We start from the raw sequence: 57,671 nt of genomic DNA, 5'->3' as shown, positions 1-57,671 counted from the left end.
ATACAGGCCTTGGTTCTGCCGTGCAGGGCCAGTGCCTGAATGCCACAGTGTTCAGCGAGCTGTGCGATCTCGACACAGTTTCGGTTCTCTGTATCCCAGCCGGTCCGTGTTTTCAGCGTCACAGGGACGTCCACGGCGCTTACCACGGCCTTGAGGATATCCTCGACAAGATCCGGGTATTGCAGCAGGGCAGAGCCAGCCAGGCGCTTGTTCACTTTCTTGGCCGGGCAACCCATGTTGATATCAATGATCTGGGCACCGTGCTCCACACTGAAGCGGGCGGCGTCGGCCATCTGACGGGGATCTGCCCCGGCAATCTGTACCGAACGAAGTCCAGACTCACCTTCATGCACCATGCGGTTGAGCGACTTGGCCGTTTTCCAAACGTCTGGGTTGGCAGACATCATTTCGCTGACCGCCATACCTGCGCCGTGGCGCAGGCACAACTCACGAAACGGACGGTCGGTCACACCTGCCATTGGCGCGACAATTAACGGGTTGTCTAATTGATATGGACCGATCTTCAATGTCTGTTCCTGACTATGCCAGTAAGGGCGCGCATTTTACGCATTTTTTGCTGTGCTGAAAAGGCCAATATTTGAGCATCCTGGTTTTGGATTGCAAAAGGTCATGGAATTCAGAGGATTGCTCACAAAATGCGCAATGGACAAATTTGTCAGGATCAGGCTTTTTGGCCTGAAATCCGGCACCATTCCTCACGGGCGGCGATCGGATCCAGCGTCAGCTCGTCGCTGTAATGGCTGGCCACATCGTCGGCCTGAGATTCCAGTACTCCGGAAATCGCCAGCAGGCCCTTGTCCCTGACCAGGCTCTTGATCACCGGTGACAGCTCACGCAGCGGACCGGCCAGAATATTGGCAACCACCACGTCGGCTTGCAGATTGTCCGGCTGATCTTTGGGCAGATACAGCTCCAGGTTGTCAGACACACCATTGCGCTCGGCGTTATCACGCGAGGCCAGAATCGCCTGTGGGTCGATATCAATCCCGATCACTTTGGCGGCGCCCAGCTTGAGGGCGGCAATCGCCAGAATGCCGGAGCCGCAGCCGAAATCGATCACGGTTTTGCCCGTCAGATCCTGGCCGTCCAGCCATTCCAGACACAGAGAGGTGGTGGGGTGCGTCCCGGTACCGAATGCCAGGCCCGGATCGAGCAGCACGTTGACGGCCCCCGGCTCAGGCGCTTCACGCCAGCTCGGGCAGATCCACAGACGCTGACCGAATTTCATCGGATGGAAGTTATCCATCCACTCGCGCTCCCAGTCTTTGTCTTCCAGCTGTTCAACCTTGCAGGCAAAATCGTCAGCCAGCAACGGACTGCTTTTCAGCAGGGAGAGCACCATATCCATGTCGCTTTCCGCATCGTACAGGCCAATAACGTCGGTATCACCCCACAGGCGGGTTTCGCCCGGCAGCGGTTCGAAAACCGGGGTGTCCTGTGCATCCAGGAAAGTGACCGACAAAGCGCCGGTGTCTTCCATCAGCATGTCACCAATGGCTTCAGCATTGGCGGCGGTGGCATTCAGTTTGAGTTGAATCCAAGGCATGGTTATGTCGCTCTTGTGGAAACAGAAGGGGCGAAGTCTACCACGAAATGTCAGAAGACGGCACAGCGAGTAGGTTAGCGGCTGGTAAAACAAAAGCCGCAGCAGGCAGGGGGATAGCTCAGCCAGAATGAGAAACCCGGCAGAATGCCGTACAGCGGCATTTTCAGGGGGATGCGGAGGACGGCGCAGCGGGGGACTGAGCAACAGACCGTGCCGTGTGCTGTGATACACGCCGGTAACAAAAAGGCTGCCCGGAGGCAGCCTTAGGTATCGCATGCGGAGTGCTTATTGCAGACCCAGCTTTTTCTCCAGATAGTGGATGTTGGCGCCACCGTGCTGGAAGTTCTCGTCTGCCATGATGTCTTTCTGCAGCGGAACGTTGGTCTTGATGCCGTCGATGATCATCTCGTTGAGGGCGTTACGCATGCGCGAAATCGCCACGTCACGGTTTTCACCGTAGGCAATCAGTTTGCCGATCATTGAATCGTAGTGCGGCGGAACCGTGTAGCCGCTGTAGATGTGGGATTCCCAGCGGATACCCATACCACCTGGCGCATGGAAACGCTCGATCTTGCCCGGAGAAGGCAGGAAACGCACCGGATCTTCAGCATTGATACGGCACTCAATCGCGTGACCACGCAGGTGAATGTCGCTCTGGCTGAATGACAGCGGCTGACCGGCAGCAATGCGCAGCTGCTCTTTGATCAGATCAACGCCAGTGACCATTTCGGTCACAGGGTGTTCAACCTGGATACGGGTGTTCATTTCAATGAAATAGAACTCGCCGTTCTCATACAGGAACTCGAACGTACCGGCACCGCGGTAGTTGATTTCGAGACAGGCACGGGTACAGCGCTCACCGATGTACTTGCGCATTTCTTCGGTGATGCCCGGTGCCGGCGCTTCTTCAACTACTTTCTGGTGACGGCGCTGCATTGAACAGTCACGCTCACCCAGATGGATAGCACCGCCCTGACCGTCAGCCAGCACCTGTACTTCGATGTGGCGCGGGTTTTCCAGGAATTTTTCCATGTACACCATGTCGTTGCTGAACGCCGCTTTGGCTTCTGCACGTGTCATGGCGATCGACTGGATCAGATCCGCTTCTTTGCGTACCACACGCATACCACGGCCACCACCGCCCCCAGAGGCTTTGATGATTACCGGATAACCGATACGCTTGGCGATAGACTTGTTTTTGGCTTCATCGTCGCCCAGCGGGCCGTCAGAACCCGGTACACAAGGTACGCCGGCTTTTTTCATGGCGTTGATGGCCGACACTTTGTCACCCATCAGACGGATAGTGTCCGCTTTAGGGCCCACGAAGATGAAACCTGAACGCTCAACCTGCTCGGCAAAATCCGCGTTTTCAGACAGGAAGCCGTAACCCGGGTGGATGGCGACAGCCCCGGTCACTTCTGCCGCACTGATGATGCGGGGAATGTTGAGGTAGCTGTCTGTGCCTCGTGCCGGACCGATACAGATAGACTCATCTGCCAGAAGAACGTGTTTCAGATCGCGGTCAGCTGTGGAGTGCACAGCGACCGTTTTGATCCCCAGCTCTTTACAGGCACGCAGGATACGCAGGGCGATTTCGCCGCGGTTTGCTATGACTACTTTATCTAACATATGCGCCTCAGTTACTCGATGATAACCAGAGGTTGATCGAATTCAATCGGGTCACCGTTTTCGGCCAGGATAGCCACAACGGTACCGGCTTTATCGGCTTCGATCTGGTTCATCATTTTCATGGCTTCAACGATGCACAGGGTATCGCCAACATTTACGCTTTGACCGACTTCCACGAACGCTTTTGCTTCCGGGCTAGGCGCGCGGTAGAAAGTACCGACCATAGGAGACAGTACCTGGTGACCGGCAGGCGCAGCAGGAGCCGCTGGTGCTGCTTCAGCAGGTGCGGCAACCGGTGCCGGTGCCGCAGGAGCGGCAGGTGCCGGTGCTGCGTACATTTGCGCAGGTGCAGCCGCTGGTGCTGCTGTGGTACGGCTGATGCGTACTGATTCTTCGCCTTCAGAGATTTCCAGTTCGGAGATGCCTGATTCTTCTACCAGTTCGATAAGTTTCTTGATCTTGCGAATATCCATGTATCTTTACTCTTGATGTTGTTCATTGAGCGTTCTGAAGGCGGCAGACAGCTGCCTCCAGGGCGAATTCATAACCATCCGGGCCCAGGCCGCATATCACTCCGACTGCCTTGTCAGACAGGTAGGAATGGTGGCGGAAGGGCTCGCGGGCATGCACGTTTGACAAATGTATTTCAATAAACGGGATAGCCACGCCCAACAGCGCATCGCGAATGGCAACGCTGGTATGGGTGTAGGCTGCCGGGTTGATGAGGATAAAATCCACGTTACCGTGCGCCTGGTGGATGGCCTCAATCAGTTCGTGTTCTGCATTGGACTGTAGGTGATCCAGTGTCACGCCCAGACTGGCGGCTTTGGCACTCAGGTTTGCTACAATCTGATCCAGTGTCTGCTGGCCATAGTGCCCCGGCTCGCGCAGGCCCAGCAAATTCAGATTGGGTCCATTAAGCAGTAAAATGCGGTAATTAGTCGACATATTCTGTTATCTATACCTGTTCTTGCTGATTCAAGCGACAAAGCACAAAAAAACTGTGACTTTGCTTCCTTTCATGCAAACCATCACGGCCTAAAACCTGTTAGTTGCTCAATTATAGAGAATTCAGCGCAATTCGCAGCAAAATACTGGTCTAATCACCACTTTTTTGACCTTACAACTGTACGCAACTGGCGTAAATTGCCGCTGGCAGCCCCCATTTTCGCCGCCTCTTCAGTAAGATAGCGGACAGATTAACCTCACTTACAAGATAAGCGGCCAATCACCCTGAATCTTAACCGGTTTTACTGAAATTCACCGCACAATGCAGCAGGTTCAAACAAAGATGCTGTGGCGCTGAATCAGACAAATCAGACAATGGAAGATTGCCGGGAGTTCCCGCAATACGGATCTGCTGAGGTTTTTGCTGGCATCGGAACCGATTGGCAGGGATAAAGAAGAAAGCCGCCTGGCGGCGGCTTGGATTGGGTGCAGGTTGTGTCGGTTAGACGACTTTTTCTTTTTCAGCGATCAGTTTGTCGACCACACTGGGATCGGCCAGGGTGGAGGTATCCCCCAGCGAGCCGGTGTCCCCGGTAGCGATCTTGCGCAGAATCCGGCGCATGATCTTGCCTGAACGGGTTTTCGGCAGAGCGTCAGTCCAGTGCAGGAAGTCCGGTGTGGCAATCGGGCCGATTTCCTTGCGCACCCAGTCTTTGACTTCTTTATGCAGCTCAGCCGTTGGTATCACGCCGTCGTTCAGGGTGATATAGGCATAAATCGCCTGGCCTTTGATATCGTGCGGTACGCCGACGATAGCGGCTTCAGCAATCTTGTCGAAGGCCACCAGTGCCGATTCAATTTCCGCTGTCCCCATGCGGTGACCTGAGATATTCAGTACGTCATCGACACGGCCGGTGATCCAGTAGTAGCCGTCTTCATCGCGGCGGGCACCGTCACCGGTAAAATACATGCCCTTAAAGGTCGAGAAGTAGGTCTGTTCGAAGCGCTCATGGTCACCCCACAGCGTACGCATCTGACCCGGCCAGCTGTCCAGCATCACCAGGTTGCCGTCAGTGGCACCAGGCAGAATGTTGCCCATGTTATCGACCAGGGCAGGCTGCACGCCAAAGAACGGACGGGTGGCCGAGCCGGGTTTCAGCGCGGTCGCGCCCGGCAGCGGGGTGATCAGGATGCCGCCGGTTTCGGTTTGCCACCAGGTATCGACGATAGGGCAGCGGCTGTCACCGATAGTGCGGTGATACCACTCCCAGGCTTCCGGGTTAATCGGCTCGCCGACAGAGCCCATGATCCGCAGCGATGAACGCTGGGTACCGGCAATGGCTTCATCGCCTTTGGCCATCAGGGCACGAATGGCGGTCGGGGCGGTATACAGGATATTGACCTGATGCTTGTCGACCACTTCGCTCATACGGGCGGTGGACGGATAATTAGGAACGCCTTCAAACAGCAGGGTGGTGGCACCGTTGGCCAGTGGCCCGTACACCAGGTAGCTGTGGCCGGTGATCCAGCCCACATCGGCGGTACACCAGTACACTTCACCTTCCTGATAGTCGAAGACGTATTTAAAGGTCATGGTCGCGTACACCAGATAGCCGCCTGTGGTGTGCAGCACGCCTTTTGGCTTACCGGTCGAGCCTGAGGTATAGAGGATAAACAGCGGATCTTCGGCATTCATAGGTTCCGGGTCACAATGATCCGGCACGGCGGCGGTGGCGTCATGCCACCAGATGTCACGCTGACTGTCCCACTCAACCGGATTACCGGTACGCTGGAACACCACCACTTTCTCAATGCTGGTGACCTCAGGGTGTTTCAGGGCATCGTCGACGTTTTTCTTCAGTGGCACAGCGCGGCCGCCGCGAACACCTTCATCGGCAGTCACAACGACTTTGGCTTTTGAATCTATGATACGGCCCGCCAGTGCTTCCGGTGAGAAGCCACCGAAGACGATAGTGTGCACCGCACCGATGCGGGTACAGGCCAGCATGGCCACCGCGGCTTCGGCCACCATGGGCATGTACAGGCAAACCACGTCGCCTTTTCTGACGCCCTGTGCTTTGAGCGCGTTGGCGAACTGGCAGACTTGCTTGTGTAGTTGGTGATAAGTCAGGGTGGCATCATCGGCCGGGTCGTCACCTTCCCAGATGATGGCTGGCTGATCGCCGCGGGTTGCCAGATGACGGTCGAGACAGTTGGCGGAGACGTTCAGTGTGCCGTCTTCAAACCATTTGATGCTGACGTGACCGGTATCGAAAGAGGTCTGTTTGATCTTGTTGTACGGGGTGATCCAGTCAACAATCTTACCGTGCTCACGCCAGAAGGCTTCCGGATCGCTGACAGACTGCTGGTACATGTCGACGTATTGTTCTTCCGTGATATGAGCCCGCTCAGCAATCTGCTGGTTGACAGGGTAAACATGAACCTCACTCATCTCATTCTCCTTGTGTTTCCGTCTTCGTCCTGCGCGGACCGGATCATTGATCATTATAGTTGTGTTAACTTGAGCCAGATTCGGAACAGGCTCAATTAGACTTTAGGATGAGTGTGCGCTGTCATGGCTTTTTCTGTGTATTTGCATTGGCTTACATTATTTTTCGCCAGGCTGGTTGGAGGGGGAGCGAGCTAAAAGTCCTCACAAGGGTGAGGTCAGAGCGGGCAGATCCCCGTGCTTGAGCCGGACATAGATCAGGGCGGCAGTAATGCTGTCCTGCAGGGCATCGTGCCGTTCCGGGTGCGGCAGGCCCAAATGCCGGCTGATGGCCTCAAGGCTCAGATCGTAACAGGTATTGGGCAACTGGCGCTCCAGCTGCTCATGGTACAGGTGGCTGACTTCGACCAGCTTATTGGGCAGGGCAAACCCGAACAGACGCTTGAAATAGCGGTCGAGAATCGCCTTATCATACCGGATGTGATAGCCGACCAGGGGCCGGTTGCCGATGAATTCCAGCAGCAGGGTCAGGGCCTCTCTGGGCGCCAGGCCGTGACTGAGATCCTGATGGCGCATCTTGTGGATGGTCACCGAGGCCGCGCTCAGGCTGTCGGGCGGGCTCAGGGTCAGATACAGCGACTCACTGGTCAGAATCCGGTTGGCTTTGATGCGGGTTGCCGCAATGGTCACCAGCTCCGCGCTGGCGGGATCCAGGCTGGTGGTTTCACAGTCAACCGACACCAGCTCATCGCCGCGATAGCGCTGAAACAGGGCGTGTATCGGGTGATGGCGGAATTTGTACTGATACCACCAGCGACGCAGAATATTCATTTCATCTCACCATTCCTTAGTATCAGTCTCTGAGCTGGTAGTGATAGCTGAGCCATTCTTTAAATTTTTTCACCACATGCAGACTGTGTCGCAAGAGATCGCGCTCCGCCCGGCTGAGTGAGGCCAGATCCAACAGATGATGCTGTCCGGCTGAGACCGTATCCGCTGGCAGGCTGAGCTGCTGGCGCAGCCTGAGGCGGATGAAGAGTTTCAGTGCTTCGCTCAGATTGGACGCCGTACTCGGCTCCAGCACCTGGCGCTGTTCCAGCACGGCCAGGCGGCGAAAGGTGTTGGTGTCTGTCACGTTGTGTTCGAGTGCCAGAGTTCTGATGCCGTGAACAATCGGGAAAATACCGCCCCGCTTGATGTCCGGTCCGCTTTTACCGCGCTTGATCTGGCCGAACAGGGTCAGGGGGACGCTGAACCTGAGCGCCGGGCGGGCAAAGGTTGCCAGCAGTAATTCCTGACTGCTGAGTCTTTGATACAGGCGGCTTTTGACCGGTGTCAGCAACTGCCTGTGACCGGCAACGGCCTGAGCATCCGCCAGGATCGCCAGTGTCATCATGGCGGTTTCATCGCCTTTATCGCAGCATGTCTGCACGGTGCGCTGCCAGCCGGAGACGCTCTGGACCCAGTCCGGGTTATTGACCATGACCCGGCCCGGGCAGGGCGGGTAACCGAGCTGGCACAGGGTGTCGCTCAGTTGCGCCATTACAGCCCGGCACTCGGGCCAGTCGACGCCATCAGCGAGGATCAGGGCGTTATCCTGATCGGTTTTCAGAATTTGCTCACCGCGGCCTTCTGAGCCCAGCACCAGCAGGCAGCAGAGCGGCTGCCATTGCTCAGGCACCACCAGCTGAAAGGCTTTTTCAATAATCTGTTCATTAATACTGGCAATCAGCTCCATCAGAAAACGGGTATGAATGCCGTTGTTGAACAGTGTCTCTACCAGTGCCCGCTGGCTGGCTGCCGCCAGTGCCAGTTCCTCTATGCGGGTGGCACGGGCGATACGCAGCGCCAGCACATGGGAATGGGTGGAAAACAGGCTCAGTACCTGGGTCATATCCAGCATACCGGCGATGTCATTGCCCTGTGTGACCAGCACGCGTTTGACCTTGTGCCGGGTCATGGTGATCATGGCCTTGAACAGATACGCCCCCAGCTCAATGCTGATCACCGGCGAGGTGGCGATCTGGCCCACTGCTGTGTCGCCAGTGAGGTTATCCAGCATCACGGCGTGCAGCAGATCGGTACGGGTGACTATGCCAAACCTGTGTTCGGCCTGCTCTGCCGTGTCATCCACTAGGGTGAAAGCCGCGTCACAGTTGCGCTGGCGCATCTGTTCGGTGGCAGTACGCAGATCGGTGTCGGCGGGCAGGATCAGACAGGGCTGAATGTTGTCCTGGCGGACACGGGTCAGAATAAATTCCGCCAGATTCTGCTGCTGATGGGCCTGCTCAAGTAATTGCTGGCGGGTGGCCAGATCGCTGTTGAAATAAGCCGCGAACGCCGGATTGTGCCGGCACAGCGCGGTAAAGTGTTCCTGAGGGAGCAGGTAGCACAGCGTATCTTCTGTGGCCCGGTACTGGTGGCGGCTGTGACCGCTGAACTGGGCGCGTACATCAAAAAGGTCATCTGTGGTGTAGTGGGCAAAGTGCTCTTGCCGGTCCGCCGAGGTTTCTTCCACGCTGCCTTTAATAATGATGTGCAGCGACTGGCAGGGATCGCCGGCCCGGATGATCACCTCACCACTGCGAAAATACGCCACATCCAGTGCCTTGAGCAGTGCGTTCTGCTGGCTGCCATCCAGCCGGTCAAAAGGGATCAGTGAGGTATTAAAGGTATCCGGCATTGCTCTCTCGCTTTGTGGTACTGGCGCAAGTGGTGCGGGTGTGCACAGTGGTGATGGTGAATCCTCTGCTAAGCAGTGTCGCCCAGTGCCCGCTTTTGCTCCAGCCGACTTTAGTCTAGGAGACGGCCAGACAGCCGCTGTGCTGTCACAGGCGGGATAATGCGTGGGATCTGGGCCAATAACTTCGCTGCCGCCTTTCCTGCCATGTGCCCGACAGGCATAATGGCGACCATTTTCATGCAGCAGGGTTTTGAAATGTTAAGAAGTAGCCCGTTTGGCTGGACAGCACAGTACATGTTCGGCTTTTACTTTAACTATGGCGTGTATCTGCCGTTTTGGGCCGTCTGGCTGAATTCACTGGGCATACCGGCCGGTGATATCGGTGTGTTGCTGGGCCTGGGCCTGGGAGTGCGCTGTTTTGCCAATATGGTGCTGACGCCCAGGGTACATCAGGTGGAACACCTGTTGCCGGCGTTGCGCTGGCTGGCGGTACTCAGCTTGATCTGCTGCGTGTCATTTGTGATGGTCAGCGGTAATCTGATCGCACTGACAGCCGTGATTGTACTGTTCAATATTCTCGTCGGGCCGGTGATCCCGCTGACAGACAGTCTGGCTAATTATTACGCCAAACACGGGCATTTAGACTATGGTCGAACCCGGCTGTGGGGATCGATCGCTTTTATTGTCGGTTCGACCATAGCCGGTATGGCGGCCGCCGAGTTTGGCGCGGCGGTGATCCCCTGGGTAGCGGTTGGCGGGCTGGGTGCCGCCCTGTTATTGTCGTTGCGCCAGCCGACTGTATTGCCAAGCGAAGCCACCACAGTACGCCAGCCCCGGCCTCCGTTACTGGGGATTCTGCGCGATAAACGGGTGATGCGTTTTCTGATCATTGTGGCCCTGCTGCAGGGGAGCCACGCCGCGTATTACAGTTTCAGCGCCATGTACTGGAAGACGATCGGTTACAGCGAAGCGGTGAGTGGTTATTTGTGGAGTTTCAGTGTGATCGCTGAGGTTGCGGTGTTTGCACTCAGCAAGCGGTTGTTTGCCGGCTGGAGTGTGGCAGCCATGTTCCGGCTGGCGGCGGCGGGTGTCTTGTTGCGCTGGGGACTGACCGCGACCATGACAGAACTGCCGATGCTGGTGCTGACGCAGGCGCTGCATGGCGTGACCTTTGCGGCGGCGCATCTGGCGGCAATTCGTTATATTCAGCATGCGCAAAGCCACCAGATGGTTGCCCTGCAGGCGCTGTACAATGCCTTGCCGCTGGGTGCGGTCATGGCGGCGCTGACCACTCTGAGCGGCTGGGGATACGGCTGGTGGGGGGCTGATGTGTTCTGGCTGATGGCCATCATGGGGCTGCCGGTATTGCTGATGAGCATTGATGAATCGCCCCAGACCGAACCGAGGGCGGCGCGCGAAGTGCATTAAGCACAGCAGTCTGGCCGGTGAGATGTGACCTGCCGGACGGATACTCACCCGAGAGTGAGGTACACTCGGCCCCGGGCACGGGGCCGAATCAGGGAATATTTTTCAGGGAGATCCTATGGAGCAGGGATGGATAGTCGTGCCGGTATCACTGGCCTATCTTGGGCTATTGTTTTTCATTGCCTGGTACGGCGATAAACATACCGGCTGGATGTCCCGCTGGCGCCCCTGGATATACAGTCTGTCGATTGCGGTCTACTGCACCTCCTGGACGTTTTACGGCACCGTTGGTCAGGCCAGCCGGGATCTGTGGTCGTTTCTGCCGATCTACCTGGCACCCATTCTGGTCTTCACCTTTGGCTGGCGTATTTTTGCCCGCCTGATCCTGATCGCCAAGCGCGAACATATCACCTCGATTGCCGATTTTATCGCCGCCCGCTATGGCAAATCTCAGGGGCTGGCGGTGCTGGTCACCCTGATTGCCACTGCCGGTATTCTGCCTTATATCGCCCTGCAGCTGCGGGGGATCACCATGGGGCTGGCCCAGGTGGCCCCTGATCTGACCCGCAACAGCACCCTCAATGACGGCGATATCGCCTGGCTGGTGACCCTGGCGCTGGCCGCTTTTACTGTGCTGTTCGGCACCCGTCATCTTGATACCACTGAGCACCATCGCGGCATGATGATGGCAGTGGCATTTGAATCTTTGATCAAGCTGGCGGCCTTTCTGGTGGTGGGGCTGTTTGTCATGCTGCTGTGGTGGGATATGCCGGCGCTGGCACTGAGCCAGCTGGACGTGTCCGTGCTGCCGTCGATGGATATCAATGCCGGCAGTTTTATTATTCATACTTTGCTGACCATGACGGCGATTATCTGTCTGCCGCGCCAGTTCCATACGACTGTGGTGGAAAATACCCACGCCCCCGATCTGCACCTTGCCCGCCGGGTGTTCCCTGTGTATCTGCTGTTGATGGGCATTTTCGTGGTGCCGCTGGCACTGGCCGGGAAAGTGCTGCTGCCGGATGTGCCCGCCGATACCTATGTGATCAACCTGCCGTTGCTGCAAGGGGCCGACACCATCGCCTTGCTGGCTTTTCTGGGCGGCACCTCAGCGGCCAGCGGCATGGTGATTGTCTCGACCATCGCCCTGGCCATCATGGCATCCAACGATCTGGTGCTGCCTTTGTTGCTGCGCCGGCTGCGGGTATCGAGCCGTAACCATGCGGCGTTTTCCGGCCTGCTGCTCAATATCCGCCGCGGCCTGATCCTGTTGCTGCTGCTGGCGGCCTGGGGCTTTCATGAAGTGCTGGATGAAATCGAATCGCTGTCGGCGATCGGGCTGTTATCCTTTGCGGCGATTGCCCAGTTCGCCCCGGCGTTGCTGGGGGGAATTTACTGGCGCGAGGGCAACCGCAACGGTGTCTACGCCGGTATGCTGGGCGGCACCGCGCTGTGGGTGATCACCCTGATGAGCCAGACAGGTATGCTGGCCGGCAGTGCTGACACTAACCTGTTGCTGTGGTTGCTGACACCGCCTTCCCTGCCGGTACTGAGCGAGTTAACCACAGTGGACTGGGGCATGCTGATCAGCCTCACGACCAACCTGCTGCTCTACGTTCTGGTGTCTATGGTGACCCGCTCATCACTGACCGAGCGCCTGCAGGCCGCCACTTTTGTCGGCGCGCCGATGCCGGAGGCCGACGACGCCAGGCTGTACCAGGCCAGGGTGACAGTGTCTGAGCTTGAACTGCTGGCGGCGCGGTTTGTCGGTCGCAAGCGGATGCGTCAGGCCTTCACCCACTTTGCCCAGCAGCACCAGTTCACTTTTCAGCCTCAGCAGCAGGCGCCGGCCAGCCTGATTCGCCATACCGAACGGGTACTGGCGGGGGTGTTTGGTGCCTCTTCGGCCCGTTTAGTGCTGACCTCGGCATTGCAGGGGCGCAATATGCAGCTGGAAGAAGTGGCCACCATAGTCGATGAAGCCTCTGAACTGTTTGATTTCAGCCGCGGACTACTGCAGGGCGCCATTGAACACATCAGTCAGGGGATTGCCGTGGTGGATAAACAGCTGCGGCTGGTGGCCTGGAACCAGCGTTATCTGGAGCTGTTTTCTTTCCCGCCCGGTTTGATCCAGGTCGGGCGGCCGATTGCGGATGTGATCCGCCATAATGCGCGTCTGGGGTTGTGCGGACCGGGGGATCCTGAAGTTCATGTCGCCAAGCGGGTCAAGCACCTGCAGCACGGCACGGCGCATACCTCTTCCCGGATCCGGCCGGACGGACGGGTGATTGAAGTGCAGGGCAATCCGATGCCGGGCGGCGGTTTCGTTATGAGCTTTACCGATATCACGGCATTTCGTCAGGCAGAGGAAGCGCTTAAAGAAGCCAATGAAAACCTGGAGGCCAGGGTGCGGCAGCGAACACAAGAGCTGGAGCAGCTCAACCGCCGGCTGGTCTCGGCCACTCAGCATGCCGAGCAGCAGGCCCAGTCGAAAAGCCGCTTTCTGGCCGCCGTCAGCCATGATCTGATGCAGCCGCTCAATGCGGCCCGCCTGTTTTCATCGTCGCTGTCTGAAGTGGCCAAGGATGAGGAAAGCACTAAACTGGCGCACCATATTGAGAGCGCCCTGGGTGCAGCCGAGGATCTGATTGGTGATCTGCTCGATGTGTCGCGCCTGGAGGCCGGTAAGCTGCAGGTTAATGTTCATGTGTTCCCGCTCAGCGATGTGTTCAATACGCTCAATGCCGAATTCAGCGCCCTGGCCAGACAGCAGGGCATAGATTTTTCCGTGGTAGACAGCAAGGCGCTGGTGCATTCCGATCCCAGGTTGCTGCGCCGGGCACTGCAAAATTTTCTGACCAATGCATTTCGCTATAATCCGGGTGGCAAAGTGCTGCTGGGGGTGCGGCGGGTTGGTAGTCAGCTCAGGATAGAGGTCTGGGATAACGGTCCCGGGATACCGCAAGAGAAGCAGGCCAACATTTTTGATGAATTCACCCGTATAGACCGCGGGCGCGGCGATCATGGTCTCGGCCTCGGGCTGGCGATAGCCCGGGGGATCAGCCGGGTGATGGATCATCCGTTGTCACTGCGCTCCTGGCTGGGCGAGGGCACAGTGTTCGCACTGTCTGTGCGCCGGGGACAGGCGATGCATCTGCCGGAAGAAAAACCGCAGGCTGCGCCGGAACAGTCGTTACCCTTGTCCGGAACCCGGGTGCTCTGTGTTGATAACGAGAAGGACATACTGACCGGCATGGACAGTCTGCTCAGCCGCTGGGGCTGCGACATCCGGCTGGCGGAATCTGTGTCGGCCGCGCTGGCACAATGTGACGATGGCTGGGTGCCAGATGTGATTTTCAGCGACTACCATCTCACTGAGCTGGAAACCGGCCTGGATGTGCTGATCGAGTGCGAAGCTAAGCTGGGGCCGGTGTTCAAAGGCGTGATCATCAGTGCCGACAGGCTGCCGGAAACGCAGCAGACGATCCGCAGCAAAGGCTTTGCCTTTATCAGCAAGCCGGTAAAGCCGCTGAAACTGCGCTCTTTGCTGAATCAGTACGCGCAGGCGAGGATCAGTAGTTAGAGGATGCGCTGTGGCATCCTGCGGTCGTAAACGTCACTGCAGCTCAGATGTGGCGGAGAGAGGGTGAAACGCCGCACCTGCTCTGCGCATAAAAAAAACGGAGCCATCATGGCTCCGTCAGCGGGCGGGGTTTCCCCCGTTTGTTGCTACTGAGTGTTGTTATTCTGTCGGTTGGTTCAGTGGCTGTGCGCTGCGCCCGATCCTTTCGGATAACGGATAGATTCCACCAGCTCCTGCACATCTTCCGGGACTTCTGCGGTGAACTTGTTCACCACAATCGATACCACGAAGTTCACGCACATACCCAGGGTACCTATCCCTTCAGGGCTGATACCGAACCACCAGTTGTCCGGGGTGCTGGCCGCCGGGTTGATGAACTTGAAGTAAATGATGTAAGCCGCGGTGAACAGGATACCGCTCAGCATACCGGCGATCGCGCCTTCTTTGTTCATCTTCTTGTAGAAGATCCCCATGATAATCGCCGGGAAGAAGGACGAGGCCGCCAGACCGAAGGCGAAGGCCACCACCTGTGCCACAAAGCCCGGCGGGTTAATCCCCAGATAGCCGGCACCGATAATCGCCAGCGCCGCCCCGATCCGGGCCGCCCTCAGCTCCTGTTTATCCGTCATATTGGGTTTGAAGCCTTTCTTGAGCAGGTCATGCGCCACCGAGGTGGAGATCACCAGCAGCAAACCGGCCGCCGTTGACAGTGCTGCCGCCAGGCCACCCGCCGCCAGCAGGGCAACCACCCAGTTTGGCAGTTTGGCCAGCTCAGGACTTGCCAGTACTATGATGTCACGGTTGATGTTCATCTCGTTACGCTCATCGCCAGAGTAGAACATTTTGCCGTCGCCATTCTTGTCTTCCCAGGCGACCAGACCGGTTTTTTCCCAGTTGGTTACCCAGCTTGGTGCTTGCTCGGCCGCGACCCCCTGCATGTCCGGACCGTTTAAGGTTTCAAACATGTTGATACGGGCAAATGCTGCCACAGCCGGCGCCGTGGTGTACAGGAAGGCAATGAACAGCAGTGCCCAGCCGGCAGAAATACGGGCATCTTTCACGCGAGGTACGGTGAAGAAACGGATGATCACGTGCGGCAGACCTGCCGTACCGACCATCAGAGCCGCGGTGATGAAGAACACATCCACCATGCTCTTGGAGCCGTCAATGTAGGAGGTGAAGCCCAGCTCGCTACTCAGGCCTTCCAGCTTGTCCATCAGGTAGACATCCGTGCCGCTGATGGTCGAACCGAAGCCGATTTGCGGAATCGCGGAGCCGGTGACCATGATAGAGGTGAAGATGGCAGGCACCATGAAGGCAAAGATCAGCACGCAGTACTGTGCAACCTGGGTGTAGGTAATGCCTTTCATGCCGCCCATCACTGCATAGAAGAACACGATAGCCATACCAATAATGATACCGACGTTAATGTCGACTTCCAGGAAGCGGGCAAAGACCACGCCCACGCCGCGCATTTGTCCTGCTACATAGGTGAAAGAAACAAAGATGGCACAGAACACAGCGACCATACGGGCAGTGCGGGAGTAGTAACGGTCGCCGATAAAGTCCGGCACAGTGAATTTGCCGAATTTACGCAGGTAAGGGGCAAGACACAGTGCCAGCAGCACATAACCGCCGGTCCAGCCCATCAGGTACACGCCGCCGTCATAACCGGCAAACGAAATGATCCCTGCCATCGAAATGAACGAAGCGGCAGACATCCAGTCAGCAGCGGTTGCCATGCCGTTAGCCACAGGGTGAACACCACCGCCGGCGACATAGAACTCGCTGGTTGACCCCGCGCGGGACCAGATAGCAATCCCGATATAGAGTGCGAAAGACAGACCCACCAGTATGAAGGTCCAGGTTTGAATATCCATGAGTGACTACTCCCTTAATCCTCGTGAACGTTGAATTTGCGGTCCAGCGCATTCATCTTGTAGACATAGACAAAAATCAATGCAACAAAGATGTAAATGGAACCTTGTTGTGAAAACCAGAAGCCGAGTTTAAAGCCGCCCAGCTGAAACTGATTCAGGGCATCCACAAACAACACACCTGCCCCGTATGACATGAGGAACCAGATGGCAAGCAAAGAACCCATAATGGTCAGGTTCTCCTTCCAGTAGGCTTGCGCTTGCTCCTTGGATTCAAACGCCATGGTCATCTCCTTACTATGGTCAGTCATTTTTCAGTTAAAAAAATGTTACGTGATGACAATAGCAAGCTTATTGAAGACGCACAGTGCAACTTTAGTCGGGCAAAAAAACAGCAAATATTGGCTAAATTTAGAAAGTTAGTGATGTGACTCAAGAAAAATGGGATGTTAAATTGCTGTTAAGTTAGCCGAAAGTATAAGGCGGTCAGCAGATAAAAATCAGGCTGTTATCGCTGAGCTGCTCCGTACATCAGCGGGCGTAACCGTGTTTGATAAGTGTTAAATACTGGCAAAATCGGGGAATTGTTTACATATAGTTTTCTCAATGTCGCTGTATATTATGGCAAAATACAGGAGCAAGCTGTTTTGTTAGCAGGTTGCTGAATCAATAATAATTTTTGGAGGATGAGTGGACGCGATTACCATTAACGGTTTTTTTCTGGTTGGCGCTTTACTGATTGCGTTAAGTGTTCTCCTGAGCCCGGTATCATCCAAGCTAGGCATTCCTATTCTGCTGGTGTTTCTGGTCGTCGGCATGATGGCCGGTGAAGACGGCCCGGGCGGTATTTTATTTGATAACTATTCCTTGGCTTATCTGGTCAGTAATCTGGCGCTGGCGATTATTTTGCTTGATGGCGGCATGCGGACCCGGGTGGCCAGTTTCCGGGTCGCCTTATGGCCCTCTGTGGCGCTGGCCACTTTAGGGGTGGCGATCACCACCGGTCTGACCGGGCTGATGGCGATCTGGCTGTTTGATCTCGAGCCGCTGCAGGGCATTCTGGTGGGCGCGATTGTCGGCTCGACCGATGCCGCTGCGGTGTTTTCCCTGCTCAAAGGACGCAGCCTGAATGAGCGGGTTGGCTCAACCCTGGAGATAGAATCGGGCACCAATGATCCCATGGCGGTGTTTCTGACCGTGACCCTGATTGCGGTGCTCAGCAGTCAGGGGACAGAGTTCGGCGCCGGTTTTCTGGCCCTGAGTTTTGTCAGGCAGTTTGGCATAGGCGCCATCGCCGGGCTGGCGGGAGGCTGGCTGTTGTGGCGTCTGATAAATCGTAATCATCTGCCGGAAGGCCTGTATTCAATCCTAGCGGTCAGTGGCGGATTGATGATTTTTGCCATTTCAAACGCTTTGGGTGGCAGCGGTATTTTATCGATTTATCTGGTGGGGTTACTGCTGGGTAATCGCCCGACGCGCTGTCGTCATTCGATCCTCAACGTGCTGGATGGCATGACCTGGCTCAGCCAGATCTGTATGTTCCTGGTATTAGGCCTGCTGGTCACCCCGTCGAATCTGATTGCGATTGCACTGCCCGGACTGGCACTGGCGTTCGGGATGATTGTCTTTGCCCGTCCGATATCGGTCTGGATCAGCCTGCTGCCGTTTCGCAGCTTCACGGCGCGGGAAAAATGGTTTATTTCCTGGGTCGGTCTGCGTGGCGCCGTCCCCATTATTCTGGCGGTATTCCCTATGATGGCGGGACTGCCCAATGCCCAGTTGTATTTTAATCTGGCTTTTTTCGTGGTCATGGTGTCGCTGATCCTGCAGGGGGGAACCCTGACCAAAGCCATGTCGCTGGCCAGAGTGGAGCTGCCGCCTCGTCCCGAGCCGGTGTCCCGTACCGGGGTGGAAGTGTTTCCCACCAGTGAGTGGGAGCTGTTTGTCTATAACATGAAAGCGGATAAGTGGTGTATCGGCGAGCCTTTGCGTAACGTGTCACTGCCGCCGTGTACCCGGATTGCAGCTGTGTTCCGGGGTCAGCAATTGCTGCACCCGTCGGGCAGTACCCGGCTGGAAGAGGGAGATACCCTGTGCGTGCTGGCACAGGAGAAAGATCTGGAAGCCCTCAGTCTGCTGTTCTGCGAAGCGCCGGAGAAAGCCGAGCTGGCGCGTTTCTTTGGTGACTTTTTTCTCGATGCCGACGCCAGGCTGGCAGACGTGGCGATCGCTTATGGCCTGGAGTTAGGTGAGGTCAATCCGGCCATGACGCTGAAAGATCTGGTCATTCAGCATCTGGGCACCAATCAGGTACTGGGTGATAACTTTGAATGGAATGGCCTGCACTGGGTGGTGGCTGATATCGCCAACTGGCAGGTCACTAAGGTTGGCTTACGCCTGCCAGAAGACGATCCGGAACAGGGTGATAAGAGTGAGTGATCACTCACTCATCACTGAGTTCATTTAACAGGATAACCGCCTGAGTGCGGTTTTTTACCCCGAGCTTGCGGAAAATGGCCGTCATGTGTGCCTTGATGGTGGCTTCGGAGACATTGAGCTCATAGGCGATCTGCTTGTTGAGCAGGCCATCGGACAGCATGCACAGCACTTTGTATTGTTGCGGTGTCAGGGTGGCGATACGGGCCGCCAGTGCATCCAGCTCGGGGTCGTCTTCATCTTCACCGATCCCCGGTGGAAAATAGGGTTCTCCGTCCAGCACCTGATTCAGAGCGCTGATCAGCTCACGCATATCGCTGGATTTGGGAATAAAGCCGAAAGCACCGTGATGACGGACCTGGCGGATGACGGAAGTGTCTTCATTGGCAGACACCACCACGACCGGCAGTTCCGGGTGCTGGGCACGAAGCTGGATCAGACCGGACATGCCATTGGCGCCCGGCATTTTTAAATCCAGCAGCACGAGATCAACATCCGGTTCTTTATCAAGCAGCTGTAACAGGGTATCGAGCGAATCTGCTTCCAGCAGATTGGCCTTGCTGACCGCCATGTGCACTGACTGAAACAGGGCGTTTCGAAACAGTGGGTGGTCATCGGCAATGACTATAGTGTACTGAGCGTCCATGACATTAAGCTTCTTGTTTTTCCTAACGCTAGCATTGCTGAAATGCCAGATCAATTTGTTCACCGCCAAGATACGAACTGGATCCGTTCCCGTGTCTGTCTTGGCGGTATTTTATGCCGGCAGGGAATACTTCCCGGCTTACTGGCCGATCAGCTGGTTGGCTTTCAGGTGATCGAGAAAGGGTTCCGCTTCCACGAAACCGGTCAGGCGGGCTTTCGGCGCCTGTTCGCCATCGGCATGCCAGAAATCCAGCGTCGGCAGTCCCAGCACATTCATCTTTTGCAGCAGTTGGATGTCGTCCGGATTCGTGTCGGTGACATCGGCCTGCAACAGGACGAAACGCTGTAATTCTGGCGCCACGCTGGCATCGTGGAAAGTGTACTTATCAAACTCTTTGCAGGCGACACACCAGTCGGCGTAAAAATCCAGCATTACAGGTTTGCCTTCGGCTTTGGCCTGGGCCAGTGCTGTGTTCAGCTCATCCATGCTGGCCACGCGCTGAAAAGTTATCTCAGGTGTGTTCTGCGGCACGGCGTGTGGCCGGGTGCCGGTCAGCCCCTGATAGACGGGCAGCAGCGAGCCGAGCAGACCGATGATGGCAATGACGCCCACCAGGCTGCTGCGCCAGGAATGGGCCATGCCCTGTTTGACATGGTACAGCCAGCCGAAGGCACCCAGTCCGAAGGCGGCCCATAAATACGGCATCAGGTTTGCGGGCAGTATGCGTTCCAGCAGGAACAGCGGCACAGCCAGCAGCACCAGGCCGAAGAACATTTTAACGCTGCCCATCCAGGCGCCCGCTTTCGGCAGCAGGCGGTGACCGAACATGGCGACCAGAATCAGCGGGATCCCCATGCCTGTCGCCAGGGCATACAGGGCGACTGCGCCAGTCAGTAAGTCACCGCTTTGGGCAACGTAAATCAAGGCGCCGGATAAGGGTGCCGTGGTGCACGGCGAGCAAACCAGGCCGGAAATGGCACCCATCGCAAATACGCCGCCGAGCTGGCCGCCTTTCTGCTGATTGCTCAGCTGATTGAGCCAGGTCTGGACACTGGAAGGGAGCTGCAGGTTGTAGACGCCGAACATAGACAACGCCAATACGACAAAGAGAATGCTCAGGCCAATAAGGACATACGGATGCTGCAAGGCCGCCTGAAACTGCATGCCCGCCGAAGCGACCACTAACCCCAGTAAGGTGTAAGTCAGTGCCATGCCCTGGACATAGGTGAGAGCCAGGGTGAAAGTGCGTCCGCTGCTGAGCTGGCCGCGACCCAACACGATACCGGTCAGGATCGGGTACATAGGCAGCACACAGGGCGTGAACGCCAGCCCTATGCCCAGCGCCAGAAACAGCAGCGGCGTCCACCATTGCTGGGCCAGATCGCTGGCCAGCTGATCCTGCTGGCTCAGTGGCGCACTGCTGCTGAGCGGTTGTCCGGCCGAAGCGGAGGGGGCCACAGTTGCAGCTTGATTGTCAGTGCTTACTATCAGCTTGGCTTGGATTGGTTCCTGGTCTGACAAAGGCGTACCCGCGGCGGAGGCGGTGGCAAACAGAGGTACTTCGCGGGTTTCGGGCGGATAACAGAAACCGGCTTTGGCGCAGCCCTGATAGCGGACGGTCAGGGTCGCGTTGTCATTGGCCTGGGTGATGGGCACTGTGAGTGCCAGAGACTCAGGGTAAATCTGGACCTCGCCGAAAAATTCATCTTTGTAGGGTGTGCCTGCCGGCAGCCGGATATCGCCGATGCTGGCCCCGTTTGCCACCACAGAAAACTGATGCTGATACAGGTAGTAACCCGGTTTGACCTGCCAGTCGAGCACCAGTTGATCGGCGCTCTGCGAAAAGTTAAAAGCAAAGGCCTGATCAACAGGGACAAAACTGTTCTGATCCGATGAAGCTGTCAGCCCCGGCAGAGAAAATTCCGCCCGCAGCGGCAGGCTGAGTATCAGCAGGCTGAAGACAAATAAACGCGTAATGGGTAAGTGTCGCAGTATAGTCATCGGATTCGGGCTCGTTCTGTCTCGGGTCATAGGCTTGAAGATGGCGTCTTGATGTTGTCAATATACCCCATAAGGGGACAAAGTGTCAGACCCGAGAAATCAGGCTGAGTTTCATTGTCAGTGTTCTCAGGCAATTATAGCTTCCGGCAGGTTTGGCAAAGTGCACTAAGCGCGCTTTGTTTCGGGTCCTCAGCCGAGCCAGCGGCAAAAAATCGATGCAGAAAGGTGATCCAGCTAAAAGCCTCTGCTGCTATGGTTGAAAATCAGGGCAATCTCGCCATCATAGGCGGCATCTTTACGCTATGTGGCCGCAGTTCAGCTGTGGACGGTAGTTTCCTCATTAGTCGCCAGCCTGCATAAGGGGTGTTTGTGTTTCCGGTACTTTTGTTTTTATTTATCCTGGTTCCCATCATAGAGATCGCCCTGTTTGTCCAGGTTGGCGGTGTCATTGGTCTGTGGCCGACCCTGCTGCTTGTACTGCTGACGGCTGTGGTCGGCGCCTCACTGGTTCGCAGCCAGGGCATTGCGACCCTGATGTCGGTGCAGGACAGGCTGAATAAGGGGGAATTGCCCGCCCAGCAAATTGTGGAAGGTGTGATGCTGGCGGTCGCCGGTGTGCTGCTGCTGACACCGGGCTTTATGACAGATGCTATGGGGCTGGTGGTGTTACTGCCCGGGCCACGTGCCGCGCTGGCGAAATTTCTGATGGCTAAAGTGAAAGTGCAGAGTATGCATCAGAGCGGTTTTGGCGGTGGCTTCGGTCCGCAAGGGCCGTTTTCAGACCGCGACCCTTTCCACCGCGATCAAAACGGTGATGTGTTTGACGGTGAATTTGAGCGCAAAGACAAAGATGAGAAAGAGAAGAAAGACAACTCAGATGATGATGATCAGCACCGGCTGCACTGAGTGATTTATTAAGATGTTGATTTAAATAAAATAAATGGATAGCCGCGTAGGCGGAAATCCATTTGAGGCGCAACTGTCAGCGGCAGCTATCGCGAGCGTGAAGGCGAGCTGGCTTCCTGTTGGTGCCCTGAGCTGACATGCTCCCGGTGCAGCCTGCGCGCATACCCCAGTGCCGCCAGGCCGCACAGCCCATTGGCCACGGCGATCCCGGTAAATAACCCTTCAGTACTATTGATCTGGCTGCCAACCCAGGCTGCCGGCAGCAGCAGGCCGAACAGACGGATCAGATTCCACAGCAGGGCCTGAAAGGACAGGTGCATGGCATTCAGGACATTGATCAATTGCATGCACACGGCCAGCAACCCGTAGCTGGCCGGTACCAGTATCAGGTAATGCCACAACTGGGTCTGTACCGCTTCATCCTGACTGAACATGAGTGAGATGGGCCAGCTCAGCGGCACCATCATCACAAACACCAGTAGCTGAAAGCCCAGCGCAAATTTCATGGCCGTGAACAGGGCATCGAAGGCCCGTCTGGGCTGCTGTGCGCCGAAATTCTGCGCCATGAAAGGCATCAGGGCCGAGCTCAGGGCGAACATGACCAGCATCAGCAGCGATTCCACCCGCATAGCCGCGCCATAGGCGGCGACCGAGGCGGTGCCCTGGCTGGCCAGCAGGACCATCACCAGCGCATTGGATAAAGGCGCCAGGGCGTTGGACAGCCCGGCCGGGGTCCCTATGTGCAGTATCTGTCGCCAGTCCGCAAAGATCAGCCGGAGATCCGGTATCGCCAGCAGCTTTTCGCGCACAATCAATATCCGCAACGACCAGACTAATGCAACCGCCCAGCTGACGCCGCTGGAAATGGCCGCGCCGCGCACACCCAGTTCCGGAAAAGGGCCGTAGCCAAAAATCAGCAGGGGATCGAGCACGCCGTTGATCACTCCGGCCAGCATCATGATTTTCGCCGGCGATCTCGCATCGCCTGTGGCCCGGATCGCACTGTTACCGGCCATGGGAATGACCAGCAGCGGGATCGCCAGATACCAGATCTGCATATAGTCACGAATAATCGGCAGCAGGCTGTCTTCGGCACCCAGCAGGCGGAACAGCGGGGTGATGGTCAGCAGCCCGGCGATCACCGCGAGGACCACCAACAGCAGCGCCAGTAACAAACCATGGCTGGAGACCCTGGCTGCCGCCTGACTACGGCCGCTGCCCAGCAGACGGCCAATGCAGGCGGATAGCCCGACGCCCACGCCCATGGTGATAGAGTTGATGGCAAACGTGACCGGAAAGGTGAAACTGACTGCCGCCAGAGCCTGGGTGCCCAGCAAAGCAATGAAAAAGGTATCGACCAGGTTAAACATCAGGATAGCGACCATACCAAACACCATAGGGATGGTCAGGCGCTGCAGGACTTCCGGGATAGGATCGGACAGTAAACCGTGTTTATCAGGTCGTACAGTTTGGGTCATAAGGCTCTCAGGTCTGTCTTTGCCTGCACACCCTAATGCAAAGAATGTGATCGGGCAAAAAATCTGGCACAAAAAATAAAAAAAATCATCGTCAGGACTTGGGTTCCAGAAAAACGACCCAACATGTCTAAGTATCAGTTTTGGCGGGATGGAACTAAACACCGTCCTGCTTTCTAACAACCCATAGATATTACCAAAATCAGGAGAGACGACCCGATGAATATTCGTCCTTTACATGACCGAGTGATCGTTGAGCGCCAGGAAGTTGAATCAAAATCTGCTGGTGGCATCGTTCTGACTGGTTCTGCTGCAGAAAAATCGACCCGCGGTACAGTCTTAGCTGTAGGCAAGGGCCGCATTCTGGAGAATGGTTCTGTGCAGCCATTGGACGTTAAGGTTGGCGACAGCGTTATCTTCGCTGAAGGGTATGCCACCAAGTCTGAGAAGATCGACGGTAAAGAAGTTCTCATCATGTCTGAAAATGACATCTTGGCAATCGTTGAATAATCCATTCACTTTGAATTAAGAATTAAGAAAGGAAGATAAACATGGCTGCTAAAGACGTAAAATTCGGTAACGATGCTCGCGTAAAAATGCTGGAAGGTGTCAACGTTCTGGCCGATGCCGTAAAAGTCACCCTGGGTCCTAAAGGCCGTAACGTCGTACTGGATAAATCATTCGGTGCGCCGGTTATCACTAAAGATGGCGTTTCTGTTGCGCGTGAAATTGAACTGGAAGACAAATTCCAGAACATGGGCGCACAAATGGTGAAAGAAGTGGCGTCTCAGGCCAATGACGCGGCGGGTGACGGTACCACCACAGCCACTGTACTGGCTCAGGCGATCATCACCGAAGGTTTGAAAGCGGTCGCAGCGGGCATGAACCCGATGGATCTGAAGCGCGGTATCGATAAAGCCGTGATTGCGGCGGTAGAAGAACTCAAAGCGCTGTCTTCTCCTTGTGCCGACAGCAAAGCGATCGCGCAGGTAGGTACTATCTCTGCCAACTCCGATTCTACCGTAGGTAACATCATCGCCGAAGCGATGGAAAAAGTCGGCCGCGACGGTGTTATCACTGTTGAAGAAGGTCAGGCTCTGCATGACGAGCTGGACGTGGTTGAAGGTATGCAGTTCGACCGTGGCTACCTGTCTCCTTACTTCATCAACAACCAGGAAGCAGGCAGTGTCGAGCTGGAAAGCCCGTTCATCCTGCTGGTAGACAAGAAAATCTCTAACATCCGTGAACTGCTGCCAACACTGGAAGCGGTCGCGAAAGCCTCTCGTCCTCTGCTGATCATCGCAGAAGATGTTGAAGGTGAAGCACTGGCGACGCTGGTGGTGAACAACATGCGTGGCATCGTGAAAGTCGCAGCGGTGAAAGCCCCTGGCTTTGGCGATCGTCGTAAAGCTATGCTGCAGGACATCGCGGTACTGACTGCCGGTACTGTGATTTCTGAAGAAATCGGCATGGAACTGGATAAAGTGACGCTGGAAGATCTGGGTCAGGCCAAGCGTGTCTCTATCACTAAAGAAAATACCACCATCATTGATGGTCACGGTGAAGAAGTGGCGATTCAGGGTCGTGTGACTCAGATCCGCCAGCAAATCGAAGACGCCACCTCTGACTACGACAAAGAGAAACTGCAAGAGCGCGTAGCCAAACTGGCTGGCGGTGTTGCTGTGATCAAAGTCGGTGCGGCGACTGAAGTTGAAATGAAAGAGAAAAAAGACCGCGTTGAAGACGCCCTGCACGCAACCCGTGCTGCGGTTGAAGAAGGCGTGGTTGCCGGTGGTGGTGTTGCCCTGGTTCGTGCGGCCTCTAAAGTGGCTGGTCTGACTGGCGACAACGAAGAGCAGAATGTCGGTATCCGTGTCGCGCTGCGCGCCATGGAAGCACCACTGCGCCAGATTGTGCGTAACGCCGGCGATGAAGAGTCTGTTGTGGCGAACGAAGTGAAGAATGGCGAAGGTAACTACGGTTACAACGCGGCCACTGGCGAGTACGGCGACATGCTGGAAATGGGTATCCTGGATCCAACCAAAGTGACCCGTTCTGCGCTGCAGTTCGCCGCTTCTGTTGCAGGTCTGATGATCACCACCGAAGCCATGGTCACTGAGCTGCCTAAGTCTGACGCGCCGGACATGAGCGCGGCCATGGGCGGCATGGGTGGTATGGGCGGCATGATGTAGTGCGACGAGAGTCGCGTAGGTAGCTAGCCGAGCGGGCTACGTCCATAGTGACCACTAACTTTGAAGTTGTGGTTACTATCCCACCCGCCGAAATAGCAAATAAATAAAACCCGATATTCGGGCTTAACCCAAGCCCGAATATCGGTCCTCGTAAGAGGTCCGACTTTAGGCATGGGCGAAAGTCTGTGTCCCTCGCTCTAAGCGAATGATATACGTTGAAGCAGCGCTATTAGTGTCTGTGAAGTAACGGGAATATTCGTGTCTTATTTTAAGCTTAAGCCACCTGCACGGTGCGAAGCTGTTTTCATTATTGTCTTAGTCAATTTCTTACTCGGACGGGTAGGTTATTGGATAGTAAGACCTATTGTTCAGCCAATAGTAGCCTAGGGATAGTGCATCTGCGGTAACGCGGTGTGCGGAGCTTCCTGACAATGTACCCCCACGTAAGTGGTTAACTTTTGCTGCGAAGTGAAGGTTAAGACGATCGCCAATAGCAGGTGGTTGAGGGGCTAGGCTGGGTTATATGGTTAACGTAAGTGAACTACTGATAAACACCGTCAGCCGCGACGAGCGTAAGGCTATTGTCGTGTCGATTAATTGTCCCCTTGAGAGGATTAGTCGTCACTAACGCTCTGACCAAAAGGTATATGGCCGGTTATCTCTTTTACATCTAGGGATACGCTGACTCATGCGCCATCGGTGGATAGGTAGAACCTAAGTAACTCGTGTAATGAAAACGGAACTCGGAAACCCCGTATCCTTGCCTATCAACTGGCAGGCAACTCGCAAGAGAAGCTGTTGAGGGTGCGGGCACAGGAGAGCAGAAGAAGCGAAAGTCAGTTTGTAATGAGCTGGATAGAAAGCCAACGTGCTTTCACCGGAAACGGGGCCCACGTCTGCTTGGTCTTTAATTGCGTGAAAATCAGTAAAGCCGTTAAGTTTTACGGTAATTGAAACTGTCAGAGCCCAATTGTGGGCTTTCGGGTACTGTCAGCAACAAGTACAAGCCTCATAGGGTAAATCTCTGCCCTATGGGGCACAGATGCACCTTGTGTTGCTTGATTAACTTATCGTTAATGGAGGAAAGCAAGGTGCATACTTCAATGCAAATTGGCGTATCTGCATCCTCCCACCAGACACAGCAGTGGCACAGCATCGACTGGTCACTAATGTATCGTACGGTGAGAGGGCTACAGGTACGGATCGCAAAGGCAACGAAAAAGTCTGACTGGCGACAGGTCAAAAGACTGCAACGCATGTTAACTCGTTCGTTTGCTGCCAAGGTGATAGCCATTCGGCGCGTCACTGAAAACAGAGGGAAAAACACACCGGGTGTTGATGGAGAAATCTGGAACACTCCTGCTTTGAAATGGGGAGCCATAGATCAGCTGACGCGTAAAGGCTACAAGCCAATGCCGCTGAGGCGAGTCTATATCCCTAAAGCCTATGGCAAACGCAGGCCGCTGGGAATACCAACCATGCGTGATAGAGCAATGCAGGCACTATACCTGTCAGCTCTTGAACCCATATCGGAAACCACGGCGGATCGAAACAGCTATGGCTTTCGCCCGAATCGCTCCTGTGCTGATGCTATCGAACAATGCTTCGTGAATCTCAGTCGCAAGGCTAGTGCTCGTTGGGTGCTGGAGGGTGACATCAAAGGGTGTTTTGACTTTATCAGCCATGACTGGCTTATCGGCAATATCCCTATGGATAAGGCGATACTCAAAAAATGGCTGAAAGCCGGATTCATGGAATCTGGGAAATTTAACTCGACGGAGGCGGGTACACCACAAGGTGGAATTATTTCACCCGTACTCGCCAATATGGCCTTGGATGGACTGGAAACGGTGCTCGAATCCCACTTCGGGAAGAAGAACACAAAAGTCAGTTACAAAACTAAGGTCAATTATGTGCGTTATGCAGATGACTTCATCATCACTGGAATCTCGAAAGAGCTACTGGAAGATGAGGTTTTACCAATCGTTGAAGCCTTTATGGCAGAACGTGGGCTGCAACTGTCAGCAGAAAAAACGCTGATTACACACATAGACGACGGGTTCGATTTCCTCGGGCAGAATGTGCGTAAATACGATGGCAAGATGTTGATCAAGCCGTCAAAGAAAAACGTGAAGAATTTTCTGCGCGGTATACGAGATTATCTCAACAGCCATAAAACGGTGCCAGCTTCAGCGGTGATAGCGAAGTTGAATCCGATGATCAGAGGATGGTGTAACTACCACCGCTGGGTATGTGCCAGTGAGACATTCAAGTATATCGATTACCGGATCTGGAAAATGTTGTGGCAGTGGTGCCGCCGAATTCATTTGAATCGCCGTAAGCGCTGGATTAAAGAGAAATACTTCAAATCAGTGGGCGATAGAAACTGGGTATTCAGCGCAACAAAACCGAAAGGGGAAGATGGCCACTACCGCTTGCTGAGTGCAGCGAGAGTGAAAGTCGATAAACATGTGAAAATTCGGGCAATAGCTAACTGTTACCTAACGGAGGACGAACAATACTTTGAGCGTCTGAAGATGCAAAGATTGAAGAAATCTTTGTCGGGTAACTGGAAGCTATGGAAGATTGTCGAGAGACAAGACTACAAATGTGCGGTGTGCCATCAGCAGTTCAACTCAGAAGATGAATGGGATATTCACCATATTGTCAGAAGAGTGGATGGCGGCACGGACATGAGCTCGAATTTGATGATGTTGCATGTTAACTGTCACAGGCAATTACATAACCAAGGAGCTTGATAACTACCATCAGTGGACTAACCTTATATGACCAATTGTTCATATGGAGTGCTGCGATGAGTGGAACAAAACGCTTCATGGATAGTCAGGAAGAAAAGCAACGAGCAGCTATTCAAATAGCAATAAAATCAGGTGCTTTGATGTATTGTGAAGTACATGAAGATATTCTATTAGATGGTAGTTCTGACATAGAGGAAGCCTATACACTAGGTGACTTAATGTTTGCCAAAGGTCAATTGAATGGGGTTTTTGATTCTCCAGAAGAGATGACCGAGCTGATTTTTAAAGCTAAAGAGCATGCTGGCGACTGTTGTGAACGCTGCAAAGATCCTGACTGAATTATAAGTTGTCGGTTCATATGCAATATGGACTTCTAAAGGCTTGAGCCGTATGCGGGGAAACTCGCACGTACGGTTCTTAGGGGGCGGTGGCGCAGTAATGCGTCGCTGCTACCCGACATCAGCCCCGTCACCTGTTGACAGATAAAAGAACCCGCCGTATGGCGGGTTCTTTGTTTTTGTCAGCAGCTATCTTGCCAACAAGGCGAGCTTTCGCTGCCTGTGCTGGGGGCGGGCAAGTGTTGATATGCCATCAGTGACATTTAATACGCCGGTCTGTAACCATGCTGACTATCAGCACATGTTTATTATCATCCATGTTGCATATTTGATATTCAATTGTATCTTTGCCCTCAGGGGTTGATTAAGACTCAGTGTTTTCAACTGTCTTTACAGAGGAATCGCTATGTTGAAATCAACCCTGGCTTTATTGATCGCTGGCTGCGTGTTTGGCAGCACAGGCAGTCATGCCGGTACTGCTGAGCAAAGTTTTATTGACCAATATCATATGGACGCTCAGATCCATCAGATCCCGGGCGATCAGATGCTGTCTGATCAGCGTCTCAGTGATATGTTCCGGGCGCAGTCGAGAAGAATGACCATCTGCCGGGGCGATTTCATTCCTGACGGTTATGTCATCACCGGCACCACAGTTAATTTCGATTGTGGCAGCTGGCAGCACAGCGACAATGCCTACATTCTGACCGTAGCTCCGAAGAGCGGTGCATTATTCAACACCTGCGCCGGACATCACAGTCGGGTGTACGACGGTTTTGTGATTATTGCCAACATCTACAATCCAGCCTGTAATTTTGGCTCAGGCAACTCAGTCAACGGCAGTACGCAGGTGTATGCCGATAAGTACAGGCCCAGTTTCACTGTGTGCGCCAATTCACCGATCCCCGCCAACTACACCCGCAGCAGACACCATTTCTCTTCCAGTTGCCGGGTTGGTATTGGTATGGCGAATAATGCCTATGTGATCACCCGCCAGTAACCGCTGCGGCTCATTCGGTTTTTCAGGCCCGGCCATCTGGCTCGGGCTTTTTTTGATGCGGTGTCAGGGCGCTGCCTTGTTATGAGTACACCCCGAGCCTGGTTTCTGCTCTGCTTTTTCGTATCTCTCTTATCTCGTTCATCTCTTGTTTGCTTTTTAGCCGCACGTCACCGCTTGCAGTTTGCTGCACGGTACATTGCAATGAACCTGCTCTATCTCTGTGGGGTATAGTTTTAATGCGGTTTATCAATAAACAAAACCTGTCTTAATTGTTAATGATTTTATTTTTTAGTTTATTGTTAGTACATTTTTGATGAGTGGTTGGTTAATTTAATTTTCCGTCATTTTCTCTCTCTTTAAATAGAGTGTTTATTGGTTTTTTTAATCTTTTTTCTGAGTGTTTTCATTGTGGGTTTGATTTTTTTGTGCAATGAGTTGTTATATATATTGTTGATTTTAATCATATTTAACTCTTGATTTGTTTATCTTTTAATTTTTTGGTTAATAGCTTTATATTTTTTTCAATTTTATTTTTAACTGCCTTGTCTATTATGAATTCCAACAAGCAATGAGACATTTATTAATCACTTTATTTACTTAAATTAAGGAATGTGAAAATGAACAAGGCAATCAAAGTCGGTATTAATCGCATCGAATTCAGCACTACAGAGAATTATCTTGCGCTGGAAAAGCTGGCCGAAGCCCATCAGATCGATCCTGCTAAATACCTTCATGGCATAGGTCAGTCAAAAATGGCTGTACCGGCGCCGGATGAAGACACCATCTCGATTGCGGCCAATGCCGCGCAGGATGTGCTGAACACTATGACACCGGAAGAAGTGAAAACCATCTCGACGCTCATTTTTGCCACTGAAACGGGGGTGGACCAATCCAAGTCGGGTGCGGCTTATCTGATGGGATTGATTGATATTCATCCCAACTGCCGGGCTTTTGAAGTCAAGCAGGCCTGTTACGGCGGTACGGCCGGATTGCAAATGGCTTGCGACATGGTGCGTGCCCGTCCGGATGAGTCAGTGCTGGTTGTGGCCTGCGACATTGCCCGCTACCAGCAAAACACCCCTGGCGAGTGCACACAAGGTGCCGGTGCGGTGGCTATGCTGATTACGGCTGACCCGGACATCATTGAGATTGATGCTGAACGTGGCTGCTACAGTGCCGACATCATGGATTTCTGGCGTCCGAACCAGTTTAAACATGCCCTGGTCGACGGCGAGTTGTCGAAAGATGCGTACCTCAATGTGATGGCAAGCAGCTACCAGGGCTACCTGGCCAACGGCGGTAAGCCACTGGATCAGCTCGAATGGCTCTGTTTCCACCAGCCATTCACCAAGATGGCGAAAAAAGCGTTTGAACACCTCAGTGTTCAGTACCCGGAACAGATGGCGGAAAAAACCGATGCCGCTTACCGCATCAGCCAGCAATACGGACGTGAAATTGGTAATACCTATACCGCCAGTCTCTACATTGGCCTGCTGTCTCTGCTTGATAACGCTGAGCAGGATCTGACGGGACAGACAATCGGCTTCTTCAGCTACGGCTCCGGTGCGGTGGGTGAATTCTTTTCGGGCACGGTGAATAAGAATTACCGCAATGCCATCAATACCCTGGCGAATCAGCAAAAGCTGGCTGCGCGCACCGCGCTCAGCTACGACACTTATTGCCAGTATATGTACCAGCTGCGCGACTACGATCAGGCCAACATTCGCTATAACCCGACCTCCGGCTCGAATTTCAGGCTGGCCGCGATTCACGACAACAAGCGTGTCTATGAACGTGTGCTCGAGCCAATGAGCCAGGCGGCTTAATGCCAGACATCGCCACTTTTAACATCCAATCAATACCACTATTTGTTTAATAAGGAAGAGTAACATGTGCGGCTTTGTAACGGTTTATAGTGCGAATCCTCTTAATCAGATCAAACCTGCTCAGATTGAGCAGGGTCTTAAATCCATCATTCACCGCGGCCCCGATGAAGGACGGGTCTGGCAGTCCAATGATCAGCGCATGATTATGGGCCATACCCGGCTGAGCATTATCGGCCTGGATAACGGCATTCAGCCGATCCACAGCACGGATGGTGCCCTGCACATTGTGGTGAATGGCGAATTTTATGACTTTGAGAAAATCCGCTATGAGCTGACCCGCCAGGGCTGCAAGTTCGTGACCCAGTCGGACAGCGAGATCGCGCTGCACCTGTATCAGCTGTACGGCACCAAAGGGCTGGAAAAACTGCGGGGTGAATTCGCTCTGGTGCTGTTTGACCAGCGCCAGAACCTGGTGATTGCGATGCGTGACAGGGCCGGGGTGAAACCTTTGTTTGTGGCCGAGGATCAGGGCCGCTATTACTTTGCTTCTGAAATCAAAGCCATTATTGATTCCGGTGTCCGTGCTGTCTGGGATGAGGCGTCCTACAACACCCGCGCGTTTTACCTCAAGAATAATACCCTGTTCCAAAATGTGCAGTCGGTACCGGCCGGGCACATGATGACCCTGACACCTTCCGGCATGACTCAGCAGTGCTACTGGGATATCGACTACCCGGATGCGGACATGCTCAATGCCAGTACCCTGTCTGATGCGGATGCCATTCAGCAGGTGCACGATGCGATTGAAGAGTCGGTGAAATTGCGCCTGAGAGCGGACGTGCCGATTGGGGTATACCTGAGCGGCGGCGTGGATTCCTCGGCGATTCTGGGGATGGCCACTCAGCTGGCGGGCAAGCCGTTTGATGCCTATAACCTGTCGTTTGGTGAAATGGAAGATTACGACGAAAACCGGTTTGCCCGTCTGGCGGCGGAGAAGAACGGTGCCCGTTTCCATACTGTGCCTGTGACGCAAAAAGATCTGGCCGATAATTTTGAAAAAGCCGTCTGGCATAACGAGACTCCGTTTTTTAACGCCCACGGCGTGGCGAAATATATCCTCAGCGGCATAGTGCAGGATGCCGGTAACAAAGTGGTGCTGACCGGGGAAGGGGCGGACGAAGTCTTTGGCGGCTACCCGCATTTCAAGCGCGACATGGCGCTGTTTAACAGCCAGGGCCAGAACCCGGACGATGTTCAGGCCATCTTACAGAAAATGAAGGCTAATCAGGCGGGTTATACCCAGCAAGGGATGCCGGCAGACGTTGAGTGGCTGACGCAGCAGCTGGGGCACGGGGTATCCTGGCTCGATAATCAGGCGGGCTGGTTCAAAGAGCTGCAGAACGTCTATGCCGACAGCCAGATCGAGCGATTTGGTGATGTCGAACCCTACCGTATCTTCTTCAATCAGCTCGATCACCGCAAGCTGGCAGGGATCGACCCGGTGCACCGCTCTATGTATCTGTGGGCCAAGTCTTTCCTGCCGAACTTTGTGCTGACCACCTTAGGTGATCGCATGGAAATGGCCCACAGCGTAGAAGGCCGCGTGCCTTTGCTGGACCACCGGGTGATGGAGCTGGCGGCGACCTTGCCTGTGCATCTGAAAGTGCGCGGTAATACCGAAAAGTTTGTGTTCCGTGAAGCCATGAAGCCTTACCTGCCTGAAGAGCTGTATAAGCGTAAAAAACATTATTTCCGTGCTCCGCCTTCCACACTGATGCAGCAGGGGCCGCTGTTTGAACTGGTGAACGACACCCTGAACTCGTCCAGCTTGGATGCACTGCCTTTCTTCGACAGCAAGAAAGTACGGCGCCTGCTGGCAGAGATGCCGAAAATGTCAGCACAGCGCCTGGCACTGCTCGACCCTATGCTGATGGAGCTGACCAGCCTGTGCATCTTGCAGCGTAAGTTCAACCTGGCATCGACACCGTCTGTGTATAAGGAAGCGGCATAATGAAAATCGGTATTGTCGGCGCGGGATTAAACGGACTGGCCTGCGCACTGCTGCTGAAAAAGTTCGGTCATGAGGTCACTGTGTTTGAGCGCAGCGAGCAACCGCGGGATTCAGGTACAGGGATCTACGTCTGGCCGCAAGGAGTACAGATCCTGCGCTTCATTCTCAATGACAACAGCTTCCTTAACGAAGGACAGCCGATAGATTCACTGGTGACCCTGGATCGCCACGGTAAAGAAGTGCACCGCCAGCTGGTTCAAATGCCGGGGCATGATTTTCCGGCACCGGCTGTGATGTTTGAGCGCCAGCGTTTGTTCAATCTGCTGAAACAGGCGCTGGGTCCGGATGTTATCCGTTACGGGGCAGCCTGTACCAAGGTGATCAACACCCGCGAAGAGGCAAAAATTGAAATCAACCACAGTGAGTATGCCTCTTTTGATCTGGTTGTCGGCACCGACGGCATCTCATCCAAGGTCAGGGAATATGTCTGCGACAGTCAGCCGCACTACACCGGGGTGATCGCCTCCCGGGGCGTGACCTGCTTTGACTGTGACATTCTGGAAGAGAATGCGTGCCAGATTTTTGCCCATGATCAGGCCCGGCTGGTGACTTACCCGCTCGATAACAGCACCCGTTTCCGTTACTGGTTCGTGGCGTACCAGCATGATCTGGATCAGCCCACTCTGGACAGAAACGAGATGGCGCAGCGTCTGGAAGGGCTGCCGGCACCGCTGCTGGAGATGATCGAAAATACGCGGGAAGACAATATCCTGACCCTGCCGCTCAACGCCATCACCCCGGGCCACCAATGGTACAACGGCCGCTGTGTGCTGCTGGGCGACAGTATTCACGGCATGTTACCGACGCTGGGCTACGGGCTGACCCTGGGGCTGGAAAACTGCTTCATGCTGGCTCAGGCGCTGAACGGCAGCTGTTTTGATGATATCCAGCCGGCACTCAAGCGCTACCAGACCCGGGTGGCACAGCGCTCCTGCCAGTTAATCGAGGTGATGGAGCAACTGACAGATTTGTTTTATTTCCAGAAAGAAACCGTACAAAAACAGCAGCGTCTCGGCGAGGTAATGGGGCGCTTCCATGAACTGGCCCGAACAACGGCGTTTTAACATGATGATAAAGCAATCTTTTGTAACCGAACTCAACCGCTTTGCGGACCATTACATCAAGCCGTATATCGTGCAATGGGAAGCGGCGGGCGAGTACCCGCAGGAGCTGCACAGCATGGCCGGTAGCGAAGGGATATTGCGGTTAGGCCACAGCGACAGAGACAGACTCTTTCGCGATACCGACAGTGCCGTGGCGCTGGTGGAGATCCTGACCGCCGGCGGCAGCCAGGGTCTGACTATGGGGCTGGCGTCTTACCTGGTGAGCTTAAGTGCGCTGCACCAGCATAACGATGGCCGGTTTGATGCCGTGATTGAACAGGTGCTTGACGGCGAGGCCACCATTTCACTGGCAATCACAGAGCCGCAGGCCGGGTCGGATATCGCCGCGATCACCACCCAGGCGCTGCCGTCGGCGCAACAGGATGAGTACCTGATCACGGGGGAGAAAAGCTATATCTGCGGCGGCCTGCGTGCGAGCTATTTTGTGGTGCTGGCGAAGTACGGCGATCGTGAAACAGGCCAGCAGGAGATGGGGCTGTTTCTGGTCGAGCGGGAGCCCGGCACTATGTCCGGCGAGCGGATTCCCACTCTGGGCTGGCAATGTCTGGACGTGTCGGGCGTCAGGCTGGAGATGGCCAGAGGCCGTCTGATCGCCGACAGTCAGGCTTGCTTTGGTACGCTGAAGATGATGCTGAAAAGGGAGCGGGTCAATCTGGCCGTGATGGCCAACAGCGATGCCAGAAGCCTGCTGGACGACAGCCTGATTTTTGCCCACAAACGCCAGGTGCACGGTGCGCCGCTGCACAACAAACAGGCCATATTGCACCATCTGGCTGAGATGCAACTGCAGATTTCAGCCACCAGCGCCCTGGTGGCACAAAGTGTGGCCGCACTGAGAGCAGGGCACCTGACGGATGAGGCCGCCTGTGTCACTAAGGTCAACGCTACCCGCGCTCTGGATCTGGTGTCCAGCCTGGCAGTGCAGATCTTCGGCGCCCGGGGCTGTGAAAGAGGGTACTTGCCGGAACGGGTCTTTCGCGACGCCAAAATCCTCTCGTTAGGCGGCGGTACCACGGAAGTGCTACTGAACATCATAGGTAAATCATTGATCCACTCTCTGACCAAATAGGAAGAACCATGACTTATTCTGCACAATCGGCGCCATTAAGTGCCTATTCTCAGCTGTTGTCTGAGGCATTAATCAATCACAACTACCAGCAGTTCTGCGGCATTGAGGTGGTCAAGCAGACCCCTGAGTACTGCAAAACGCGGCTGACGGTGACGGAACAGATAGATAACCTGAGCCAGACCCTGCACGGCGGGGTGATCTACTCCATGATGGATGTCACCAGCATGCTGGCGACCATCGCTACCCTGGAGGACGGGGAGTACGCCATCACCAACAACTTTTCTGCCAATATCATGTCAGCGACCAAGCGCGGCGAGACGGTAGAATTTGAAGCCCGCATTACCCGCAATGGCCGCAACCTGCTGTTCAGCCACTGTGAGGCTTACAAAATTAACGCATCCGGCGCGCGCAGCCTGATAGCCACGGCTCAGCTCAGCAAGTTCAAGCGTCGTCAGGCACTGACCGCAACAGCTGAGGTGGCAGCATGACACAAAGGATGCTTTCTCTCGGCGTCATGGCCGGCGCACTGGCGGCTGCTCTCAGCGCAGATATCGCCACAGCTCAGGCCACGCCGCTGACATCGCCCTCCATTGGCGTGATTCAGCTGATCGATCCGCTGGACAGGCCGAAAGACGGCTTTTGCCTGGATGTGATTGGCTACAGCCCTTATGAGCGGCTGGATCTGCCTTTGATCGCCCATAACTGCAAAAACGGTTTGTACAGGGATCAGGCCATGTCGCTGCTCAAAAGCGGGGAAATATTTCTGCCGGCCTATAAAAAGTGCCTCACCGCCATTGCGCCCCATACTCAGGCCCTGCCGGGCGCTGCACTGATGGCGCGAGATTGCGGCGAACATTCCGATTTCTTACAGGCGCAGCCGCTGCAGAAATTTCAGTGGAGCGACGACGGGGAAGTCCGGCTGACAGGCTCTGAGTTGTGCCTTGCGGTGGGGGAGCAATCCGATCAGACCTCATCCCCGCTGCATCGCTGGCGGGCGCTGTCGCTGCAGTCCTGTCAGCTCAAAGACACCCGACTGGCCCGCTGGCAGTTTATTGACAAGTCATGATGCGGGTTCCGCTGTGGTGGCCTGTCTGGTGTACCGTTTTTGACTATCCCTCCGGGCTGGGCCGCAATCAGTCGCAGCGCCAGCCCGAAAATTTGTTTTCTCCGATCTATCCTGCCGTCCCTTTTCCGTTCTGAACGGCTGCCCGTCTGTTCGTTTGTCCGTCTGGTCATTTATCCGCTTTGGCTCTCTTCTCACTTGTGTGCTTATTCACTGTGGCTGTCTGTACCCTTTCGCTGTCTGCCGGGAAAGCGCAGGCAACGGAGCGGAACCGACATAGTGGCCGGGCTGCTGAGCACTGTCTTTTTCGGCCCGCAAGCAAGATTAGCGCTTTTTTTACATTCTTTTTCCGCGCTCGACACTGCCAATATCGACTTTTAAATAATTAAAAATCAATCACTTATTTCATCATTTGAATTAATTCGATATCAATGCGCCACTCTTTTCAATTTTTTTATCAGACGGGGGCTCCTAATATCAGTTTCGAGCTTAACGAACAGCAAGCAATGCCTGGCCAGGCTTTAGAGAACAGTTAGCAAAATAACCCAAAGGAAACAAAGCTATGTCTAAAGTAACGATTGAATTTTTTCACGATGCAGTCTGCGGCTGGTGTTATGTCCTGAGTCCACGGCTGCGCAAGCTGGTTGAACGTGCCGATGTCGACGTCAAACAACGCTGCTTTGTCCTGCAACGCAATGATGAGGAAATGGTACAGCGTTTTGGCTCTCTGGCGGCGGCCAAATCTGAAATCCTCAATCACTGGGTCGCCTGTCAGCAAAGAGCGGATGATCCGACCCGCTTTAATATTGAAGGCATGCGTGCTCAGCCATTTTCTTACCCGAGCGGTTATCTGGCGGCACTGGGCGCCAAGGCGGCTGAGTTACTTGGCAATTCTGACACCCACTGGGATTACTTCGATGAAATCCAGCGTCTGCACCTGAAAGTGAACGATAACATTGGTGATCGTGACGTCATCATCGCCGCCGCAGGCAATATTGGTCTGGATACGGCAGCTTTTGCCAAAGCGCTGGACAGCGATGAAGTTCGCCAGGCGGTAGAAGCCGATCTCAATCGTGCCAGAGAGTTTAACCTGCGCAGTATTCCAAGCCTGATTATCAATGGCGAGCATGTGGTGACTGACACCCTGACCAACGAACAAATCGATCAGCTGTTTTTGCAATAACACCAGATATAGTCCGGATAACCGGAAAACATGACAGATTTCTAATTACATTTAAGTGAGATAGCACAATGACGACAAAAGTACTGGTTCTTTATTATTCAAGCTATGGACATGTTGAAACAATGGCGCACGCAGTGGCAGAAGGGGCCAAGAGTGTCAGTGATGTGCAGGTTGATATTAAGCGCGTCCCTGAACTGGTGCCGGAAGAGATTGCCAAGCAATCCGGTATTCAGCTGGATCAGCAGGCGCCGATTGCCACGCCTGGCGAGCTGGCCAATTACGATGCCATTATCTTTGGTACGCCGACCCGCTTCGGTAACATGGCGGCTCAGATGCGTAACTTCCTCGACCAGACCGGTGGGTTATGGTTTGAGAAGAAACTGGTGGGTAAAGTCGGCAGCGTGTTTACCTCAACCGGTACCGGCGGCGGCAATGAAACCACTTTGCAGTCATTCCATACCACTTTGTTTCACCACGGCATGGTAGTGGTGGGTTTGCCTTACACGGCCTCTGAGCTGACGGATCTCTCGGAAGTCAAAGGCGGCTCTCCGCTGGGTGCGGCCTGTATCGCAGGTGGTGACGGTTCGCGTCAGCCTTCGTCTAAGGAACTGTCGATGGCCCAGTTCCAAGGCCAGCATGTGGCTAAGCTGGCCAAGAAACTCAGCCAGTAATCTTAGCTGACCCAGGATGGCGGCCGCTTGTCAAAAAAGGCGGCCAGCCCCTCCTGTCCTTCCTCAGAAACGCGAATATCGGCAATGCGCTGTGCGGTATCAGCAATCAGCTCTGCATCAATCGAACGGCCGGAAACATCTGAAATCAACTGTTTGGCCGCTATCAATGCCTGAGGCGAATTCATCAGGATCTGCTCCAGCATCTGCTCAGCCACCTGTCCCGGTTCATCGCTGATTTGGTGAATCAGGCCCAGACGCAAAGCATCTTCAGCATTAAACACCTCGGCGGTCAGAAAATAGCGCCGGGCCTGAGATTCCCCCATTGCCCTGATCACATAGGGACTGATCACCGCCGGAATAAGGCCCAGTTTTACTTCGCTGAGGCAGAAAGCGGCATTACGGGCTGCAATCACAATGTCGCTGCAGGCGATCAGTCCCAGTGCACCGCCGTAGGCTGCTCCCTGAACCACAGTGATCACCGGCATTGAAGCGGTATTGAGTTTGCTCATCAGTGCTGCAAGCTGTGCGGAGTCTGCCAGGTTTTCCTCCCGCGAGTTATTGGCCATCGATTTCATCCAGGCGAGATCGGCACCGGCTGAAAAATGCTTCCCCCGGCTGGATAATAAAATGGCTTTCGCCTGTTCCTGATGGGCCCGGTCGATCAGGGCGATCAGACCGGCGATCACTTGTTCGTTCAGCGCATTGTGCACCTGCTCGCGGCTAAGCTGGATGTGGGCACAGCCACGTTGGTCAAGCTGATACTCAATAGTCATATTTTCTCCCTTCCATGATGTGGTTCTGTCTATGTCGGGCTGACGGCCGTTGCCGTAACTGCATAGATCGAGTTCACAGTTTAATTTTTATTCATTGTGTTGATAATCATTAAGTTGCACTATAACTTAGCTTTCAGTCAATGGTCAGCAAACGTTCAGCAAATAAAAAAACATATTGAGAGTGAGTAGGTTAGAGGGATATCAATCATGTCAGCGCGCGTAACCTTAGAAATGTGGCGGGCTTTTATTGCGATTGCCGAACAGGGCAGCGCGATGAAAGCGGCTCAGAAACTGAATAAAAGCCAGTCCGCCGTGTGTCACAGTATCAAGAAAATGGAGTCCTTACTGGGACATTCACTGTTTATCGTTGAAGGCAGAAAATCCACCTTAACGGATCTGGGTCACAGTCTGTTGCCGCGGGCACAAAGCTTACATAACAATGCCACCCAGATTGAAGCGCTGGCCTCGAAATACCAGGGCCAGCTGATGACAGAAATCAATGTGGCTGTCGATGTCCTGCTGCCGTTCGATTATATCCAGCGCGTGTTTGAACGCTTTTATCAGGCCTATCCGACGGTGTCGATACGGGTTTTTGAAACCTCCTTATCCGGTGCCGGGCAGTTAATGGAGTCGGGCAGCGTGTCGCTGGCGATTGCCGGCCGTCTGCCCAAAGAAACCGTGCTGGAGCCCCTGGCCGAGATCGAACTGCTTTGCGTCTGCGCCCCTTCTTTTCCGCTGGCCGCTGAAACTCAGGTGTTTCAGCCGGAGCTCAAACGTTACCGTCAGGTGGTGATCCGTGACTCGGGTAATCAGAACGTGGACAGCGGCTGGCTGGGATCCCACCAGCGGCTGACGGTCAGCAGCCTGACGGCTGCAATGGCGTCGGTCGGGCAGGGACTGGGATTTGGCTGGCTGCCGGTCCATAGCATTAAAGAGCAACTGGCGCGCGGTGAGTTGGTGCCGGTGGATCTGACCAAGGGCAAAAGCCGGGTGGTCAGGCTGCAGCTGGGGATGAGTCCGGATCAGGCCCATGTGGGGGAAGTGAATACCTTGTTTGAGCTGTTCAGTAACCTGAAAACAATGGTGGAGTCCCCGCCAAGTCCCGCCCTGGTGTGAAAAATCATCATTTGAGAATGTCAGGCTGACGTGCAAACGTCGGCTTTTTTATTGTCTTAACAGTCAGGAACGGATAGAAATCAGACAATAAGTTATGCACTATGGAGGGATGAGAGACTAAGGAAAGTTGATATGCATATTCAGGATTTAAAACACCACACCGAGTCGGCATCGCTGTATATCGACAGCTGGCACATTGAACCGGGCCAGCACTGGGGAATATTTTCCACCCACAGCCATGCCGCTTCACTGCTGGTCAGAATTTTCAGTGGCGAACTGACGCCGGACCAAGGCCAGATCCAGGATCTGCCGCACCCGGTTGCCTGTATTTCATTGCACGAACAGCAAAGGTTGCTCGATCTGGAACTGGACAAAGACGAGAGCGATTTTAGCGACAGCATTGACTACGGCACCACGGTTGAAGCCCTGGTGCTGGAAGCCGGGTGCAACCCAGCGGAGCTGGAGGCACTGCTGGAAAAGACAGATCTCCTCCACCTCAGGCAGCGGGGATTTCGCCAGCTCTCTACCGGTGAGACCCGCAGGGTGATGCTGGCACGCGCGCTGGCAACCAAGCCAGCGCTGCTGATTTTAGATGAGCCCTATGCCGGCCTGGATGTGCAGCACCGCCAGGCGTTGTCACAGTTGCTCGATGAACTGTCGCAACAGATGCAACTACTGATAGTGACTTCGCGGGAAGATGAACTGCCGCCTTTTATCAGCCATGTTGCGCTGTTTGACGAGAAGCAGCTGTCGCAGGTGCTCAGCCGTGACGCCTGGCTGTCGCACCCTGTGATGGCGCAGATGAAAGCCTTGTCCGGGCAAAAAAGTGACGCTATGCTGGCCCTGTTACAGGCCCATCAGACGGCGCATGATTACCCCAATCCTCTGGTTTCAATGCGGGATGTCAGAGTGGAATACGTGGGGGCCAGGATTTTCTCTGGTGTGGACTGGCAGATCGAGCAAGGCCAGCACTGGCAGATCCGCGGCCCGAACGGGTGCGGGAAAAGTACTTTGCTGGGACTGGTGCTGGGCGATCATCCGCAGTGCTACAGCAACGATGTGACCGTGCTGGGCATGAAGCGCGGCAGTGGCGAAACTATCTGGGACGTGAAAAAACACATCGGTGTGGTGTCTTCGGCTTTGCACCTGCAATACCGCGTCGGCTGCCCGGCGCTGGATGTACTGCTGTCAGGGTTTTACGACTCCATCGGCTTGTATCAGCAGCCGAGCAAGCGCGAAGTGCTGCTGGCCCGTGAATGGCTGGGGCTGCTTGAAATGGCGGAGTTTGAAAAAGTCGGTTTCCGGGAGCTGGATTACGGTCAGCAAAGATTGCTGCTGATTGGCCGTGCTCTGATCAAACAACCGGCCTTGCTGATATTGGACGAGCCGTATCAGGGGCTGGATTATCTCAATCGCAAACTGGTGTATCAGGCTTTGAATCGTATTGCGTCGGCGAAGATCAGCCAGTTGCTTTACGTGACGCACCACGAAGAAGACGCCTTAGAGGCGATTGAGCATTTTGTGGATTTTGTCGCCGATCCCGAAGGTGGCTACGGCGTGAAAGTCTACTCCACCGCATAACAGTGAGGTGCCGAACCCTGCAATACCAGGACAGGGTTCGGCGGGAAAATTGCTTAAAAAGCTGTACGTATTTTTATTTCTAATAAAATCAGATGTTTATGTTGGTTTTATTTACTTTTCCATTCAGCTCCCCGTAATTGAACAGTAAAACGCTGACTGTGAGGCAAAAAGCCGTACCAGAGGGTAGTGATGTGATTTTTATTAGCCATGGGCCGCCGTTAACAGTGACCGGGTTCACCGGGAAAAAAGCCGGAAAAGCTGTACACTTAATAAATGTATTTAAAATCAATACCTTAATTGTGTTTAACATCGACTTAATTAGCTGTATCTAATGGTGTGCATAAAAAAGCTGCTTTTAAGGGTAAAAGCTGTTTGTGTGTGATGGCCTTGCCTGTTGTCGTTGTAATGGCTGGCTCAATCCCGCAGATCATTATGAAAAGACCGCATCAGCGTCATCTGGAAAATAACTGAAAAAGCTGCACACAATAAAAAGTTGTTTATTATCAATATCTTGATTTTGTTTTCAGACAGGTGCTGCAGAGGGGTATAACGACGGTTAGCTTATTGGTGTTTTTGCTGGAAAAGCCTGTACTGGCTGCCTCCTGGTGTCAGAGGCAGCTTGTCGCGATACAAAGGTTTATTGCTGCTGGTGACGGCGTTTTTTAGCCGCGTGTTTTTCTATGTACTCAACAATCATGCCGGCAATGTCTTTGCCGGTGGCATGCTCAATCCCTTCCAGGCCCGGGGAAGAGTTCACTTCCATGATCAGCGGCCCGCGGTTGGAGCGCAGCAGGTCAACACCTGCCACATTCAGCCCCATGGCTTTTGCCGCCGCCACCGCGGTACGGCGCTCTTCCGGAGTAATACGCACTAACGAGGCACTGCCCCCGCGATGCAGGTTGGAGCGGAATTCCCCCTCGGCGGCCTGGCGCTTCATCGACGCGATCACTTTGTCACCCAGTACGAAACAGCGGATATCGGCACCGCCGGCTTCTGCAATGTATTCCTGAATCATGATGTTGGCTTTCAGGCCCATGAAAGCTTCAATCACACTTTCTGCGGCTTTCTGGGTTTCCGCCAGCACCACACCTATACCTTGGGTACCTTCCAGCAGCTTGATCACCACAGGCGTGCCGCCGACCATTTTGATCAGATCTTTGACGTCATCAGGTTTGCTGGCAAAGCCGGTGATCGGCATACCGACGCCTTTGCGGCTCAGCAACTGCAGGGAGCGCAGTTTGTCCCGCGAACGCGAAATGGCAATCGACTGGTTGATGGAAAAGACATTCATCATTTCAAACTGACGCAGAACAGAGCAGCCGTAAAAGGTGATATCGGCTCCGATGCGCGGAATGATGGCATCAATGCCGACCACATCATGACCTTCAAAGTGGATGGAAGGTTGCACAGAGTTGATATTCATATAGCAGCGCAGGGCGTTAATGACCACGGCTTCATGGCCCCGTTGTTCGCAGGCTTCGCGCAGACGTCGGGTGGAATACAGATTTGCGTTCTGGGACAAAATGCCAATTTTCATCGTGTTCTCGTCAAAAAGCTGGAGGGATCCGAGCGAAGGGGCTGGCAACCTTAGAATTTCTGCTCGGTAAAACGGACGCAGAATATGCCCTGAAAGTGCCCAAGAATCGAGAGGTTGGACCATGATCTCTTTTAATGGTCACGAGAAGAGAAATTACTCAATATGGGGAAGGCAGCAGAGAAGCGGGCTGGAAAGGTCCCCTGAGGCCAAGGGGAAGGGCCTCAGGGGAAAGCTGAATTATTTCAGCACTTTCGGGTTTGAGGTGCCCCACAGGGTATAGATTTCCGACAGGATGCGGCCTGAATGATCTTCGGTCTCGCCGATGGTGATTTCGTCGCGGCCCTGACGGCCGAACAGTACCACTTCCTCGCCAGGTTTCACGCCTTTGATATCTGTGATGTCGACCATAGTGGTGTTCATCGAGGTTGAACCCAGTACTTTGGCACGCTGCCCCTTGATCAGCACTTCACCGACACGGCTCAGCGAGCGAGGGAAAGCATCCGAGTAACCGACGGGCAGGTTGGCCAGCACCGAATCGCGCTGCAGGGTTTCCGTCTTGCTGTACCCTATGGTTGAACCTGCCGGCAGGTGGTGAACAGAGGCGATCTGGGTCTTGAACGATACAATGCGCTGGTACTCCGGGAACGCCGGTGTGGTATCACCGTACAGGGCGCCGCCGGTACGCACCATGTCGAGTTGGGCTTCCGGCACCATCAGAGTGGTGAACGAGTTGGCCGCATGCAGCAGGACATCCTCACGCTCCAGATCCGTGTGCCTGAAGATCCACTGGCTGTCCTGCCTGAACTGCTGCAGACCGGCACGGATTTCCTCCAGATCTTCGGTCGGGAAGTGGGTCATGATACCCACCACCTGCAGGTGTTGGGTGTTCACTATCTTTCTGGCTTCTTTCTGGCCGCTCTGGCTGCGCATTTCCAGACCGTTACGGCCCATGCTGGCGGAGTTCAGTGCCAGGTGGACCGGGATCACTGTGTCGTGCTGGCGGGCAATGCGGGCGATGATCCTGGCCTGCTGTCTGGTGCCGATCAATTCTTCAAGTTTAAGGTCAACGGCGGTTTCGATTTCAGAGGGGGTCGCTGCACGCAGGCGCATCAGGCGACCGTTAAAGCCCATTTCTCGTACCAGGCGCGCTTCCGCGTTGCTGGTGATGCCAACACAAGGAATGCCGCTTTGCATCACAGAAGGCAGCAGGTTGGCAATACCGTTGCCGTAGGCGTCGGCCTTCATGACCGCGCAGATGGCGGTGTTGCTGCCGACATGTTTTTGCAGGTGCGCAATGTTTGACTCAAACGCCGCCTTGTCGACTTCCACCCAGGCATTGGCTGTCTGGATCTCTTCCATGGTGCTGGTCTGCTCAATGCCGGGCAGCATGGGCGCCGCCGTGGCCTGCATGGAAGCGGAAGTGGTCCCCATCATGGCGAGGGCAATCAGTGAGAATGTAAAGTTTTTCATTGTAAGTCTCTGTGGTTATTACAGGTTACAGGGTGAATTGATTGACGACCTGGTGCAGCGCACTGGCACGGCGTTTGAGTTCATCAACCCCCTGCTGAGCTTCCAGGGTGGACAGGCGGTTTTCTTCCGCGCTGTCACTCAGGGAAGCGACATTGCGAGACAGGTGATCTGAGGCGTGAGCCTGCTCCTTGACCGAACCGGCGATTTCTTCCATGCCGGAACTGACCGCTGAGATTTCCTGGTTAAAGAAACTGAGGGATGCGTTGGCCTGATCAGCGTGCTGCACACTGCTGTCAACCCGGTCGACGGCGTGCTGCATGGTTTGGGTGGTGTCACTGGTGTCGGTCTGGATCGAGCGGATCATGGTGCTGATCTCTACCGTGGCTTTGGCGGTGCGCTCGGACAACTGGCGGACTTCATCGGCGACCACGGCAAAGCCGCGACCCTGTGCACCGGCACGTGCCGCTTCAATCGCCGCATTGAGTGCCAGCAGGTTGGTTTGATCGGCAATGTCTTTGATGACTTCGACAATGGAGTTGATTTCACTGGCACGGTTGTCAAGCTGTTGCAGCTTGTTGGCCACGGTATTGGTTTCCAGCTGGACAGACTGCATACCACGTACTGCGTTATCTATGGCTTCGACGGTATTTTGGGTCAGCAGTTCGAACTGACCCATTTGCTGGTTAGCGTTATCGACAATCTCAGTGATGCTCTGGGCGCTGGCTGCCAGCTCTTCAATCGCGGTGGCACTGCTGCCGACATGTTCCGACTGGGTCATCGAGCGCTCTGTCACGGCGCGGATCAGGGTGTCGAGCTGGGCGCTGGTGGCTGCCACACTGTCGGAGGACTGCTGCACTTCGAGCATCCGCTGGCGCAGGGCGGCCATAAAGATATTGAAGGAATCGGACATTTCGCCGATTTCATCCTGGCTGCGGACTGGCACGCGCTGGTTCAGATCCCAGTTGCCGTTTGCCAGTGAACGCAGCACCAGATTGAGGCCATTGACCGGGGTGACGATCAGATTGGCAATCATGCGTGCCGCTATCACTGTCAGTACCAGGAACACGGCCGCTATCAGAAAGGTTTTCTTCAGCGCTTCGGTTTTGACTTCTTCGATGTCTGTCAGTTTGACATCGATGCCGATGACATGGAGATCGCCATTATCGCTGCGGAAAGGCACGAAGATTGAGCGATACATACCGTATTCGCCCTGATAGCTCTGATACTGGGTTTTTTCGGTACGAAAGGCTTCGTACAGCATTTCCGGCACTTTCTGGTATTGCTCCAGATACCAGTTCTTATAGCGGCCGCTTTTCCACTCTTTCTCATCCCGGTTGATATAGGTGTAGAACACCTGGCCGCCGCGACGCACGGTGGCGTAAGCCCATTCCAGTTTTGCCCCCTGGGTAAAGTGGGTCAGATGGGCTGACATGTCGTCATACAGGGCATCATCACGGCCGGCTTCATCATGAGGCAGATCGCCGATGAGCTGTTCCACGGCCTGTGCAGCAGTATTCAGTTCTGTATCAATACTGCTCATCGCCGCATTGACCAGGGTGTGATAAGAAATCGCAGACAGGGCTGCAATAATGATAAGCGCGATGGCTGTGAACAGCATCGAAAGCTTGGTTTTAAGATTCCAATTGGCAGTCATGACGTTTTCCGAATGCTAGTGAGTGATATGAATCACAAAAATATGCAATACGAGAGTATTCGGCGGCCAGTCTAATGACATTATTAACACTTTCAAATGCTAATAAGTGATTAATTTTATTTGTATTTATTTTGTATGATTAATATTTTTCAGTTGTATGTTCTATTGATCGTAATGTGAATAAAAGGTTGTACTTTTTTTGGCGGGATTGTCCCTGGCTAAGCAGGGACTTGTGGGTCATCATAGGTGAAAACTGAACGGGGAGCCGGATAGCACCACATCCGAAGGCGGTATCGGGCGTTATTCCAAATGCAGATCCAGCGGGGTTTTGCTGGCTCGTCCGCCAATTTCTCGGGTCAGTTTGGGCACTAAATACCCGGACACTTTTGCTATCAGGCCAGCCATCAACTCGCGGGCTTCGTCATCGCTCACCATGAAATGGGCGGCGCCCTGTACCTTATCCAGCACATGCAGGTAATAAGGCAGGATCCCGGCATCGAACAGGGCTTCGCTCAGGCTGACCAGGGCGTCAACCGAGTCGTTGACTCCCCGCAGTAACACGCCCTGATTGAGCAAAGTGACGCCGGCGTCGCGCAGCGGTATCAGTGCCGCTCTCAGCTCGTGGTTAATTTCGTTGCCGTGGTTGATATGGGTGACCAGAACGACCTGGAGCCGGGTTTGCTGCAGTAACAGGCGCAGTTCGGGTGTTATCCGGGCCGGGATCACCACAGGCAGACGGGTATGGATCCGCAGCCGCTTGATATGTCCGATGGCGGCAATGCCTTCCACTAACCAGCGCAGTTCATTGTCTTTGGCCATCAGCGGATCACCGCCCGACAGAATCACTTCATTCAGCTCAGGGTGAGCGGCAATGTAATCCAGCGCCTGTTGCCACTGGCGCTTGCTGCCCGGATTGTCCTGATAGGGAAAATGGCGGCGGAAACAGTAGCGGCAGTTAATGGCGCAACCGCCTTTGACGATCAGCAGCACCCGGTTGCGGTATTTGTGCAGCAGGCCGGGCAGGGTATTGTTCTGCTCCTCCAGCGGATCGTGCGAAAAGCCCTCGTGGACCTCAAACTCTTCGGCCAGCGGTAAAACCTGGCGCAATAAGGGATCCTGCGGGTTGCCCGTTTCCATTCTGTCAACGAAGCTTCTTGGCACACGCTGCGCAAACAGCTTTCTGGCTGCCAGCCCGTTTTGCCAGGGGGCAGGGTCGATATCCAGCCGGTGAAGCAGTTCAAGCGGATCCGAGATCGCATCGGCTAATTGTTCGAGCCAGTTTTGCTCAACAGTCGCGACGTTTCGGGTTATGATGTGCGGCATGAAAAATAACTCGAAGATGTTAAGAGGAAAAAAATGGCGTCTTTCAGCACTAATGAATTCCGCGGCGGAATGAAAATTATGCTCGATAATGAACCCTGTGTCATTATCGAAAACGAATTTGTGAAGCCAGGTAAAGGCCAGGCGTTTAACCGGGTCAAAATCCGCAAATTGCTGTCTGGCAAGGTACTGGAGAAAACCTTCAAATCGGGTGATTCTGTAGAAGCTGCAGACGTTGTCGATATTGAACTGGATTACCTGTACAACGACGGTGAATTCTATCACTTCATGAACAATGAAACCTTTGAGCAAATTGCTGCTGATGTGAAGGCAGTGGGCGATAATGCGAAATGGCTGGTAGAAAACAACACCTGTACGCTGACACTGTGGAACGGCAACCCGATTGCCGTCACGCCACCTAACTTTGTGGAACTGGAAGTGGTTGAGACAGATCCGGGCCTGAAAGGCGATACTCAGGGTACAGGCGGTAAACCTGCGACGCTGTCTACCGGTGCTGTGGTTCGTGTGCCGCTGTTCATTCAAATCGGTGAAGTGCTCAAAGTTGACACCCGCTCTGCGGAATACGTCAGCCGCGTGAAGTAATTTCTTCGTGTGAGCAGACAAGGGCCGCATTATGCGGCCTTTGTTGTTTTCATGCCCGGTTTTGTCTTCACCACTTTCGACTCAGATGAAAAAGACTCTCCTATGACAATGCAATGGCAACCCACGGCTGATCTGGCGAACCTGCGCCAGCGGGCCGCAATTCTGGCGTCTGTGCGTGAATTTTTCGCACATCGCGGTGTAATGGAAGTGGATACCCCGGCCATGAGCCAGGCCACAGTCACCGACATTCACCTGCATACCTTTCAGACTCAATTTGTCGGTCCCGGTTTTGCCCATGGTCAGACGCTCTATCTGATGACCAGCCCTGAATTTCACATGAAGCGATTGTTATCGGCAGGCAGCGGGCCTATTTACCAAATCTGCAAGGCTTTTCGTAACGAAGAATCCGGCCGCTACCATAACCCGGAATTTACTATGCTGGAGTGGTACCGCCCCGGGTTTGACCACCATGCGCTGATGGATGAAATGGATGCCCTGCTGCAACTTGTGCTGCACTGTACTGCTGCCGAGCGCATGAGCTATCAGCAGGCTTTTTTACAGGTGCTGAATGTCTGTCCGCTGACCGCCTCAATGGACGAGCTCAAACGTGCGGCTCTGGTGCTGAACCTCGGCGAGGTGGCGGCCAATGAAAGCGATCGCGATACCCTGCTGCAACTGATGTTCAGCATGGGCGTGGAGCCGGTGATCGGCCAGCAGGTGCCGGCTTTTGTGTATGATTTTCCGGCCTCGCAAGCGGCACTGGCGCGGATCAGCCCGTCTGATAACCGTGTTGCTGAGCGCTTTGAGGTGTACTTTAAAGGCATTGAGCTGGCCAACGGTTTTCACGAACTGGCAGACGGCGATGAGCAGTTAGCCCGTTTTGAAGCCGATAACGCCAAGCGGCTGGCAATGGGTCTGCCGGCGCAGCCGATCGATCAGCATCTGGTTGCCGCACTGAAGGCCGGTTTTCCCGATTGTGCCGGCGTGGCGCTGGGGATTGATCGCCTGGTGATGCTGGCACTGGGACAGGCGCACATCGCGGCAGTGACCGCCTTTCCGGTCACTATCGCCTGATAACATATGCTGAGCGCCTGCCGGCTCAGAGACTGAGTATCAAGCCGGTGCCGATCACCGCCAGCAGTGCGCCCAGCCAGGCGGTGCCCGGCGGCTTGTGCCGGGTGTAGATCCACAGCAGCGGCAAAATCATGATCGGGGTGGTGGAAGATAACAGCGCCACCATACCCACATCGCCGTGCTGCAGGGCAAACAGAATCAGCGTCATCCCGACGGCCATGGCCAGAAAACCATTCAGCGCCACCATACCTAGGATCGGCAGGTTGATCGGTTGCAGGGGTTTGGCCATGCTGGCACCGCTGAGGCGCAGCACACAGTGGGCAGCCAATGCCGTTGCCATGCGCATCGCCGAAGCAGCCACCGGATCCAGCGTGGTCTGCATTGCGGGTTTAGCGATAATCGCGCCCAGTGACTGACACAGTGCCGCCGTCAAACCCAGCACCACCGCGATAGCTAAGCTGCCGGTGATAGCTTCTATCTGATGCTTCTGGCTTTTCTGGCCGAACAGAATGGCCGTCACCACACCGGCAAACACCAGCAGCGCCCCGACCAGTTTCCAGCCCAGTAAGGTCTCATCAAACAACCAGATGCCGAGCAGTGCCGAGAAGACGGCATGGCAGGAGAACAACAGGCCGCCACGGCGCGGGCCAATCCGGTTGAAGCAGGCAAACAGCGCGGTATCACCGATAAAAATACCAATCAGTCCTGACAGTGCCATCACCAGAGCCAGATCCAGTGTCATACTGGCCCAGCCACCATTAATGAGCGCCATGGCGGACAGCATCACAGTGACACAGGCCATGCGCCAGCGGCTGTAGGCAAAGGCGCCGAGATGACGCGAAGGTGTGACGGAGATTAAACTGCTGATGGCCCACAACAAAGCGGCGGCCAGCGCCAGCCATTCGTAACCCATGGATATCCTTATTCGAAAACACTGCGCGGCAGTTTGTTATGCTGAGTGGTCGCATATCATGCAGCAAAGCGGCGGAAAATGGTATCGGCGGATGATGGCAAAAACGAACACGGCCAGCCGGACCGGGCTGACCGTGGTTGGTGTCGCTGGGATTAAATCTTAAAGCGTGAGGTGTCGTCGCGCATCGCTTTGGCGGCCTGATTCATGCTCTGGGCGCTATGGCTGACCTCCTGCGTCCGGGTGGCCAGATGATCAGAGACATCGCGGATCGCCTGGGTGTTGCGGCTGATATCTTCACTCACCGCCCGCTGCTCCTCTGCCGCGCTGGCAATTTGGGTGGCCATATCCGAAATCTCTGCGATGGAGCGGGTGATCTGGCTCAGGCTGTCACTGGCGGCCTGGGCATAATCCACACTTTGCCCGGCCAGCTCTGTGCTGGCCCCCATGCTGTCGACGGCCTGGCGGGTATTGCTTTGCAGCGTGTCAATCATAGCCCGGATCTCTTCCGTTGAATCATGAGTGCGCTGGCTCAGCACGCGCACTTCATCGGCCACCACGGCAAACCCGCGCCCCTGCTCACCGGCCCGGGCGGCTTCAATCGCGGCATTGAGCGCCAGCAAGTTGGTTTGCTCGGCAATGCCCTGAATGGTGGCCAGAATGTGGTTGATGTCCTGTGCATTGGCTTCCAGTGTCTGGATCACAGTGGCGGCATCCTGGACCTGGTTGGCCAGCGACACTATGGCTTCGCGATTTTGGCTGATCACCGTCTGACCCTGATCGCACGCACTGGTGGAAGACTGGGCTGCAGACGCGGTCAGCTCGGCATGGCTCGCTACTTCGGCAGCTGTGGCCGACATCTGGTGTATGGCAGTGGCAATCTGGTTGATTTCGTTCTGCTGACCGTTCACCTGCTCTGAGGCCTGACGGGCCTGATGGAACGACTGCTCGGCCTGTTCGCCCAGGGTGTGCGAGCGGGACACTATGCCTTTGATCATCTGTTGCAGCTGGCTGAGGAACAGGTTCATGTTTTCGGCCAGCTCGCCGACTTCATCCATGCGCTGGATGGCAATGCGCTGGGTCAGATCGCCGTTGCCCTGGGTCAGCGCATGCACCGAGCGATTAAGCTCACTGAGCGGGCGCAGCAGGCTGTTAATGATCCAGCCGGCCAGCAGGGCAATGACAAGATACAAGAGCACAGAGGCCATCAGGGTAAAAGACAGGGTTTTCCCTATGGCCGCATACGCCAGATCTTTATCCTGTATGATACCCACCGACCAGTCGGTACCGGCAATCGGCGAAACAAAGATCAGTTTGTCTTTCCCGTCCTGATCAAAATGGAACTCTGCGACCTGCTGGCTGCCGGTAACCTTGCGGATAAAGCTTGCGGAGAGATCATTATCTAATTGGGTTAATGGCTTACGGCTCAGCGAAGTATCCTGATAAGCGATCAGCGTATTGTTGCCGTCAATCAGAAAAGCGCTGCCTGCGTTGTCCAGCGTCAGGCTGAGAATTTTGTCGATAATGTGGGTGACGGTAAGGTCTGCGGCCAGTACACCGCGACGTTCGCCGCTGAATGAACGGGCAAAGCTGACCACCAGGCTGCCATCAAAGTCCTGATAGGGTTCGGTCAGAATCAGCTGGCTGGACTTGCTCGCGTCCTGATACCAGGGGCGGGTACGGGGATCATAGTCAGCGGGCCAGTCTTCCGTTTTATCGCCATAGGCAATGCTGCCGTCGCTGAAACCTGCATAGACAGACAGAAAGTCCCCGGCGCGTTTGGTCAGCAGCAGCTCTCTGTCGCTATTGTTATCGGCTGCAATCAGCGGCAGGTTGGCTAAGAGCATATCGCGGCGGGCACCCAGCCAGTCGGCAATGTAATCGCTGGTGGCTCCGCCGGCGGCACGCATCTGGGCATTGACTTCGTTGGTGGTTTCGGTGCGAAGCTGGGTGACAGAAATGCCGGCCTGGATAGCACTGACGGCGGCTATGATGGCCGCAATGGCCACCTGGATTTTCATTTTTATCGTGAATTTCATACTGCAATCCCGAGTTCGTTCCCTGACCTTCTTTTGCTGTTAAAAGCGTGGGCAGAAGTAAATAGTGAGTCACTCGGAATTATCAGCGAATCTTATGTTTGCTTAATGTCTAATTGCGCAGTCCATTGTTAGGATGTGATCATGGTGCCAAAATTCTGCTCCCAACAGAGAAGATTACATTGATAAAGCCACTAATGCTGCCAGATACAGCACCGACAGACCGCTGAGACCGACCAGTAGCCCTACTTTCATCATGTCGCGACTATCAATCAGGCCTGTGGAGTAGGCCAGTGAATTGGGCGGAGTTGAAACGGGAAGCACCATGCCTAGCGAGGCAGAGAAGGCCAGCATGATCAGCATGGCAGTCAGTCCTCCCGCCCCGGCCAGCGCGGGGACCGAAGTGGCAATCGCGGCCCCGATGGGCATCAGCAGGTTGGCGGTCGCCGTGTTGGACATAAAATTGGCCATCAGCCAGCACAAAACCGAGAGCAGGATCAGAATCAGCAGGGTCGGCAGGCTGGCATAGTCAATCGCGTGGGCCAGCTGTCCGGCCAGCCCGGTTTGATCAAGTGCCATGCCAATGGCTATCCCGCCGGCCACCAGCCACAGCACATCCCAGTTAAAGAGTTTCAGCTCTTCTTTGCCGATAATGCCTGTCAGCGCGAACACTGTCAGGGGGATCAGGGCAACGACATAGGCATTCATTCCGTGCCAGGCCGTTGTCAGCCAGAGCACAATGGTCAGTCCGAACGTCAGGTAGACCACCCAGGCCTGCCAGCAGCGCTGAAACTGCCCTTCAAGCCGTAAATCCAGCGTATGATGCCGGGTAGGAAAAAGTCGCTGCAGCAGCCACCAGGCCAGCGTAAGCTGCACAATCACAAACGGCAGGCCAAACGCCATCCAGCCGAGAAAACTGATGCTGTGCTCATCGCTCAGGTACTGTAAGGCAATGGCATTGGGCGGCGTGCCGATTGGGGTGGCAATACCGCCTGTGTTGGCGGCAACCGGTATCGCCAGTACCAGTGCTTTGATGCTGCTGTCATCTCTGGGAACCGCTGCCAGGACAGGGACCAGCAGCGCCAGCATCATGACAGTGGTAGCAGTATTGGACATGAACATGGAGAAGACCGCAGTGATCAGCATCAGCCCCAGCATGATATAGCGTGGCTGTGAGCCAAAGGGCTGTAACAGTACCCGCGCCAGATTGGTGTCCAGCCGGTACTTGGCAGCGGCAATCGCCAGGGCAAAGCCACCGAGAAACAGCATGATGATCGGTGAAGCAAAGGCGTGGAAAATATCGGTATAGGCAATGAAATCGCCCAGAGGGGTGGTGTCTGCCGGCTGACGGAAAAACAGCAGGCTCTGATCGGAGAGCATGACAAGTTGCAGCACTATGATCAGCAGGGACGTCGCATAGACAGGCACCGGCTCTAATACCCAGAGCAATGCGGCCATCACGAAAATGGCCAGTAACCTGTGCTGCACCAGCGTCAGTTCACCCAGCGGCAGCGAGGGCGTCGGGACCTGCAGCAGGGCAAAGGGCAGACCGAAGGCAATCAGTAATTTCAGTAGCAGCGATAGTGATATTTCCCGCATGTCCGGCGCTCTGTCGAAAAAAGGGCACGGACAGCATAGCACTATCAATGAGATGCATATGATGGGTGAGATCAAAATACCGCATCAAAAAAGGGACGAACCCGTCCCTTTCTTTGCCATCAGCGAAATCGTTGCTGTTAAGCGTCGCTGTTGTCTGTCATCGGCGCTGCCACTGACTGTGCAGTCAGACGGGCGTAGGCCTCACCCATACGGGTGGTGACATTCGGTGCCAGGTTGTCGGCAAAGGTCACCATCTCTTTCGGGAACAGGTTGATGACGGTTGACCCCAGTTTGAAACGGCCCATTTCCTGGCCTTTTTTCAGGGTGACGGCCTGCTCGCCGTCGGCCGGGTAATCCCAGCGGCGGACAACAGGGCCGCGCGGCGGTGTAATGGTGCCAGACCATACGGTTTCAATACTGCCAACAATGGTGGCCCCCACCAGTACCTGAGCAACCGGGCCGAATTCCGTATCAAAGATACAGACCACGCGCTCATTACGGGCAAACAGGTTTGGCACATTTTCAGCGGTCAGCGGGTTGACCGAAAACAGATCGCCCGGCACATAGATCATCTGGCGCAGGGTGCCGTCACATGGCATGTGTACGCGGTGATAATCTCGCGGAGACAGATACAGAGTGGCAAAACTCCCGTCAGCAAATTCCTCTGCCAGCGCCTGATCGCCGCCCAGCAGTTCAACCGCTTCGTAGTAATGGCCCTTGGCCTGAATCAACTGGCCTTTTTCAATCGCACCCAGCTGACTGACACAGGCATCTGCCGGGTGACAGAAGACCTCTGCCTCGTCGTTCAGCGGGCGGGCATCGTCTTTGAGTTCGCGCACGAAGAAATCGTTGAAAGTAGCGTAAGACGCCGGATCTTCGTGACGGGCTTCTGCCATATCCACTTTATAGCGGTTGATAAACCAACGGATCACCGCCGTGGTGACAAAGCCACCTTTCAGGTCGGCAAGTTTGCCGGCCAGACGGGTCAGGGCATGTTTGGGCGCGCAGTATTGCAGGCCAATTTTCAGATTATCGCTCACAATAAGATTCCGATTGTTCTATAAATCAATAACTTGGTTCTTCGCCATCAGTAGCGCTGACCCGGGCCGCGGATTCTACCTGATTTCCGATATGAAGTCAGGTGAGCGCACGCGAAGAGGGAGCCAGCTCGCAGTTGATGACGCAGGGCCGCTTAATTTTGCTTATTTCGGGAAAACTGACGGTTAGCCACGTTTTCCGACATGCTTTCAATGATCTTGTGGTAACTGTCGAAACGTGCCTGGCTGATTTTTCCCTCGTCAAGTGCTTGCCGCAGCAGGCAGCCCGGATCGTCTTTGTGTTTACAGTCGCGGAACTTACAGCCGCCCAGGTAACGGCGGAACTCGACAAAAGCGTTAGTCACTTGCTCCGGTTCCAGATGCCACAGTCCGAACTCCCGAACCCCGGGTGAATCTATCAGATCCCCGCCTTCAGCAAAGTGGTACAGACGTGCTGCTGTGGTGGTGTGCTGGCCCAGTCCCGAGTTCTCCGACACATCGCCGATCTCTGCATCCACTTCCGGCATCAGGGCATTGACCAGGCTGGATTTCCCCACCCCGGATTGACCGGCAAAGATGTTGACGTGATCTTTCAGATCCGCTTTCAGTGCCGCTAACCCTTCCCCTGTCATGGTACTGACGTAACGCACTTCATAGCCGATGGTTTTATACAGCGACAAGGTGCGCTCGACCTGCTGACGGGTGTCGTCATCGAGCAAATCGACTTTGTTCAGCACAATCAGCGGCTCGATGCCAACGGTTTCAGCAGCCACCAGATAACGGTCGATAATGTTCAGCGACAGCTCAGGCAGCACGGAAGAGACAATGATGATGCGGTTCACATTCGCCGCCACCGGCTTAACCCCATCGTAGTAATCCGGGCGGGTCAGCACCGACGTCCGCTCATGGACCGCTTCGACCACACCGGCAATGCCCTGCAGGGTTTCAACACCGGGGCGCCAGACAACGCGATCTCCGGATACCAGGCTCTGAATACTGCGGCGCAGGTTACAGCGGTGGATGGTGCCAGTTTCCGGATCTTCAATATCGGCATGCTGGCCGAATCGGGTGATCACCAAGCCTTCACGGGCATTCTCCAGCAGGGTTTCATCCCATTGGATATCTTCCATGCCTTTAGTCAGGCGCTTATTTTGGTTAGAGCGGACACGCCGGCTCTGACCTTTAGTTAACTTTTTCTTTTTTGCCACAAGAATATCGTTCTGTTTGGTTGGCTTTCATTTCAGGCTAAGTATGATACATGCTTTAGTCATCAAATAGGCAAATTCCAATGACAATCAGCGATCAGAACCTGATTTGGATCGATCTGGAAATGACAGGTCTGGATCCCGATACACACAAAATCATTGAAATTGCGACCATAGTGACCGATGCCCAGCTCAATATTCTGGCAGAGGGACCGGTGCTGGCCATTCATCAACCCCAAGCCGAACTGGCCAAGATGGATGACTGGTGCACCAATACACACACTAATAGTGGCCTGGTCGCCCGGGTGCAGCAAAGTCAGGTTGATGAGCAGGAAGCGGTGCGTCAGACCATTGCATTTCTCGAACAATGGGTGCCCAAGGGCGCATCGCCTATTTGTGGTAACAGCATAGGTCAGGATCGCCGTTTTCTTTATAGGCACATGCCGGAATTAGAACAATACTTTCATTACAGGTATCTGGATGTCAGTACACTGAAAGAGCTGACCCGTCGCTGGAAGCCAGAGCTGCTGAATGACTTCCATAAGCAGGGCAGTCACCTGGCGCTGGATGATATTCGCGAATCTATTGCTGAGCTGCGTTTCTATCGTGAGCAGATCTTTAAAATTTGATGCTTTAATGAACGCTTGAGCGATTCGGCGGAGATTTTTACTCAGAACTATTGCATCCGCCTGTTTTCCTCGTATAATGCGCAGCCTCGAAAGGCAATAATGTTTCAGTTTGCTTTTCAGTGTTTTCGGACGCGGGGTGGAGCAGCTTGGTAGCTCGTCGGGCTCATAACCCGAAGGTCGTTGGTTCAAATCCAGCCCCCGCAACCAAA

General features: G+C 54.6%; 45 protein-coding genes and 1 tRNA gene (1 of these 46 only partly in view). 23 read left to right on the top strand and 23 right to left on the bottom strand.

The window, feature by feature from the left end; genetic code table 11:
• The 8 genes from dusB to H511_RS0120945 all read right to left on the bottom strand — a co-directional run.
• Positions 1–527: the 5' portion of a tRNA dihydrouridine synthase DusB gene (gene dusB, locus H511_RS0120980; protein ID WP_027254107.1), read on the bottom strand. 439 nt of this gene lie to the left of the window's left edge; the window shows 527 of its 966 coding nt (coding positions 1–527); it begins with the start codon at positions 525–527; its stop codon lies beyond the left edge, outside the window.
• Between the two features lie 155 nt (positions 528–682).
• Positions 683–1,567: a 50S ribosomal protein L11 methyltransferase gene (gene prmA / locus H511_RS0120975; protein WP_027254106.1), complete on the bottom strand. Its 885-nt coding sequence runs from the start codon at positions 1,565–1,567 to the stop codon at positions 683–685.
• A gap of 285 nt (positions 1,568–1,852) precedes the next feature.
• Positions 1,853–3,196 carry an acetyl-CoA carboxylase biotin carboxylase subunit gene (gene accC, locus H511_RS0120970; protein WP_027254105.1) on the bottom strand — a complete coding sequence of 448 codons (1,344 nt, stop codon included), beginning with the start codon at positions 3,194–3,196 and terminating at the stop codon, positions 1,853–1,855.
• A gap of 11 nt (positions 3,197–3,207) precedes the next feature.
• The gene (gene accB, locus H511_RS0120965) at positions 3,208–3,669 is read right to left on the bottom strand and encodes an acetyl-CoA carboxylase biotin carboxyl carrier protein (protein WP_027254104.1); all 462 of its coding nucleotides are present in this window, start codon (positions 3,667–3,669) and stop codon (positions 3,208–3,210) included.
• A 22-nt stretch (positions 3,670–3,691) separates the two neighbouring features.
• Positions 3,692–4,144 (bottom strand): type II 3-dehydroquinate dehydratase, encoded by a 453-nt coding sequence (aroQ, locus tag H511_RS0120960; protein WP_027254103.1) that lies wholly within the window; start codon positions 4,142–4,144, stop codon positions 3,692–3,694.
• 502 nt (positions 4,145–4,646) lie between these two features.
• Positions 4,647–6,596, bottom strand: coding sequence for an acetate--CoA ligase (acs, locus tag H511_RS0120955; protein ID WP_027254102.1), 1,950 nt, complete (start codon positions 6,594–6,596; stop codon positions 4,647–4,649).
• Between the two features lie 201 nt (positions 6,597–6,797).
• Positions 6,798–7,424, bottom strand: a complete 627-nt coding sequence (locus H511_RS0120950; RefSeq protein WP_027254101.1) for a 3'-5' exonuclease — start codon at positions 7,422–7,424, stop codon at positions 6,798–6,800.
• A gap of 22 nt (positions 7,425–7,446) precedes the next feature.
• The gene (locus H511_RS0120945) at positions 7,447–9,276 is read right to left on the bottom strand and encodes a DUF294 nucleotidyltransferase-like domain-containing protein (protein ID WP_027254100.1); all 1,830 of its coding nucleotides are present in this window, start codon (positions 9,274–9,276) and stop codon (positions 7,447–7,449) included.
• 255 nt (positions 9,277–9,531) lie between these two features.
• Here H511_RS0120945 and H511_RS0120940 point away from each other — a divergent pair, with 255 nt between their 5' ends.
• Positions 9,532–10,704, top strand: a complete 1,173-nt coding sequence (locus tag H511_RS0120940) for a 3-phenylpropionate MFS transporter (RefSeq protein WP_027254099.1) — start codon at positions 9,532–9,534, stop codon at positions 10,702–10,704.
• A 115-nt stretch (positions 10,705–10,819) separates the two neighbouring features.
• Entirely contained in the window at positions 10,820–14,284 is a 3,465-nt protein-coding gene (locus H511_RS0120935) for a PAS domain-containing hybrid sensor histidine kinase/response regulator (RefSeq protein WP_027254098.1), read from the top strand.
• 176 nt (positions 14,285–14,460) lie between these two features.
• Here H511_RS0120935 and H511_RS0120930 read toward each other — a convergent pair whose 3' ends face one another.
• Together H511_RS0120930 and H511_RS0120925 are read right to left on the bottom strand one after the other, a co-directional pair.
• Positions 14,461–16,164, bottom strand: a complete 1,704-nt coding sequence (locus tag H511_RS0120930) for a sodium:solute symporter family protein (protein WP_027254097.1) — start codon at positions 16,162–16,164, stop codon at positions 14,461–14,463.
• A gap of 14 nt (positions 16,165–16,178) precedes the next feature.
• Positions 16,179–16,445 (bottom strand): DUF4212 domain-containing protein, encoded by a 267-nt coding sequence (locus H511_RS0120925; RefSeq protein WP_027254096.1) that lies wholly within the window; start codon positions 16,443–16,445, stop codon positions 16,179–16,181.
• A gap of 406 nt (positions 16,446–16,851) precedes the next feature.
• Between H511_RS0120925 and H511_RS0120920 the strand changes: the two genes are divergently transcribed.
• Positions 16,852–18,600, top strand: coding sequence for a potassium/proton antiporter (locus tag H511_RS0120920; protein ID WP_027254095.1), 1,749 nt, complete (start codon positions 16,852–16,854; stop codon positions 18,598–18,600).
• A gap of 4 nt (positions 18,601–18,604) precedes the next feature.
• Here H511_RS0120920 and H511_RS0120915 read toward each other — a convergent pair whose 3' ends face one another.
• Both H511_RS0120915 and H511_RS0120910 read right to left on the bottom strand, forming a co-directional pair.
• A complete protein-coding gene (locus H511_RS0120915) occupies positions 18,605–19,243 on the bottom strand; it encodes a response regulator transcription factor (protein ID WP_027254094.1) in 639 nt (212 codons plus the stop codon).
• A 138-nt stretch (positions 19,244–19,381) separates the two neighbouring features.
• Complete coding sequence (locus tag H511_RS0120910; RefSeq protein ID WP_027254093.1) at positions 19,382–21,244, bottom strand: protein-disulfide reductase DsbD; 1,863 nt, start codon at positions 21,242–21,244, stop codon at positions 19,382–19,384.
• A 369-nt stretch (positions 21,245–21,613) separates the two neighbouring features.
• Between H511_RS0120910 and H511_RS0120905 the strand changes: the two genes are divergently transcribed.
• Complete coding sequence (locus H511_RS0120905; protein ID WP_027254092.1) at positions 21,614–22,150, top strand: FxsA family protein; 537 nt, start codon at positions 21,614–21,616, stop codon at positions 22,148–22,150.
• A gap of 86 nt (positions 22,151–22,236) precedes the next feature.
• On the opposite strand, the gene H511_RS23870 is transcribed toward H511_RS0120905, so the two are convergent.
• Entirely contained in the window at positions 22,237–23,628 is a 1,392-nt protein-coding gene (locus H511_RS23870; protein ID WP_051288345.1) for an MATE family efflux transporter, read from the bottom strand.
• Positions 23,629–23,844: 216 nt separating this feature from the next.
• On the opposite strand from H511_RS23870, the gene H511_RS0120895 reads away from it, so the two are divergent.
• The 13 genes from H511_RS0120895 (at position 23,845) to wrbA (ending at position 38,918) form a co-directional block, all read left to right on the top strand.
• Positions 23,845–24,135: a co-chaperone GroES gene (locus tag H511_RS0120895; protein WP_027254091.1), complete on the top strand. Its 291-nt coding sequence runs from the start codon at positions 23,845–23,847 to the stop codon at positions 24,133–24,135.
• 41 nt (positions 24,136–24,176) lie between these two features.
• A complete protein-coding gene (gene groL / locus H511_RS0120890) occupies positions 24,177–25,817 on the top strand; it encodes a chaperonin GroEL (RefSeq protein ID WP_027254090.1) in 1,641 nt (546 codons plus the stop codon).
• 1,103 nt (positions 25,818–26,920) lie between these two features.
• Positions 26,921–28,576, top strand: coding sequence for a group II intron reverse transcriptase/maturase (gene ltrA / locus H511_RS0120885; protein ID WP_027254089.1), 1,656 nt, complete (start codon positions 26,921–26,923; stop codon positions 28,574–28,576).
• Between the two features lie 56 nt (positions 28,577–28,632).
• Positions 28,633–28,914 (top strand): hypothetical protein, encoded by a 282-nt coding sequence (locus H511_RS0120880; RefSeq protein ID WP_027254088.1) that lies wholly within the window; start codon positions 28,633–28,635, stop codon positions 28,912–28,914.
• Between the two features lie 406 nt (positions 28,915–29,320).
• Positions 29,321–29,911, top strand: a complete 591-nt coding sequence (locus tag H511_RS0120875) for a hypothetical protein (protein WP_027254087.1) — start codon at positions 29,321–29,323, stop codon at positions 29,909–29,911.
• Positions 29,912–30,528: 617 nt separating this feature from the next.
• The gene (locus tag H511_RS0120865) at positions 30,529–31,737 is read left to right on the top strand and encodes a hydroxymethylglutaryl-CoA synthase (RefSeq protein ID WP_051288344.1); all 1,209 of its coding nucleotides are present in this window, start codon (positions 30,529–30,531) and stop codon (positions 31,735–31,737) included.
• Positions 31,738–31,801: 64 nt separating this feature from the next.
• A complete protein-coding gene (gene asnB, locus H511_RS0120860; protein WP_027254085.1) occupies positions 31,802–33,748 on the top strand; it encodes an asparagine synthase (glutamine-hydrolyzing) in 1,947 nt (648 codons plus the stop codon).
• The gene (locus H511_RS0120855) at positions 33,748–34,872 is read left to right on the top strand and encodes an FAD-dependent oxidoreductase (protein WP_027254084.1); all 1,125 of its coding nucleotides are present in this window, start codon (positions 33,748–33,750) and stop codon (positions 34,870–34,872) included. The genes asnB and H511_RS0120855 overlap by 1 nt, the downstream gene beginning before the upstream one ends.
• Position 34,873: 1 nt before the next feature.
• The gene (locus H511_RS0120850; protein WP_162144628.1) at positions 34,874–36,001 is read left to right on the top strand and encodes an acyl-CoA dehydrogenase family protein; all 1,128 of its coding nucleotides are present in this window, start codon (positions 34,874–34,876) and stop codon (positions 35,999–36,001) included.
• Positions 36,002–36,009: 8 nt separating this feature from the next.
• Entirely contained in the window at positions 36,010–36,489 is a 480-nt protein-coding gene (locus H511_RS0120845; protein WP_051288342.1) for a PaaI family thioesterase, read from the top strand.
• Positions 36,486–37,067 (top strand): RICIN domain-containing protein, encoded by a 582-nt coding sequence (locus H511_RS0120840; RefSeq protein ID WP_027254081.1) that lies wholly within the window; start codon positions 36,486–36,488, stop codon positions 37,065–37,067. The genes H511_RS0120845 and H511_RS0120840 overlap by 4 nt, the downstream gene beginning before the upstream one ends.
• A 559-nt stretch (positions 37,068–37,626) precedes the next feature.
• The gene (locus H511_RS0120830) at positions 37,627–38,247 is read left to right on the top strand and encodes a DsbA family oxidoreductase (RefSeq protein ID WP_027254080.1); all 621 of its coding nucleotides are present in this window, start codon (positions 37,627–37,629) and stop codon (positions 38,245–38,247) included.
• Between the two features lie 68 nt (positions 38,248–38,315).
• Positions 38,316–38,918 (top strand): NAD(P)H:quinone oxidoreductase, encoded by a 603-nt coding sequence (wrbA, locus tag H511_RS0120825; protein ID WP_027254079.1) that lies wholly within the window; start codon positions 38,316–38,318, stop codon positions 38,916–38,918.
• A 2-nt stretch (positions 38,919–38,920) separates the two neighbouring features.
• Here the strand turns inward: wrbA and H511_RS0120820 are convergent, their stop codons facing one another.
• Positions 38,921–39,691 carry an enoyl-CoA hydratase-related protein gene (locus H511_RS0120820; RefSeq protein ID WP_027254078.1) on the bottom strand — a complete coding sequence of 257 codons (771 nt, stop codon included), beginning with the start codon at positions 39,689–39,691 and terminating at the stop codon, positions 38,921–38,923.
• Between the two features lie 207 nt (positions 39,692–39,898).
• Between H511_RS0120820 and H511_RS0120815 the strand changes: the two genes are divergently transcribed.
• Both H511_RS0120815 and H511_RS0120810 read left to right on the top strand, forming a co-directional pair.
• Positions 39,899–40,807: a LysR family transcriptional regulator gene (locus H511_RS0120815; RefSeq protein ID WP_237582747.1), complete on the top strand. Its 909-nt coding sequence runs from the start codon at positions 39,899–39,901 to the stop codon at positions 40,805–40,807.
• A gap of 132 nt (positions 40,808–40,939) precedes the next feature.
• Positions 40,940–42,388 carry an ATP-binding cassette domain-containing protein gene (locus tag H511_RS0120810; protein ID WP_027254076.1) on the top strand — a complete coding sequence of 483 codons (1,449 nt, stop codon included), beginning with the start codon at positions 40,940–40,942 and terminating at the stop codon, positions 42,386–42,388.
• Between the two features lie 637 nt (positions 42,389–43,025).
• Here H511_RS0120810 and rimK read toward each other — a convergent pair.
• From rimK to epmB, 4 genes are all read right to left on the bottom strand, one after another.
• Positions 43,026–43,925 (bottom strand): 30S ribosomal protein S6--L-glutamate ligase, encoded by a 900-nt coding sequence (gene rimK, locus H511_RS0120805; protein ID WP_027254075.1) that lies wholly within the window; start codon positions 43,923–43,925, stop codon positions 43,026–43,028.
• 237 nt (positions 43,926–44,162) lie between these two features.
• On the bottom strand, positions 44,163–45,395 hold the full coding sequence (gene alr, locus H511_RS0120800; RefSeq protein ID WP_027254074.1) for an alanine racemase: 1,233 nt from the start codon (positions 45,393–45,395) through the stop codon (positions 44,163–44,165).
• Between the two features lie 25 nt (positions 45,396–45,420).
• Complete coding sequence (locus H511_RS0120795) at positions 45,421–47,049, bottom strand: methyl-accepting chemotaxis protein (protein WP_027254073.1); 1,629 nt, start codon at positions 47,047–47,049, stop codon at positions 45,421–45,423.
• 300 nt (positions 47,050–47,349) lie between these two features.
• Entirely contained in the window at positions 47,350–48,372 is a 1,023-nt protein-coding gene (epmB, locus tag H511_RS0120790; RefSeq protein WP_027254072.1) for an EF-P beta-lysylation protein EpmB, read from the bottom strand.
• A 33-nt stretch (positions 48,373–48,405) separates the two neighbouring features.
• Here epmB and efp point away from each other — a divergent pair, with 33 nt between their 5' ends.
• Positions 48,406–48,972 carry an elongation factor P gene (gene efp, locus H511_RS0120785; protein WP_027254071.1) on the top strand — a complete coding sequence of 189 codons (567 nt, stop codon included), beginning with the start codon at positions 48,406–48,408 and terminating at the stop codon, positions 48,970–48,972.
• Between the two features lie 102 nt (positions 48,973–49,074).
• Entirely contained in the window at positions 49,075–50,046 is a 972-nt protein-coding gene (epmA, locus tag H511_RS0120780) for an elongation factor P--(R)-beta-lysine ligase (RefSeq protein WP_027254070.1), read from the top strand.
• A 25-nt stretch (positions 50,047–50,071) separates the two neighbouring features.
• On the opposite strand, the gene H511_RS0120775 is transcribed toward epmA, so the two are convergent.
• The 5 genes from H511_RS0120775 to rsgA form a co-directional block, all read right to left on the bottom strand.
• On the bottom strand, positions 50,072–50,959 hold the full coding sequence (locus H511_RS0120775) for a DMT family transporter (protein ID WP_027254069.1): 888 nt from the start codon (positions 50,957–50,959) through the stop codon (positions 50,072–50,074).
• Positions 50,960–51,111: 152 nt separating this feature from the next.
• Positions 51,112–52,995 (bottom strand): methyl-accepting chemotaxis protein, encoded by a 1,884-nt coding sequence (locus H511_RS0120765; RefSeq protein ID WP_027254068.1) that lies wholly within the window; start codon positions 52,993–52,995, stop codon positions 51,112–51,114.
• 174 nt (positions 52,996–53,169) lie between these two features.
• Positions 53,170–54,591: an SLC13 family permease gene (locus H511_RS0120760; RefSeq protein ID WP_027254067.1), complete on the bottom strand. Its 1,422-nt coding sequence runs from the start codon at positions 54,589–54,591 to the stop codon at positions 53,170–53,172.
• Between the two features lie 137 nt (positions 54,592–54,728).
• A complete protein-coding gene (asd, locus tag H511_RS0120755) occupies positions 54,729–55,631 on the bottom strand; it encodes an archaetidylserine decarboxylase (protein WP_027254066.1) in 903 nt (300 codons plus the stop codon).
• Between the two features lie 152 nt (positions 55,632–55,783).
• On the bottom strand, positions 55,784–56,836 hold the full coding sequence (gene rsgA / locus H511_RS0120750; RefSeq protein ID WP_027254065.1) for a small ribosomal subunit biogenesis GTPase RsgA: 1,053 nt from the start codon (positions 56,834–56,836) through the stop codon (positions 55,784–55,786).
• A gap of 80 nt (positions 56,837–56,916) precedes the next feature.
• On the opposite strand from rsgA, the gene orn reads away from it, so the two are divergent.
• The gene (orn, locus tag H511_RS0120745) at positions 56,917–57,462 is read left to right on the top strand and encodes an oligoribonuclease (protein ID WP_027254064.1); all 546 of its coding nucleotides are present in this window, start codon (positions 56,917–56,919) and stop codon (positions 57,460–57,462) included.
• Positions 57,463–57,592: 130 nt separating this feature from the next.
• A tRNA-Met gene (locus H511_RS0120740) sits at positions 57,593–57,669 on the top strand.
• Positions 57,670–57,671 lie beyond the last annotated feature (2 nt).

The sequence above is a fragment of the Photobacterium halotolerans DSM 18316 genome, from assembly GCF_000425165.1.
GTDB lineage: Bacteria > Pseudomonadota > Gammaproteobacteria > Enterobacterales > Vibrionaceae > Photobacterium > Photobacterium halotolerans.
The sequence above is the reverse complement of the archived record's forward strand: the minus strand, read 5'-3'. Positions and strand labels throughout refer to the sequence as shown.

Excerpts from the sequence above, each read along its gene's own strand:
- groL (WP_027254090.1), top strand. The coding sequence starts at position 24,177 with ATGGCTGCTAAAGACGTAAAATTCGGTAACGATGCTCGCGTAAAAATG.
- epmA (WP_027254070.1), top strand. The coding sequence starts at position 49,075 with ATGACAATGCAATGGCAACCCACGGCTGATCTGGCGAACCTGCGCCAG.
- H511_RS0120850 (WP_162144628.1), top strand. The coding sequence starts at position 34,874 with ATGATGATAAAGCAATCTTTTGTAACCGAACTCAACCGCTTTGCGGAC.
- H511_RS0120875 (WP_027254087.1), top strand. The coding sequence starts at position 29,321 with ATGTTGAAATCAACCCTGGCTTTATTGATCGCTGGCTGCGTGTTTGGC.
- H511_RS0120815 (WP_237582747.1), top strand. The coding sequence starts at position 39,899 with ATGTCAGCGCGCGTAACCTTAGAAATGTGGCGGGCTTTTATTGCGATT.
- H511_RS0120795 (WP_027254073.1), bottom strand. The coding sequence starts at position 47,049 with ATGACTGCCAATTGGAATCTTAAAACCAAGCTTTCGATGCTGTTCACA.
- H511_RS0120915 (WP_027254094.1), bottom strand. The coding sequence starts at position 19,243 with ATGGACGCTCAGTACACTATAGTCATTGCCGATGACCACCCACTGTTT.
- H511_RS0120810 (WP_027254076.1), top strand. The coding sequence starts at position 40,940 with ATGCATATTCAGGATTTAAAACACCACACCGAGTCGGCATCGCTGTAT.
- H511_RS0120945 (WP_027254100.1), bottom strand. The coding sequence starts at position 9,276 with ATGCCGGATACCTTTAATACCTCACTGATCCCTTTTGACCGGCTGGAT.
- H511_RS0120775 (WP_027254069.1), bottom strand. The coding sequence starts at position 50,959 with ATGGGTTACGAATGGCTGGCGCTGGCCGCCGCTTTGTTGTGGGCCATC.
- accC (WP_027254105.1), bottom strand. The coding sequence starts at position 3,196 with ATGTTAGATAAAGTAGTCATAGCAAACCGCGGCGAAATCGCCCTGCGT.
- orn (WP_027254064.1), top strand. The coding sequence starts at position 56,917 with ATGACAATCAGCGATCAGAACCTGATTTGGATCGATCTGGAAATGACA.
- alr (WP_027254074.1), bottom strand. The coding sequence starts at position 45,395 with ATGAAAAACTTTACATTCTCACTGATTGCCCTCGCCATGATGGGGACC.
- H511_RS0120935 (WP_027254098.1), top strand. The coding sequence starts at position 10,820 with ATGGAGCAGGGATGGATAGTCGTGCCGGTATCACTGGCCTATCTTGGG.
- H511_RS0120855 (WP_027254084.1), top strand. The coding sequence starts at position 33,748 with ATGAAAATCGGTATTGTCGGCGCGGGATTAAACGGACTGGCCTGCGCA.
- asnB (WP_027254085.1), top strand. The coding sequence starts at position 31,802 with ATGTGCGGCTTTGTAACGGTTTATAGTGCGAATCCTCTTAATCAGATC.
- H511_RS0120765 (WP_027254068.1), bottom strand. The coding sequence starts at position 52,995 with ATGAAATTCACGATAAAAATGAAAATCCAGGTGGCCATTGCGGCCATC.
- efp (WP_027254071.1), top strand. The coding sequence starts at position 48,406 with ATGGCGTCTTTCAGCACTAATGAATTCCGCGGCGGAATGAAAATTATG.
- H511_RS23870 (WP_051288345.1), bottom strand. The coding sequence starts at position 23,628 with ATGACCCAAACTGTACGACCTGATAAACACGGTTTACTGTCCGATCCT.
- epmB (WP_027254072.1), bottom strand. The coding sequence starts at position 48,372 with ATGCCGCACATCATAACCCGAAACGTCGCGACTGTTGAGCAAAACTGG.
- prmA (WP_027254106.1), bottom strand. The coding sequence starts at position 1,567 with ATGCCTTGGATTCAACTCAAACTGAATGCCACCGCCGCCAATGCTGAA.
- rimK (WP_027254075.1), bottom strand. The coding sequence starts at position 43,925 with ATGAAAATTGGCATTTTGTCCCAGAACGCAAATCTGTATTCCACCCGA.
- H511_RS0120840 (WP_027254081.1), top strand. The coding sequence starts at position 36,486 with ATGACACAAAGGATGCTTTCTCTCGGCGTCATGGCCGGCGCACTGGCG.
- H511_RS0120880 (WP_027254088.1), top strand. The coding sequence starts at position 28,633 with ATGAGTGGAACAAAACGCTTCATGGATAGTCAGGAAGAAAAGCAACGA.
- H511_RS0120940 (WP_027254099.1), top strand. The coding sequence starts at position 9,532 with ATGTTAAGAAGTAGCCCGTTTGGCTGGACAGCACAGTACATGTTCGGC.
- H511_RS0120760 (WP_027254067.1), bottom strand. The coding sequence starts at position 54,591 with ATGCGGGAAATATCACTATCGCTGCTACTGAAATTACTGATTGCCTTC.
- H511_RS0120925 (WP_027254096.1), bottom strand. The coding sequence starts at position 16,445 with ATGGCGTTTGAATCCAAGGAGCAAGCGCAAGCCTACTGGAAGGAGAAC.
- acs (WP_027254102.1), bottom strand. The coding sequence starts at position 6,596 with ATGAGTGAGGTTCATGTTTACCCTGTCAACCAGCAGATTGCTGAGCGG.
- H511_RS0120930 (WP_027254097.1), bottom strand. The coding sequence starts at position 16,164 with ATGGATATTCAAACCTGGACCTTCATACTGGTGGGTCTGTCTTTCGCA.
- ltrA (WP_027254089.1), top strand. The coding sequence starts at position 26,921 with ATGCAAATTGGCGTATCTGCATCCTCCCACCAGACACAGCAGTGGCAC.
- wrbA (WP_027254079.1), top strand. The coding sequence starts at position 38,316 with ATGACGACAAAAGTACTGGTTCTTTATTATTCAAGCTATGGACATGTT.
- accB (WP_027254104.1), bottom strand. The coding sequence starts at position 3,669 with ATGGATATTCGCAAGATCAAGAAACTTATCGAACTGGTAGAAGAATCA.
- H511_RS0120820 (WP_027254078.1), bottom strand. The coding sequence starts at position 39,691 with ATGACTATTGAGTATCAGCTTGACCAACGTGGCTGTGCCCACATCCAG.
- H511_RS0120895 (WP_027254091.1), top strand. The coding sequence starts at position 23,845 with ATGAATATTCGTCCTTTACATGACCGAGTGATCGTTGAGCGCCAGGAA.
- H511_RS0120845 (WP_051288342.1), top strand. The coding sequence starts at position 36,010 with ATGACTTATTCTGCACAATCGGCGCCATTAAGTGCCTATTCTCAGCTG.
- H511_RS0120950 (WP_027254101.1), bottom strand. The coding sequence starts at position 7,424 with ATGAATATTCTGCGTCGCTGGTGGTATCAGTACAAATTCCGCCATCAC.
- aroQ (WP_027254103.1), bottom strand. The coding sequence starts at position 4,144 with ATGTCGACTAATTACCGCATTTTACTGCTTAATGGACCCAATCTGAAT.
- H511_RS0120865 (WP_051288344.1), top strand. The coding sequence starts at position 30,529 with ATGAACAAGGCAATCAAAGTCGGTATTAATCGCATCGAATTCAGCACT.
- H511_RS0120910 (WP_027254093.1), bottom strand. The coding sequence starts at position 21,244 with ATGACTATACTGCGACACTTACCCATTACGCGTTTATTTGTCTTCAGC.
- H511_RS0120830 (WP_027254080.1), top strand. The coding sequence starts at position 37,627 with ATGTCTAAAGTAACGATTGAATTTTTTCACGATGCAGTCTGCGGCTGG.